General features: G+C 63.0%; 44 protein-coding genes, 1 tRNA gene and 3 pseudogenes. 29 read left to right on the top strand and 19 right to left on the bottom strand.

All coding sequences use genetic code 11. The features are described from left to right. Nucleotides 1-488: 488 nt before the first annotated feature. The 5 genes and pseudogenes from X735_RS138205 (at nt 489) to X735_RS138215 (ending at nt 6,390) form a co-directional block, all read left to right on the top strand. A complete protein-coding gene (locus X735_RS138205) occupies nt 489-1,289 on the top strand; it encodes a hemolysin expression modulating protein (protein ID WP_031213793.1) in 801 nt (266 codons plus the stop codon). A gap of 502 nt (nt 1,290-1,791) precedes the next feature. After that, a pseudogene (locus X735_RS01000000166435) lies at nt 1,792-3,308 on the top strand (type I secretion system permease/ATPase). Next, a pseudogene (locus X735_RS01000000166430) lies at nt 3,250-4,393 on the top strand (HlyD family type I secretion periplasmic adaptor subunit). Before X735_RS01000000166435 ends, X735_RS01000000166430 begins: the two co-directional pseudogenes overlap by 59 nt. 274 nt (nt 4,394-4,667) lie before the next feature. Then, nucleotides 4,668-5,105 (top strand): hypothetical protein, encoded by a 438-nt coding sequence (locus tag X735_RS138210; protein WP_023813918.1) that lies wholly within the window; start codon nt 4,668-4,670, stop codon nt 5,103-5,105. 175 nt (nt 5,106-5,280) lie between these two features. After that, nucleotides 5,281-6,390 (top strand): DUF4432 family protein, encoded by a 1,110-nt coding sequence (locus X735_RS138215; RefSeq protein WP_155930618.1) that lies wholly within the window; start codon nt 5,281-5,283, stop codon nt 6,388-6,390. On the opposite strand, the gene X735_RS1000000170350 is transcribed toward X735_RS138215, so the two are convergent. From X735_RS1000000170350 to X735_RS138220, 3 genes and pseudogenes are all read right to left on the bottom strand, one after another. Continuing rightward, nucleotides 6,387-6,869 (bottom strand): alpha/beta hydrolase-fold protein, encoded by a 483-nt coding sequence (locus tag X735_RS1000000170350; RefSeq protein WP_280940295.1) that lies wholly within the window; start codon nt 6,867-6,869, stop codon nt 6,387-6,389. The two genes, X735_RS138215 and X735_RS1000000170350, sit on opposite strands and share 4 nt — an antisense overlap. Before the next feature lie 520 nt (nt 6,870-7,389). After that, a pseudogene (gene fhuB, locus X735_RS01000000166425) lies at nt 7,390-9,439 on the bottom strand (Fe(3+)-hydroxamate ABC transporter permease FhuB). After that, nucleotides 9,432-10,307, bottom strand: a complete 876-nt coding sequence (locus X735_RS138220) for an ABC transporter substrate-binding protein (protein ID WP_023813914.1) — start codon at nt 10,305-10,307, stop codon at nt 9,432-9,434. Before X735_RS138220 ends, fhuB begins: the two are co-directional and overlap by 8 nt. Nucleotides 10,308-10,911: 604 nt before the next feature. On the opposite strand from X735_RS138220, the gene X735_RS1000000170440 reads away from it, so the two are divergent. Next, a complete protein-coding gene (locus tag X735_RS1000000170440) occupies nt 10,912-11,166 on the top strand; it encodes a hypothetical protein (protein ID WP_031213787.1) in 255 nt (84 codons plus the stop codon). An 86-nt stretch (nt 11,167-11,252) separates the two neighbouring features. Here the strand turns inward: X735_RS1000000170440 and ggt are convergent, their stop codons facing one another. The 3 genes from ggt to X735_RS138235 all read right to left on the bottom strand — a co-directional run bounded on the left by ggt (nt 11,253) and on the right by X735_RS138235 (nt 16,697). Continuing rightward, on the bottom strand, nt 11,253-12,992 hold the full coding sequence (gene ggt, locus X735_RS138225) for a gamma-glutamyltransferase (RefSeq protein WP_023813912.1): 1,740 nt from the start codon (nt 12,990-12,992) through the stop codon (nt 11,253-11,255). 300 nt (nt 12,993-13,292) lie between these two features. Then, nucleotides 13,293-14,582 carry an L-rhamnose catabolism isomerase gene (gene rhaI / locus X735_RS138230; protein WP_023813911.1) on the bottom strand — a complete coding sequence of 430 codons (1,290 nt, stop codon included), beginning with the start codon at nt 14,580-14,582 and terminating at the stop codon, nt 13,293-13,295. Nucleotides 14,583-14,594: 12 nt separating this feature from the next. Beyond that, nucleotides 14,595-16,697, bottom strand: a complete 2,103-nt coding sequence (locus X735_RS138235) for a bifunctional rhamnulose-1-phosphate aldolase/short-chain dehydrogenase (RefSeq protein WP_023813910.1) — start codon at nt 16,695-16,697, stop codon at nt 14,595-14,597. Nucleotides 16,698-16,881: 184 nt separating this feature from the next. Here X735_RS138235 and X735_RS138240 point away from each other — a divergent pair, with 184 nt between their 5' ends. The 7 genes from X735_RS138240 to X735_RS138265 all read left to right on the top strand — a co-directional run bounded on the left by X735_RS138240 (nt 16,882) and on the right by X735_RS138265 (nt 24,186). Beyond that, nucleotides 16,882-17,691 (top strand): DeoR/GlpR family DNA-binding transcription regulator, encoded by an 810-nt coding sequence (locus X735_RS138240; protein ID WP_023813909.1) that lies wholly within the window; start codon nt 16,882-16,884, stop codon nt 17,689-17,691. Between the two features lie 55 nt (nt 17,692-17,746). Further along, nucleotides 17,747-18,742, top strand: a complete 996-nt coding sequence (gene rhaS, locus X735_RS138245; protein WP_023813908.1) for a rhamnose ABC transporter substrate-binding protein — start codon at nt 17,747-17,749, stop codon at nt 18,740-18,742. Nucleotides 18,743-18,826: 84 nt separating this feature from the next. Then, entirely contained in the window at nt 18,827-20,527 is a 1,701-nt protein-coding gene (locus X735_RS0135200) for a sugar ABC transporter ATP-binding protein (RefSeq protein ID WP_023813907.1), read from the top strand. Further along, complete coding sequence (locus X735_RS138250) at nt 20,524-21,504, top strand: ABC transporter permease (RefSeq protein ID WP_023813906.1); 981 nt, start codon at nt 20,524-20,526, stop codon at nt 21,502-21,504. Before X735_RS0135200 ends, X735_RS138250 begins: the two co-directional genes overlap by 4 nt. Further along, nucleotides 21,501-22,496 carry an ABC transporter permease gene (locus X735_RS138255; RefSeq protein WP_023813905.1) on the top strand — a complete coding sequence of 332 codons (996 nt, stop codon included), beginning with the start codon at nt 21,501-21,503 and terminating at the stop codon, nt 22,494-22,496. The genes X735_RS138250 and X735_RS138255 overlap by 4 nt, the downstream gene beginning before the upstream one ends. Next, nucleotides 22,496-22,813 carry an L-rhamnose mutarotase gene (gene rhaM, locus X735_RS138260; RefSeq protein WP_023813904.1) on the top strand — a complete coding sequence of 106 codons (318 nt, stop codon included), beginning with the start codon at nt 22,496-22,498 and terminating at the stop codon, nt 22,811-22,813. The genes X735_RS138255 and rhaM overlap by 1 nt, the downstream gene beginning before the upstream one ends. Next, nucleotides 22,810-24,186, top strand: a complete 1,377-nt coding sequence (locus tag X735_RS138265) for an FGGY-family carbohydrate kinase (RefSeq protein WP_023813903.1) — start codon at nt 22,810-22,812, stop codon at nt 24,184-24,186. Before rhaM ends, X735_RS138265 begins: the two co-directional genes overlap by 4 nt. Here the strand turns inward: X735_RS138265 and X735_RS138270 are convergent, their stop codons facing one another. The 3 genes from X735_RS138270 to galE all read right to left on the bottom strand — a co-directional run bounded on the left by X735_RS138270 (nt 24,187) and on the right by galE (nt 28,367). Then, complete coding sequence (locus X735_RS138270) at nt 24,187-26,013, bottom strand: alanine racemase (protein WP_023813902.1); 1,827 nt, start codon at nt 26,011-26,013, stop codon at nt 24,187-24,189. It abuts the gene before it with no gap. Nucleotides 26,014-26,015: 2 nt separating this feature from the next. Further along, complete coding sequence (locus X735_RS138275; protein WP_023813901.1) at nt 26,016-27,266, bottom strand: D-amino acid dehydrogenase; 1,251 nt, start codon at nt 27,264-27,266, stop codon at nt 26,016-26,018. A 105-nt stretch (nt 27,267-27,371) separates the two neighbouring features. After that, nucleotides 27,372-28,367 carry a UDP-glucose 4-epimerase GalE gene (gene galE / locus X735_RS138280; protein WP_023813900.1) on the bottom strand — a complete coding sequence of 332 codons (996 nt, stop codon included), beginning with the start codon at nt 28,365-28,367 and terminating at the stop codon, nt 27,372-27,374. Nucleotides 28,368-28,635: 268 nt separating this feature from the next. Between galE and hemA the strand changes: the two genes are divergently transcribed. After that, nucleotides 28,636-29,913 carry a 5-aminolevulinate synthase gene (gene hemA / locus X735_RS138285; RefSeq protein WP_023813899.1) on the top strand — a complete coding sequence of 426 codons (1,278 nt, stop codon included), beginning with the start codon at nt 28,636-28,638 and terminating at the stop codon, nt 29,911-29,913. Nucleotides 29,914-29,986: 73 nt separating this feature from the next. On the opposite strand, the gene X735_RS138290 is transcribed toward hemA, so the two are convergent. Both X735_RS138290 and mscL read right to left on the bottom strand, forming a co-directional pair. Further along, the gene (locus tag X735_RS138290; protein ID WP_023813898.1) at nt 29,987-31,153 is read right to left on the bottom strand and encodes a pyridoxal phosphate-dependent aminotransferase; all 1,167 of its coding nucleotides are present in this window, start codon (nt 31,151-31,153) and stop codon (nt 29,987-29,989) included. A 112-nt stretch (nt 31,154-31,265) separates the two neighbouring features. Beyond that, entirely contained in the window at nt 31,266-31,688 is a 423-nt protein-coding gene (gene mscL, locus X735_RS138295; RefSeq protein WP_023813897.1) for a large conductance mechanosensitive channel protein MscL, read from the bottom strand. Between the two features lie 264 nt (nt 31,689-31,952). Between mscL and X735_RS138300 the strand changes: the two genes are divergently transcribed. Beyond that, nucleotides 31,953-35,441 (top strand): PAS domain-containing hybrid sensor histidine kinase/response regulator, encoded by a 3,489-nt coding sequence (locus X735_RS138300; protein WP_023813896.1) that lies wholly within the window; start codon nt 31,953-31,955, stop codon nt 35,439-35,441. Between the two features lie 147 nt (nt 35,442-35,588). On the opposite strand, the gene X735_RS138305 is transcribed toward X735_RS138300, so the two are convergent. Beyond that, nucleotides 35,589-36,497: a LysR substrate-binding domain-containing protein gene (locus tag X735_RS138305; RefSeq protein ID WP_023813895.1), complete on the bottom strand. Its 909-nt coding sequence runs from the start codon at nt 36,495-36,497 to the stop codon at nt 35,589-35,591. Between the two features lie 146 nt (nt 36,498-36,643). On the opposite strand from X735_RS138305, the gene X735_RS138310 reads away from it, so the two are divergent. Continuing rightward, nucleotides 36,644-38,155, top strand: coding sequence for an MFS transporter (locus X735_RS138310; protein ID WP_023813894.1), 1,512 nt, complete (start codon nt 36,644-36,646; stop codon nt 38,153-38,155). A gap of 32 nt (nt 38,156-38,187) precedes the next feature. Here the strand turns inward: X735_RS138310 and X735_RS138315 are convergent, their stop codons facing one another. Both X735_RS138315 and X735_RS138320 read right to left on the bottom strand, forming a co-directional pair. Continuing rightward, nucleotides 38,188-38,847, bottom strand: a complete 660-nt coding sequence (locus X735_RS138315; RefSeq protein WP_023813893.1) for a response regulator transcription factor — start codon at nt 38,845-38,847, stop codon at nt 38,188-38,190. A 122-nt stretch (nt 38,848-38,969) separates the two neighbouring features. After that, nucleotides 38,970-39,398 (bottom strand): hypothetical protein, encoded by a 429-nt coding sequence (locus tag X735_RS138320; RefSeq protein ID WP_023813892.1) that lies wholly within the window; start codon nt 39,396-39,398, stop codon nt 38,970-38,972. Nucleotides 39,399-39,585: 187 nt separating this feature from the next. Between X735_RS138320 and X735_RS138325 the strand changes: the two genes are divergently transcribed. Further along, nucleotides 39,586-39,936, top strand: a complete 351-nt coding sequence (locus X735_RS138325; protein ID WP_023813891.1) for a DUF952 domain-containing protein — start codon at nt 39,586-39,588, stop codon at nt 39,934-39,936. Next, nucleotides 39,933-41,009 carry a quinone-dependent dihydroorotate dehydrogenase gene (locus X735_RS138330; protein ID WP_023813890.1) on the top strand — a complete coding sequence of 359 codons (1,077 nt, stop codon included), beginning with the start codon at nt 39,933-39,935 and terminating at the stop codon, nt 41,007-41,009. The genes X735_RS138325 and X735_RS138330 overlap by 4 nt, the downstream gene beginning before the upstream one ends. 7 nt (nt 41,010-41,016) lie before the next feature. Here the strand turns inward: X735_RS138330 and X735_RS1000000169435 are convergent, their stop codons facing one another. Further along, nucleotides 41,017-41,190 carry a hypothetical protein gene (locus X735_RS1000000169435; protein WP_023813889.1) on the bottom strand — a complete coding sequence of 58 codons (174 nt, stop codon included), beginning with the start codon at nt 41,188-41,190 and terminating at the stop codon, nt 41,017-41,019. 370 nt (nt 41,191-41,560) lie between these two features. Beyond that, nucleotides 41,561-42,934 carry an MATE family efflux transporter gene (locus X735_RS138335; RefSeq protein ID WP_023813888.1) on the bottom strand — a complete coding sequence of 458 codons (1,374 nt, stop codon included), beginning with the start codon at nt 42,932-42,934 and terminating at the stop codon, nt 41,561-41,563. A 132-nt stretch (nt 42,935-43,066) separates the two neighbouring features. Here X735_RS138335 and X735_RS138340 point away from each other — a divergent pair, with 132 nt between their 5' ends. Beyond that, nucleotides 43,067-43,969 (top strand): histone deacetylase, encoded by a 903-nt coding sequence (locus X735_RS138340; RefSeq protein WP_023813887.1) that lies wholly within the window; start codon nt 43,067-43,069, stop codon nt 43,967-43,969. Between the two features lie 59 nt (nt 43,970-44,028). Here the strand turns inward: X735_RS138340 and X735_RS138345 are convergent, their stop codons facing one another. Next, nucleotides 44,029-44,343 carry a DUF6460 domain-containing protein gene (locus X735_RS138345; RefSeq protein WP_196815359.1) on the bottom strand — a complete coding sequence of 105 codons (315 nt, stop codon included), beginning with the start codon at nt 44,341-44,343 and terminating at the stop codon, nt 44,029-44,031. Between the two features lie 223 nt (nt 44,344-44,566). On the opposite strand from X735_RS138345, the gene X735_RS138350 reads away from it, so the two are divergent. The 6 genes from X735_RS138350 to X735_RS138375 all read left to right on the top strand — a co-directional run bounded on the left by X735_RS138350 (nt 44,567) and on the right by X735_RS138375 (nt 50,477). After that, nucleotides 44,567-45,556: a glycosyltransferase family 2 protein gene (locus tag X735_RS138350; protein WP_196815360.1), complete on the top strand. Its 990-nt coding sequence runs from the start codon at nt 44,567-44,569 to the stop codon at nt 45,554-45,556. Continuing rightward, the gene (locus X735_RS138355; protein WP_023813884.1) at nt 45,549-46,250 is read left to right on the top strand and encodes a class I SAM-dependent methyltransferase; all 702 of its coding nucleotides are present in this window, start codon (nt 45,549-45,551) and stop codon (nt 46,248-46,250) included. The genes X735_RS138350 and X735_RS138355 overlap by 8 nt, the downstream gene beginning before the upstream one ends. After that, entirely contained in the window at nt 46,228-46,695 is a 468-nt protein-coding gene (locus tag X735_RS138360; protein ID WP_031213781.1) for a GtrA family protein, read from the top strand. Before X735_RS138355 ends, X735_RS138360 begins: the two co-directional genes overlap by 23 nt. A gap of 38 nt (nt 46,696-46,733) precedes the next feature. Then, a complete protein-coding gene (locus X735_RS138365) occupies nt 46,734-48,215 on the top strand; it encodes a hypothetical protein (protein WP_023813882.1) in 1,482 nt (493 codons plus the stop codon). Between the two features lie 197 nt (nt 48,216-48,412). Then, nucleotides 48,413-50,326, top strand: coding sequence for an acyltransferase family protein (locus tag X735_RS138370; RefSeq protein WP_023813881.1), 1,914 nt, complete (start codon nt 48,413-48,415; stop codon nt 50,324-50,326). 77 nt (nt 50,327-50,403) lie between these two features. Beyond that, nucleotides 50,404-50,477, top strand: a tRNA-Gly gene (locus X735_RS138375). Between the two features lie 2 nt (nt 50,478-50,479). On the opposite strand, the gene X735_RS138380 is transcribed toward X735_RS138375, so the two are convergent. Both X735_RS138380 and X735_RS138385 read right to left on the bottom strand, forming a co-directional pair. Beyond that, nucleotides 50,480-50,716, bottom strand: a complete 237-nt coding sequence (locus tag X735_RS138380; RefSeq protein ID WP_023813880.1) for a hypothetical protein — start codon at nt 50,714-50,716, stop codon at nt 50,480-50,482. Nucleotides 50,717-50,938: 222 nt separating this feature from the next. Then, on the bottom strand, nt 50,939-51,928 hold the full coding sequence (locus X735_RS138385; protein WP_023813879.1) for a LysR family transcriptional regulator: 990 nt from the start codon (nt 51,926-51,928) through the stop codon (nt 50,939-50,941). A gap of 312 nt (nt 51,929-52,240) precedes the next feature. On the opposite strand from X735_RS138385, the gene chvE reads away from it, so the two are divergent. The 4 genes from chvE (at nt 52,241) to araD1 (ending at nt 57,548) form a co-directional block, all read left to right on the top strand. Next, nucleotides 52,241-53,311, top strand: a complete 1,071-nt coding sequence (gene chvE, locus X735_RS138390; RefSeq protein WP_023813878.1) for a multiple monosaccharide ABC transporter substrate-binding protein — start codon at nt 52,241-52,243, stop codon at nt 53,309-53,311. Between the two features lie 123 nt (nt 53,312-53,434). Continuing rightward, nucleotides 53,435-54,967 (top strand): multiple monosaccharide ABC transporter ATP-binding protein, encoded by a 1,533-nt coding sequence (gene mmsA / locus X735_RS138395; protein ID WP_023813877.1) that lies wholly within the window; start codon nt 53,435-53,437, stop codon nt 54,965-54,967. Beyond that, nucleotides 54,964-56,256: a multiple monosaccharide ABC transporter permease gene (gene mmsB, locus X735_RS138400; protein ID WP_023813876.1), complete on the top strand. Its 1,293-nt coding sequence runs from the start codon at nt 54,964-54,966 to the stop codon at nt 56,254-56,256. The genes mmsA and mmsB overlap by 4 nt, the downstream gene beginning before the upstream one ends. Before the next feature lie 299 nt (nt 56,257-56,555). Further along, nucleotides 56,556-57,548 carry an AraD1 family protein gene (gene araD1, locus X735_RS138405; protein ID WP_023813875.1) on the top strand — a complete coding sequence of 331 codons (993 nt, stop codon included), beginning with the start codon at nt 56,556-56,558 and terminating at the stop codon, nt 57,546-57,548. Nucleotides 57,549-57,671 lie beyond the last annotated feature (123 nt).

Here is a 57,671-nt window from a genome sequence, read left to right as displayed (position 1 = left end):
GTTGTCGTTTCAGCTCGGCTTCGGTCAACTTCGACAGCCTGTCGGCGAAAGGTGCTATCACGAGACCATTGGCGGCAAATTGCCCTCCCCTTGTTGCGCGGTAGCAGCATGCGTGTCGGGGAAGGAACCGTCTCCGGCCCCCCCCATTCATCGCTGAGCCGCGCCGTACCCGCCGCCACCGGAACTTGTCCACGTCCAGCGCTTACGGTGCGGGTATGCCGGCGTCGAGCAAACAGGGAGAGGTTTGGGCCCAACCAGGGCGGCCGGTTACCAAGTTTTACTCGTCCGCTTGAGTGTGAATGTTCGGGTCGATCGTCTGGGCGCGTCCCCGCCGCCTGCGAGCCCGCTACTGCTCAGCGGAAGGGCGAAGTGAACGTGAATGCATCCATTTCGTAAATGTGTGTCTATCCAAGCAATCGATTTCTCTAATTACCCGATGAGCAATATGAACGCGTCAGGCAGGGTGCATCATCAGGAGTATTTTTTCGATGGCAAACATTATCGAGGGTAGCCCGGATGCCGAAACACTCCTCGGCACCAAGGGTGAAGATTGGATGGAGGGTTTCCAGGGCGGTGACTGGATTGACGGTCGTGGCGGCAACGACGAGATCTCGGCTGGCCCGGGCAGTGACCGAGCCCTTGGCGGCGAGGGTAACGACCGCATCTTCGGCGGAGATGGCTGGGACGATCTCTCCGGCGACAACGGCCGCTTCAACGCGCGCATCTCCGGTGAGGACAATGACAGGCTCAGCGGCGGTCCCGGCCAGGATGTCCTCTACGTGGGTGACGGCCAGGATACGTTGACCGGGGGCACCGACAATGACACGTTCGTGTTCCAGTTCCACAATCCGGTGCCTGGGGTCGATCCGAGTGTCGGGTCGAAGCCGGACATTACCACTATCACCGATTTCAACCCGGCGGAGGACAAGTTCGCCTTCGATGCGGTGGGCCTCTACAACGACGGTTTTGGCGCGAACTTCGTCAACAACGCCAGTATACAGTCCGGCTACCCGGTGAGCAGCTTCTACAGTGGCGCGGCCTCGGGTGCGAACGGCGAACATGTCGTGGTAATCACTGGCGAATCTTTCAACTCTGCTAATGAGGCAGCGCGTGCGATCTCCGGCGAGCACGCCGGCGACATCATTGTCTACCAAAGCAGCTACACCGACAGAGTCGCAACTCTGGCCTATGTCACCGCCGACGGCAGCGCGCACGAGTTCGCCCACCTGGGCGGTGTGGTCACCGTGGCCGACCTAGGCCTGACCGCGTCGGACTTCACCTTCGTTTGATCCAGAATACCGATACGGAACCGCGCCCCGCCCCCCTGGGCGGGCGCTTTCCCGTTTCCGCTACTTGCCATGGGCCGGGGCGGCCGAGGGGCGCCCGGGAGCAGTTGCAGCGTGGATAGCTTGACGAAGCCCTGCGCGTCGCGCTGGTCGTGCACCGAAATCTCCTGAAAGTGTGGAGGCGGAAGCCTGTCCGGGCCCTTGCGGCCGGCCACGATGACGTTGCCCTTCCAAACGTTCAGCCGGACGGTTTGTTGACCCGCTCCATTAAATGCCGGGACCAAACATATTCGGCGGGAGCACTGATCCTGAACCAGCGAGCGGATGCAGTCGGTCGCCGGTCGGGGAGCAATATGGGGCTGAGTCGCCAGCCTCCGGAACTTACGTGAGAAGCCATTCCTTGAAGGATTCAGCTTTGAGACCTTTCCCTCTGAGTTCCGCTATTTGGGGCGTTGTGTTGATCAGCGGCGCGGTCAACGTGCTTGCGCTGATCTCGCCGCTGTTCATGCTTCAGGTCTATGACCGCGTTCTGGCAAGTGGCAGCGTATCGACGCTGGTGGGGCTCGTCGTGCTTGCTGCGGGGCTTTATGCGTTCCAATGCCTGCTCGACATTTTGCGCGCCCGCGTGCTGCTGCGGATTGGCGAGCGTTTCGATGGAGAGTTTTCCGGACGCGTTCACGATGCGATCGTTCGCCTTCCGCTTTCAACGCGCATGCCGGGCGACGGCTTGCAGCCGCTTCGCGATCTCGACAATGTTCGCGGCTTCTTNGGCCGATAAGCGATACCGTTGCCCACAACATGGCACGCAATGGTCTGCTGCAAGCAGCGCGTTGCAATGCCGAGGTCGTGCGAGCTCTCGGCCTTGGAAAGCGGATCGCTGCCCGATGGCAAAAGGCCAATGCCAAGTATCTGGCCGCCAACCGGAAAGCTGGGGACGTGGCAGGTGGGCTGGGTGCCATTTCAAAATCGCTGCGCGTGCTGCTGCAATCGGCCATTCTTGCCGTCGGCGCGTACCTTGTCATCAGACAGGAGGCTACGGCCGGGGTTATGATTGCCAGTTCGATCATGATGGGGCGTGCGCTGGCTCCGGTCGATCTGGCCATTTCAAGCTGGAAACCTTTCCTCATGGCGCGCCAGGGTTGGGCGCGGCTGGAGGACCTCTTGGAAAAGGTTCCTGAATCCGCTCCTGTTATGCCAATGCCTGCACCTGAACGCGAACTGCGCCTCGAAGGCGTGACAATCGTTCCGCCCGGCGAAAGGAAGCCGACCGTGACCGGCCTTGCGTTTGCCATTCAGGCGGGAAGCGCACTCGGGATCATCGGTGCATCGGGCTCGGGCAAGTCGACACTCTCGCGCGCCATCGTCGGCGCATGGGCGCCGGTCGCCGGAAAGGTTCGCATCGACAGCGCAAGCCTCGATCAATGGGACCGGGAAGCACTAGGCCGTCATATCGGCTATCTGCCGCAAGGTGTTGAACTGTTCGACGGCACCATTGCCGAAAACATTGCTCGTTTTGAAGATAATCCTGACCCTGAGGCTATTGTCGCCGCGGCGAAAGCAGCGGGCACGCACGAACTGATCCTCCGATTTGAGCACGGCTACGAAACTCCGATCGGTGAGGCCGGATCGGCACTTTCCGCCGGGCAGCGCCAGCGTATCGGTCTTGCCCGTGCTCTTTATCGAGACCCTTTCCTTGTTGTGCTGGATGAACCCAATGCCAATCTCGATGCGGAAGGCGAGGCTGCGGTCGTTAAGGCGATCGCCTCCGTGCGCGAGCGCAAGGGCATTGCGGTTGTCGTCGCCCATCGGCCGAGCGCCATCCGCGCCGTGGATTTGGTGTTGGTGATGGAAGGTGGACGGCAGCGAGCATTCGGTGCGCGTGATGAAGCACTTTCCAAAGTCCTGAAGGGGACAGCGATGGCACGAGGCGCTGGCGTCAAGGCCATCGAATCTACACAGGATCATGTGGGAGAGCGCGCTGACATGGAGGATCCCGGTGTCCGGCATTCATCAGAACAATGACGTTTCCAGCTCCATTCGCCGCCACCTGGTGGCGGGCCTTCTGGCGAGCGTAATCTTTGTGGGAGGAGCCGGAGCCTGGGCGGCCTTCACGAATCTCTCCGGTGCGGTTGTCGCGTCCGGACACTTTGTCGTCGATTCCTATGTCAAGAAGGTGCAGCACCCGACCGGCGGGGTGGTGGGAGAAATCCTGGTGCGCGAAGGCGATAAAGTGAAAGCCGGCGACATCCTCATGCGGCTCGATGCCACTCAGACGCGCGCCAATCTCGCCATAGTCACCAAGCGGCTCGATGAGCTCGCCGCCTACCAGGCAAGACTCGATGCTGAACGTGACGATCTCGCGGAGATCGCCTTCCCGGACTGGCTGCTCGTCCGAAGAGATGTTCCGGACGTAGCTTCGGCAATACATAGCGAGACGCTGCTGTTCGAATTCCGCAGACAATCCCGCGACGGAAAGCAGGCGCAACTGGCGGAACACATTACTCAATATCACCACGAGATCGAAGGATTCGAGGCGCAGGAAATTGCCTGTGAAAAAAGGATCGAGGTTCTCCTTAAGGAAATTGCTGTTCTGAGTGGGCTGCGCGACCAAGGCATTGTCTCGGACCAACGGTTGAACAGCCTGAAGATCCAGGTTGCCACTTTCGGTGGCGAACGCGGTGAGAAGATCGCACATCAGGCACAGACTGCAGCCCGCATAGCCGAAACGCGCCTGCAGATCCCGCAGATCGATCAGGATTTCAAGACCGAAGTCGGCCAGGAGCTCAGAGAGGTTCAGGCGCAGATCGGGGAGTATGGTGAGCGCAAGGTGGCGGCTGAACAGGAACTGCGACGGATCGATATCGTCGCGCCGCAGTCAGGCACCATTCAACAACTCGCAGTTCATACGCTCGGCGGAGTGATTACGCCCGCCGATCCGATCATGCTAATCGTGCCGGAAGGCGACGATCTTGCGCTGGAAGTACGGNCTAACGCTCGTGCCCGGCATGCCGGCCGAAGCGATGGTCCAGACGGGCGAGCGTACGGCGCTTTCCTATTTTGTGAAGCCGCTGTCGGACCAAATCAGTCGGGCATTCCACGAGGAATGATAGTAATCCACAGAAATATATTGTTGGTATTTATGTTGGTTGTTCGCAGGCTACGTGGGTAGTAACATCCTGAAAGTACTGGCATACTTTCCTCACTTGGATTCCGCCTCTGGGCACCATTTTCCCAAGGTCCGTTCTGGACACACCCCATCGCGTCGCCGCCAGCATCGCCAAGTGAAATCACTTTGCGCACATTGGCCCGCCGAAGGATTTAATTTGCTTGGCCACCCCTCAACCCTAGGGCAAACTGCCTGCCGGGGCTGCAGGAGGTGAAATGAGAGCACGCGCAGCAACGCTTGGGGATCTGGAGGATGTCTTTCGTGGTCTGTCCAAGCGGATGTCGGACGAATACGTGGCGGCCGGCAAGGACAGCAAGATCGCCTACGACAATCTGATGATGAATTTGAAAGAGGGCCGCGCGCACGCGCTTGTCGAGGGCGACAAGGCCGTGGCGATCATCGCCTGGCATGAGAACAGCGACGCCGCCGACACGCTGTTCGCCGCACGGGAGGACTTCTTCCGTGCCGCGACCGTTCGCTTCTGCAAGCGGCATATCCGGCACATCCAGGCGCTCGCCGGCAACCTCGCCATCCACTCGCGCAGCTGGCTGCAGGGGCCGGATGTCGCAAGATGGTTTGGCGTCATCGGCTATGTCGAGCGCGGCCGGGAGAATGGCGCCACTTTGTTCGAGCTGCCGCCGGCTCGCGGATAGGCAATCGCGGGATATTGCCTGGCAAGCTTGCAGTTTCGAGCGCTCTCCCAGGAGGGTGCGAAGAGACTTTTCCACCAGCCGTCCTGGCAGAAGCTGTGAGGCGTGCTGCCGTTGATTTCCAGATGTTTCCTGCGACTATCGGCACGCACACTTGCGGAAGATAGAGGTCGAAACAATGCATCTGGACCACTCCGATCACGTCTTCGTCGACCTCGTGCCCGAGCAGTTCGGCCCGTCGGAAACCATCGTCGCGCGCTATCGCGGGCTTGTCGCCACCGCCTTTCGCTATCGATCCGGCGTTGCCGGGCTTCGGATCAGCAACGCGAAGGGCGAAATCGTCATGCTGCCGTTCCAAGGACAGCAGATCTGGGACGTGACCTTCCTCGGCCGCTCCCTGACCATGCGCTCGATGTTCGATGAGCCGGTCGCGACCCGGGACTATCTTTCCAACTACGGCGCGTTCTTCATTCACTGCGGCGCTACCGCAATGGGAAATCCGGGCCCGGATGATCGTCACCCGCTTCACGGCGATCTGCCCAATGCGCCTTATCAGGACGTGCAACTGATCGCCGGCAGCAATTCCGAAGGACCCTTCATGGCGCTGACGGGGCGCTGCCGACAGACCGTCGCTTTCAGCCATGACTATGTGATGGAGCCGACCGTACGGCTGCAACTCGATGCCAGCAGCGTCGCAGTCGACATCGTGATCGAGAACCTGAAACGCTCGGCCATGGAGTTGATGTACCTGGCGCACATCAATTTCAAGCCGGCCGACGGCGGGCGCCTGGTCGACACCGTAGCGGATGATTCCGCGGACATTGTCGTGCGCCAGACGCTGCCGCCCTTTTTCACACCGAGCGAAAGCTACCTTGCTTACCGCGATGCCGTTGTCGCCGATCCTTCGCGGCATCGCCTGCTGACCAAGGGCGAGCCGATCGACCCAGAACTCGTGCTGACGATGAGGGCTAAGGCGGACCTCCAGGGCTGGGCGCACGCCTTGCAGGTCCATCCGGACCGTACGGCGGATTTCGTCAGCTTTCGCCCCGACGAGCTCAATTATGCCGTCCGCTGGATCACGCGCGGCGCCGACCAGGACGCACTTGGCCTCGTGCTGCCGGCCACCGCCGAACCAGACGGCTATCTTGCGGCCAAGGAAAGAGGCCGCCTGGTTCGCGTCGTACCCGGGGAAAAATTCCGCTGTGCCCTGCGTTTTGGCGCTATGGACGCGGACGCAGCCGCACAACGGCAACAAGCCATCGCAGCGTTGAGAGGTGAAGGCCGTTAGTCGCAAGCCCTGACCGCAAACGCTGCCTGAACCGCGCGATTGACCGTGACCGGCAGGATCGACATGTGGTTCTCGCCGGCGTGCAGCTCGAAGCGCGCGCGCACGCCCGGGAGAGCATCAAGCCGCTGCGCCATTGCCCGCGCGAATTCGTCGGTATGTGTCACCTTCTTCTGCCGCAGGCGCTTTTCCTCGTCCTCGGCGCCAATCTGGAACGGCGCCAGCTTCTCGGTCTCGTACTCGCCGGCCGACAGGATCATGGTCGCCGCCAAACCAGCGGGAACGGCGGCCTCGAAGGTTTCGAGAAAGCGGTCGATGGCACGCTCTTCCCAATAGAGGGCGGGGCTCGCCGCGATCCAGGTCTGGAAGGCAGAAGGCCGCGTGAACAGGGCATAGAGCGCAAACAGACCACCGAAAGAATGGCCATAAAGCGCCTGGCGGCTTGTGTCGACCGTGACCCGACCGGCGACCCATGGCTTCAGNGGAGTTCAGACGTGTGCTCTTCCGATCTCCACCGAAAGAATGGCCATAAAGCGCCTGGCGGCTTGTGTCGACCGTGACCCGACCGGCGACCCATGGCTTCAGCTCGTCTTCGATGAAGGCAAGGAATTCCGCTGCCCCACCCGTCCGGACTTCGGGCGTGCCCTCGTAAAAGGGCGGATAGGTCTTGCCCGGCGGCGGGCCGAGGTCCCATGAGCGGCGCAACGGGTCGTAGGCGCCCTCGACGGGATAGCCAATGGCGACGATGACGCCCCAGCCGACATTGGTGCCCGTTGGATAGAAGGCCTGCGCGCGCATGGCGTCGACCGCCGTGCCGATGACTGCATTGCCGTCGGTCATGTAGAGGACCGGCCAGCCGGCTTCTGGCACCGGCCCGGACGGCACATGCAGGAATATCCGCCAGGGGGCGCCGCCCTGCGCCGGAACAAGATCGTGGACCGTCGTGTCGGCGATCAAGGCTGGCATCGACGTGGACATCGATATCTCCACAAGGGCTAAAGGTCAGCGGCGGCGCAGCAGCCACATCAGTACCGGGCCGCCGATCAGCGTGGCGACGAGACCGGCCGGGATCTGGCGCGGGAAGATGGCGGTGCGGCCCACCCAGTCGGCGGCGACCATGATCAGCGCGCCGGCGAGCACCGCGCCAATGGCCTGCGGCAGCGCACGGGACAGGCCAAGGCGACGGGCAAGGTGCGGCGCCATCAGGCCGATGAAGGTCAGCGGACCGACGATCAGGGTCGAGGCTGCGGTGAGTGCCGCGACCACCAGCAGCACGAAAAGCCGCGTCCTCTTCAGGTCAATGCCAAGGCCCCGCACGGCGGCGGGGCCGAGCGGCAGGATGTCGAGCCAGCGCATGAAGAAAGGCGCGAGCGCAAAGAGGCAGACGGCGATGCCACCGGTGAGCAAGGCGTCGCCGACATCGACGCCATAGGTCGAGCCGGTCAGCCAGTTGAGCAGCAGCATGGCACGCGGATCGCCGGTGGCGGTGAGCACCAGGATCAGCGCGTCGAACAAGGCCGTCAGGGCAACGCCTGCGAGCAGCAGCCGCTCCGGCGCATAGGCGGCACGGCGGCCGATCGCCAGCGTCACCAGCAAAGCGGCGAAGGCGCCGATGGTTGCCGCCGCCGTCTGAACCGGACGTCCGGCATCGGAGAGCGCGAACAGCGCCACCATCATGCCAAGGGCGGCACCGGCGCTGACGCCCAGCACTTCGGGGCTGGCCATCGGATTGCCGGTCAGCCGCTGCATCATCAGCCCGGCAAGCGCCAGCATCGCCCCGGCGCTCAGCGCGGCAAGCACGCGAGGCCACCGCCACGACAGCAAAGGCTGCAACTGGTCGCCGAAGGCGAGGGTCCAGCCATGCGGACCCGGTCCATAGAGCAGGGCCAGCCCGAGCAGCAGAAGCAGGGCCAGGCCGATCGCCGCCAGCACAAGGCCGGGCTTGCTTGCGCGCGGCAGGCGCGCGGCCATCAAGGTCGGGGCTTCCGAGCCAAGCGCAAGGCGTGGCAGCAGCCAGAGAAGCAGCGGCGCGCCGAGAAGTGCTGTGATCGCTCCGGTCGGCAGCAGCGCCTTGCGGTCCAGTGGCGATCTGTACGGCCTGGTCGGCTGTCCACAACAGCGCCCCGCCGATCAGCGGCGCCATCACCAGTTGTTGGCCCAGCCGCCGGGCACCGCCGATGCGCGCGAGCGTCGCCGCGGCCAGGCCGACGAAACCGATGACTCCGACAGCGGCAACGACAAACGCGATCAGGGCGACCGCGGCCGCCAGTCCTGCGAAGCGATAGGCGCCGAGCGGCACGCCGAGGCTGCGCGCGCCTTCATCGTCGAGACCAAGCAGGGCCAGCGGCCGCACCATGAGGAAGATCGCCAGTGCCGCGCCGCCGATGCGTGGCAACAGCCACAGTGTCGTCGACCAGTCCTGCTGGCCCAGCGAACCGGCGCCCCAGATGAACAGGCCGGCCAACCATTCATGCCGCAGCACAATGAGGGCAGCGCCGATAGCGCCGGCATAGAGACTGACGACAAGCCCCGCCAGCACGACCGAAAGCGGTGACAGGCCTTTGTGCCAGGACAGAGCGATGACGGCGGCAAGGGCAACGAATGCGCCGCCCAGCGCCACCCATTCGCGGCCAAAGGCAAGCAGCGACGGTGACAGAAGCGTTGCTAGTGCCAGCGCCAGATAGGCGCCGGCCGAGACACCGACCGTTTCGGGCGAGGCGAGCGGGTTGCGCAGAACCTGCTGCAGGACGGTTCCGGCAAGCCCGAGCGCCGCACCGCATAAAAGGCTGACGGCAAGCCTGGGCAGGAAGGCGTAGTGGACGAGCACCTGCCGCATATCATCAATGTCGGGGGCGGCGAGCGATTGGAGCCAAAGCGCCGATGGCAGCTGCACGGTGAGGTTCGAGACGGTTGCCGCGATCGCCGCCACGACCAACATCACGCAAAGCAGGATCGCGCCTACCGGCTGATTGCTGAAAAAGCTCCACGCGGAGGCCCGGCCGGCAGATGCATGCTTTTCCCCTTGGGCAATGGCCGCAGCATCCTCAGCCACGGGCGGCCTCCGCGGTCATCGCCGACGCCAGGACCCGAGCAAAACGGCGCGCGGATGGAAGCGCGCCAAACATCAGGACGGCAGGAAGGCGCATGATCGAGTGGTTGCGCACGAAGGGCATGGCGTTCCAGACCGGACTTTCGGTCAGCGTGCCGCCAGCGCCCTCAGGCAAGGGTTCGAGATAGGCGAGGCGCGCATCGCTGGATGTTGCCAGCCCGTCGATACCGACGGTCGAAAACCCCCAGTAATTGGTCTCCGCCGTCCACGCGTTGCTGAGCCCGATGCGGTCGAACACCTCCTGAAACAGGCTCTTTGCGCCGTAGACGCGCACATTGCGGGGGTCCAGGAAGCCGACGACATAGATCGGCCGTGCCGACAGCGGCGCCAGTTGCTGGCGAATCTCCGTAAAATACGCGTCTGCCGCCGCGATCAGCGCTTCGCCTTCGCTTTCCTTGCCGACAAGCCCTGCAAGCTGGCGCGTCGCCTCGACGGCGCGCTGATAGGGCTGCCCGGCTTCGGTGTAGAGACCGATCGTCGTCACCGGAGCCACGCGTTCGAGCAGCGGCTTGATGCCGTCGAGATATGGCATGGACAGGATGATGTCGGGCCTGAGCTGCTGCAGGAATTCAAGATTGGGCTCGAGCAGCGTGCCGACATCGGCGATGTCAGGCGGCAGCCGCGGCTCGACCACCCATTTCTCCCAGACCTCCCGATCGGCAATGGCGACCGGGCTGACGCCGAGCATGAGCAAGGTCTCGGTCAACCCGTCATCCAGGCAGACTATGCGCAACGGACGGGCTTCAGCCGTGGAGAACCCCATGCCGGCGAACGGCAGCGTGAAAAGCCCGAGCGCCTGGCGCCGGGTCATTCGGCTGCGCAAGTGATCGGACGCGGCTCTCGACTGGGGCTCTCGGTCTCTCTGCAATGCGGTGCCCTGGTTTTCGGGATACGGTCTCCAGTGACCACTGCCCGGTTGACTATGAAACATGAGTTTAATAGTCAACATTTTGATGGCCTGACAAGTCAACTTTTACGCAACCGCATGCCAGGCGCAGCCGCCGCTTGGCCGCAAGGCGATTCGCCCGTACAACAGCGCTGTGCGATGTGGCCGCCAAAAAATCACGGCCCGCGAAGCCCAATCCGCGCCTCGCATCATTTTTCCTCCACGAAGGCATTCCATGATAGACGAAGCCACGGTCGCCTTTGGGCAGCCGTTTCCTGATTGCCTGAGAGACCAAAGACGGCCAAGGAACGAACCAAAAAAGCCGGCAGCAAGCCGCCGCCTGAAGACGTCAAGGACCGGTCGAACGCATCAAGGCAGCGCGATCGGGTTGCACTCGGCAAGGCTTGATGATTTGTTGCCGCTATACGGAGAACGAATGATGCGAGAGCCTGCCGGTCAAGACGAATACGGGTCGACGAACCCCTTCGATCCGGACGACCTGCCGACGTTGAACGCAATCGGCCCGAGCATGGGTAGCGGCAATGATTTCGAGAGATATGCCGTTGCCGTGATCATCGTGTTCGGTGCGCTGATCATTGGCGGGCTGATGGCCGCATCGATGGTCTTCGGGCACCGCAACGGCTTCCTCTTCGCGCTTGGCGGCGCCACGTCCGCCTGGATATCCGGAAACGCGCTGCTGCTCGACCGGCCGCGTATCTATGCGCTGTTCGTCGGCATTGCCGCCTTGATGCTGGTTGCGTCCACCCTCACGCTGGTCTTGTGACGGTCAAATCGGTGTGAGCCGATCCACTTGAGCAGCGGGCGATCAACCCGAATCGCCGCGCGGCACCAAGCTTTTCCTCCGAGCTGTCAGTATCCGAGCGCCTCGCCAGAGGCCGCGCGGCTGTCGATGGCGCCGTTGTAGCGCGCGCCGCCGCCCTTCTCGATTTCCGCCAGGCTCTTGCCGCCGACCAGGATGCCGGCCGCCTGCCCCCAGGTCTGGTCAGCGAGATCGAGGTGATATCCCATGCCGGCCAGCAGCTTTTCTGTGTCCGGCGACAGGCCGAACGGCTCGACATAAACCTTGTCGGGCAGCCATTGATGGTGGATGCGAGGCGCGTCGATCGCCTCCTGGATGTTCATGCCGTGGTCGATGACATTGACGATCGCTTCCAGCGTGATGGTGATGATGCGCGAACCACCCGGGCTGCCGATGACCATGAACGGCTTGCCGTCCTTGGCCACCACGGTCGGGCTCATCGACGACAGCGGCGTCTTCTTCGACTGGATGGCGTTGGCCTCGCCCTGGACCAGGCCATAGAGGTTGGGCACGCCGGGCTTCTGGGTGAAATCGTCCATCTCGTTGTTGAGCAGGATGCCGGTGCCGTCGGCAACGACGCCGGCGCCGAAGGACCCGTTCAGCGTGTAGGTGACCGCGACCGCGTTGCCGTCATCGTCGATGATCGAATAATGCGTCGTCTCCTTGCTCTCGCCAAAGCCCTTCGGCATCAGTTCCTGCGACACGCCGGCCCGGAACGGGTCGATCTTGTCGCGGATATCCTTGGCATAGGCCTTATCAAGCAATTTCGAGACCGGATTGTCGACGAAATCGGGATCGCCGAGCGCGGAATTGCGGTCGACATAGGCGTAGCGCATCGCCTCGATCATGACGTGGATCGTCTCGGCAGAACCGGCACCGAGGTAGGATAAGGGATAGCCCTCCAGAACGTTGAGGATTTCGCAGATGATGACGCCGCCGGAGCTGGGCGGCGGCGAGGAGGTGATCTCGTAGCCGCGATAGGTGCAGGTCACGGGCTTGAGTTCGCGCACCGCATATTGCTCGAAATCCGGTTTGGCGAGAATGCCGCCTTTGGCGCCGCTCGCCTTGACGATGGCGTCGGCGATGGCACCTTTGTAGAAGGCATCCGGACCTTTTTCGGAAATGGCGGCGAGCGAGGCCGCGAGGTCGGGCTGGACCAGCCGCTCGCCGATGCCATAGGGCTTGCCGTCGGGTTTCAGGAATATGGCGGCGGCCGCGGGGTCCTTCGCCAGCCTGTCGGCACTGCCGGCAAACGAGGTGGCGTCGCCTTGGTTGAGGATGAAGCCGTCCTTGGCATAGCCGATTGCCGGCGCCATCAGATCCTGGCGGGACAATTTGCCGTATTTTTCACGGGCCAGTTCCAGACCGGCCACCGAACCCGGCACGCCGACCGCAAGATAGCCGTCGAGACTGGCCCCCTTCACCGGGTTGCCGTCCTTGTCGAGATACATGGTTTTTGTCGCCGCCAGCGGCGCCCGCTCGCGGAAATCGAGAAAGGTCGATTTGCCGTCCTTGAAGCGGATGGTCATGAAGCCGCCGCCGCCGATATTGCCGGCATTGGGGTAGACGACCGCGAGCGCATAGCCGACGGCAACCGCCGCATCGACAGCATTGCCGCCCTTCTTCAAGACGTCGATGCCGACTTCGGACGCCAGATGCTGGGCCGTCACCACCATGCCGTGCTCGCCCTTGGCCGGTTGCGGGGAAGCGGCAAAGGCGCTCGTCAACGGCGCCAGGGCAAAGGTGATGGAAAGACTGGCGGCGATCAGTGTTCTGCGGGTGAGCGGCATGGCGTGCCTCCGGGAGCGTGAGGGGTGCGCCTAGAAGAGCCTCTTGGGGTGGGTTAGTCTAGCCAATAATAACGGGTGGCGATCCTTCACACCCCCCTCTGTCCTGCCGGACATCTCCCCCGCAAGGGGGGAGATCGGTTGTTGTCTCTGCTTTCGCCAATCTCCGACGTTGCAGGAAGAGCGCTGCCGATGAAGCGGCCAATCTCCCCCCTTGCGGGGGAGATGTCCGGCAGGACAGAGGGGGGGTGCTCAAGTGCTGTCCTCGCCTCTGTCGGATCGACGGAAACGTCGAATTATGGGCTACACGATTCCCCCTGAACCGCCGGCGACCGCCGGCCGTTCGGCCGCGACTTTCGCCCGGTAGCCCGCCGCACGATACGCAGCGACCGGGTCGATGGCGCCACCCGCCTTCAGCCGCGCCATGGCGAGGATCGGCTCGACATCGGTGCGGTAGGCGGCTTTCAGCGTCTGCGTCGCCATCAGCGCGTCGTTCAAGTCCTGAAAACCTTCCAGCGCCTTGCGGTCGACGAGCAGCGCCTGCGCATAGGCGCGCTGCACCTCGACCGCCGACAGCATCAGGCTTTCGATCGGATCGGTGACGTTGTGGCTCTGGTCGAGCATGTGGGCGGGGTCGAAACCCTCGGCGCCGGAAAGTTCGGCATCGACCAGTTCGTTGAAGACGAGGAACAGCCGGTAGGGGTCGATCGAACCGGCATCGAGATCGTCGTCGCCATATTTCGAGTCGTTGAAGTGGAAGCCGCCAAGCTTCTTGAACTGGATCAGCCGCGAGACGATCATCTCGATGTTGACGTTGGGGGCATGGTGGCCGAGGTCGACCAGACAGAACGCCTTGTCGCCCAACTCCTGCGCGATCATGTAGTTGGTGCCCCAGTCCTGCACGACGGTGGAGTAGAAGGCCGGCTCGTACATCTTGTGCTCGGAAAACAGCTTCCAGTCGGCGGGCAGTCCGGCATAGATCTCCTTCATGGCGTCGAGATAGCGCTCGAACGCCCTGGCGAAATTGATCTGGCCGGGAAAGTTCGAACCGTCGCCGATCCACACCGTCAGCGCCTTGGAGCCGAGCGTCTTGCCGATCTCGATACATTCGAGATTGTGCTCGACCGCTTGCCGGCGCGTGCCGGCATCGGCATGCGACAGCGAGCCGAATTTGTAGGAAAGCGCTTGGTCCTTTGCATCGGAAAAAGTGTTGGAATTCATGGCGTCGAAGCCGAGGCCAAAGCGCGAAGCCGCCTGCTTCAGCCGGTTCGGGTCGGCCTTGTCCCACGGAATATGCAGGGAGACGGTCGGCGTCGCCTGCGTCAATTGCTGGATGACGGCGCAATCCTCGATCTTGTCGAAGATGTCGCGCGGCTCGCCGGCGCCGGGAAAGCGGGCAAAGCGCGTGCCGCCGGTGCCGACACCCCAGGACGGGATCGCCACCGCGAATTTCTCGACCTTGTCGCGGATGGCGTCGATGGCGATGCCGCGACGGTCGAGGCGTTCGCCGAGCGAGGCGTAGTCGCGTTCGAGGTCGGCCTTGCGCGCGGCGTTGTCCTTGTCGACGAGGTCGGCGGAGATGATGTGTTCCATCGTCCCCTCCGCTCAGCGCGTGAACGACTGGGCGTTGCCCGCGTCGACATTGATGATGTTGCCGGTCGACTTGGCCGACATGTCGGAGGCGAAGAAATAGATCGCCTCTGCGATGTCTTCCGGGAAGACCGAGCGCTTCAGCATCGAACGCGAGCGGTAGTGCTCCTCCAGATCGTCGGTCGACATCTTGTAGGCGGCGGCGCGCTGTTCCTTCCACTCGCCGGTCCAGATCTTCGAGCCGCGAAGCACCGCGTCCGGGTTGACGACATTGACCCTGATCTGCGCCTCCGCGCCCTCCAGCGCCAGACAGCGGGCGAGATGGATCTCGGCGGCCTTGGCGGTGCAATAGGCGGCAGCGTTGGGCGATGCGGCAAGGCCGTTCTTGGAGGCGACGAAGACGACGTTGCCGCCAATCTTCTGCGCGCGGAACAGCCGGAACGCTTCCCGCGAGACCAGGAAATAACCGGTCGACAATATGTCCATGTTCTTGTTCCACAGCGCCAGCGTCGTCTCCTCGATCGGCGCCGAGGAGGCCAGCCCTGCGTTCGACACCAGAATGTCGATGCCGCCGAACTCGACCGCCGTCTCGGCAAAGCCCGAAATGACCTGATCCTCCGAGGTGACGTTGATCAACACCGGGCGGACGAAATCCTTGCCGTAGACTTTCGCCAGTTCGTCATTGGCGCCGGCCAGCGCTGTCTCGTCGATATCGGCCAGCACGACGCAGGCGCCTTCGCGCAGCAGGCGGTTGGCCGTGGCGCGGCCGATGCCGCCGGCGCCGCCGGTGACCAGCGCGATCTGGCCGGCAAGCGACTTCGGCTTCGGCATGCGCTGCAGCTTCAGGTCCTCGAGCAACCAGTATTCGATGTCGAAGGCTTCCTGTGCGGGCAGCCCGACATAGGACGAGACGGTGGAGGCGCCGCGCATGACGTTGATGGCGTTGACATAGAATTCGCCCGAAATGCGCGCCGTCGCCTTGTCGCCGGCGAAGGTGAACATGCCGACGCCGGGCATCAGGTAGACCACGGCATTGGGATCGCGGATGGCGGGCGAATCCGGATGCTTGCAGCCCTCGTAATAGGCCTGGTAGCCGACGCGATAGGCTGCGATGTCGTCGGCAAGCCGCGCAATCACCGCATCGACATCGGGCTTGGCCGGATCGAATTCGATGACCAGGGGGCGGATCTTGGTGCGCAGGAAATGGTCGGGGCACGACGTGCCGAGTGCCGCCAGCGGGCGCAGATCCCTGGAATTCACAAATTCGAGCACGGCGGCGGAATCATCGAAATGGCCTGTTTTGTGGCTCTTTTCCGAGATCAGGCCGCGAATCCTCGGCATCAGTTTGGCCGCGATGGCACGGCGCTCGGTGGCGTCGAGTGCCTTGACCTCCTCACCGCCGAAGATAGCGACACCCTCGGAGCGGCGCTCGAACCATTCGATCGCCTGGTTGATCACCGAGATCGTCGTCTCGTAGCATTCCCGGGGAGTGTCGCCCCATGTGAACAGGCCGTGGCTTTCGAGGATGACGCCCTTGGCATCGGGGTGTTCGAGGCAGAATTTCTCCAGCCAAAGACCAAGCTCGAACCCGGGACGCTTCCACGGCAGCCAGCCGATGGCGTCGCCGAAGATTTCTTTCGTCAGCGCCTTCGAATCCTTGGCGGCGGCAATGGCGATGATGGCATCGGGATGCATGTGGTCGACAAAAGGCTTCGGCACGTAGGCATGCAACGGCGTGTCGATAGAGGCCGCGCGCGGATTGAGGTTGAAGGTGCAGTGGGGCAGGAAGCCGACCATTTCATCTTCGTGCTCGACGCCGCGATAGAGGCCTTTGAGCGCGCGCAGCTTGTCCATGTAGAGCGTGGCAAAGCCGTCCAGCTTGATCGAGGCGCTGTCGCCGCCCGAGCCCTTGACCCAAAGCACTTCGACATCCTCGCCGGTGAGCGGGTCTCTCTGCCATATCTTCGAGGAGGTGTTGCCGCCGCCATAGTTGGTGACGCGCTTGTCGGAACCAAGTGTGTTCGAGCGGTAGACCAGAAGTTCCGGCCCGCTCATAGCGTGAGCCTTGGCTTCGTCCCACAGATTGGCGAGGCGCGCGCCGGTGCGCTTGTCGAGCATAAGAAATCCTCCCGAAGGCACGCAAAAGGCGCGGCCATTTGGTTCGAATTTCCACGGAAGCAGCCGGCTTGTCAATCACAAACGATCAAGATCGATCATATTGCACTGCACAATGAAATTATATGATCGGAAATGATTGACACTGCGCGTTTTGGGTGCCTAGATGCTCTGGCAGGGAGGAACCATGCACGAAAAAGAGCGCCATAGGATCATTCTGTCCGCCGTCCAGGAAAAGCCTGTTGTGACGGTGCAAGAGATGGTCGACCTGACGGAGTCCTCCGAGGCGACGATCCGGCGCGATATCGCGGCTCTCCACGTCCAGAAGCGCCTGCGCCGCGTCCGCGGCGGCGCCGAGGCAATCTCGCCGCCGCAGTTCATCGGGCTGGCCGGCCGGCCCTTTTCCGTCAACGAAACCATCAACGCCTCGCAGAAGCGGGCGATTGCGCGTGAAGCGGTCGAGCTGTGCAAGGACGGCGAACCGATCATCATCAATGGCGGCACCACCACCTTCCAGATGGTGCATTTCCTGACCGGCCGCCGCATGCCGATCTTCACCAATTCGTTCCCGATCGCCGAGCACCTGCTCAAGCACTCCAAGAACACGGTGATGCTGTCGGGCGGCACCATCTATCGCGAGCAGAACATCATCCTGTCTCCCTTCGACAATGACGTGACGCGCAATTTCTATGCGCGCCGCATGTTCATGGGCGCGCAGGGGCTGGGGCCGCTTGGCCTGATGGAAGGCGATCCGCTTTTGATCCAGGCGGAGCAGAAGCTGATCGACCAGGCCGACGAGTTGGTGGTGCTGGTCGATTCCTCAAAATTCCGCAAACGCTCCAGCCTGATCCTGTGCGGCCTGTCACGCATCGCCACCGTCATCACCGATGACGGCATCGAGGATCGCGAAGCCAAGATGCTGGAAACCGCCGGCGTGACGCTGATCGTCGCCCGCACATCCGCAACCAACAAGGAAGAATCTTCACTGCAGGCCTGAGGCCAACTCGCGCTCGCAGCGGCGATGGAATGCAACGCTCAAGGGAGGAAATTCGATGAGCTTCTTGAAGAAATTGATGGTGACGGCTGCATTCTCAGCCGCCATGTTCGTGAATGCCGCCTATGCCGAGAACGTCAAGATCGCGTTGGTGGTGAAGTCGCTCGGCAACGGCTTCTTCGATGCCGCCAACAAGGGCGCCGAAGAGGCGGCCAAGGAACTCGGCGATGTCGACATCATCTACACCGGCCCGACCAAGGCGACCGCCGAAGCGCAGATCGAAGTGGTCAATTCGCTGATCGCGCAGAAGGTCAACGCCATCGCCATTTCGGCCAATGACGCCGACGCGCTGGTACCGGTGCTGAAGAAGGCCATGGAACGCGGCATCACCGTCATCTCCTGGGATTCGGGCGTCGCCAAGGAAGGCCGCCAGCTTCACCTCAACCCGTCCGACACCGGCCTGATCGGCGAGACCATCATCAAGCTTGCCGCCGATTACCTGCCGGAAGGCGGCGAAGTCGCCATCCTGTCGGCCTCCTCGACCGCGACCAACCAGAACGCCTGGATCGATGCGGCCAAGAAGATCCTGCCGGAGAAGTTCCCCAAGATCAAACTTGTCGCCACCGTCTATGGCGATGACGATTCGGCCAAGAGCACTGATGAGGCCAAGGGCCTGTTGAAGTCCTATCCGAACCTCAAGGCGATCATAGCGCCGACCACCGTCGGCGTCGTTGCCGCCGCCCAGGTCGTCACCGATGAGAACTTGATCGGCAAGGTCAATGTCACCGGCCTGGCGCTGCCGTCCGAGTTCAAGAAGTTTATCGACAACGGTTCCAGCCAGGCGGTTGCGCTGTGGAATCCGATCGACCTCGGCTACTCGGCCGTCTACCTCGCCCATGATCTGGCGGTGAAGAAGGAAGAGGCGAAGCCCGGCGCCACGCTGTCGATCGGCCGCGTCGGCAAGGTCACGCTCGACGACACCAACTCGGCTGCGATGGCTCCGCCGTTCCAGTTCGACAAGTCGAACATCGAGAAGTTCTCCAAGATTTATTGATCTGGAGCGCTCTCAAGCTGTCGCGGCGGAGCTCACGTCCCGCCGCGACTTTAAACGGACCTTGTTTCAGGGCTTGATACGACTATGGACACGACAGCCCAACCCGGCACGGTGAAGGAGCAGCCTCTAGCCTCGGCTCCACGCCTGACGCTGTCCGGCATCTCCAAGAGCTTTCCCGGCGTGCGCGCGCTGCACAATGTCAGCCTGTCGCTCTACCCCGGCCAGGTGACGGCGCTGATCGGCGAAAACGGCGCCGGCAAGTCGACGCTGGTCAAGATCATGACCGGCATCTACCAGCCCGACGAGGGTACCATCAGCATCGACGGCCAGGCAGTCACCCTGCCCAGCGCGCATGCCGCCGTCGGCTATGGCGTTACTGCCATCCATCAGGAAACCGTGCTGTTCGACGATTTGACGGTCGCCGAAAACATCTTTCTCGGCCACGCGCCGCGCACGCGTTTGCGCACCATCGACTGGCGCACGATGCGCAAAAATGCGCGCGAAGTGCTCGACACCATGCATGCCGGCCATATCGACGCCGATGCGCGCCTGAAGGACCTCGGCATCGCCAACAAGCATCTGGTCGCCGTCGCGCGCGCCATGTCGATCGACGCGCAGATCGTCATCATGGACGAGCCGACCGCCGCGCTTTCGATGAAGGAGATCGAGGAGCTCTTTTTGCTGATCGAGTTCCTCAAGAGCGACGGCAAGGCGATCCTGTTCATCAGCCACAAGTTCGACGAGATCTACCGTATCGCCGACCGCTACACGGTGTTCCGCGATGGCGAGATGGTCGGCGAAGGCCTGATCAAGGATGCCGGCCAGAGCCAGATCGTGCGCCTGATGGTTGGCCGCGCGGTCGATCACATCTTCCCGCAGCGCAAGGCCGAGATCGGCGCGCCGGTGCTCTCCGTTTCCGGCCTGTCGCATCCGACCGAATTCAACGATATCGGCTTCGAATTGCACAAGGGCGAGATCCTCGGCTTCTACGGCCTGGTCGGCGCCGGCCGCAGCGAGGTGATGCAGGCGATATCTGGCATCACCCGCACATCAGCCGGCACGATCACGCTGGAAGGCAAGACGCTCGCGCCGAAATCGGCTGCGGATTCGATCGATGCCGGCATCGTCTACGTGCCGGAGGAACGCGGCAAGCAAGGCGTGGTGATCGGCCTGCCGATCTTCCAGAACGTCTCGCTGCCTTCGCTCAAGCGCACATCCAAGTCAGGCCTGCTGCGGCTGTCGGAGGAGTTTTCGCTCGCCCGCTCCTACACCGAGCGGCTCGACCTCAGGGCCTCCTCGCTCAGCCAGGACGTCGGCACGCTGTCGGGCGGCAACCAGCAGAANAATGTCTCGCTGCCTTCGCTGAAGCGCACCTCCAAATCCGGCCTGCTGCGATTGTCGGAAGAAGTCGCGCTCGCCCGCTCCTACACCGAGCGGCTCGACCTCAGGGCCTCCTCGCTCAGCCAGGACGTCGGCACGCTGTCGGGCGGCAACCAGCAGAAGATCGTCATCGCCAAATGGCTGGCGACGTCGCCCAAGGTGATCATCCTCGACGAGCCGACCAAGGGCATCGACATCGGCTCGAAGGCCGCCGTGCACGGCTTCATGGCCGAGTTGGTGGCGCAAGGCCTGTCGGTGATCATGGTGTCATCCGAACTGCCCGAAATCCTCGGCATGTCCGACCGCGTCGTCGTCATGCGTGAAGGCCTTGTCGCGGCGGTCTACGACAACAAGGGGCTGGACGCCGAGACGCTGGTCAGGACGGCAGCGGGGATCGCGGCATGAGAGCTTTCTTGAAATACCGTGAAATCTGGCTGCTCGCGGCCATCGTCGTGCTGATCGGGCTGATCTCGACGCGCTTCCCGGCCTTTGCCGACCCCGGCAATCTGCGCCAGGTGTTCAACGACACCTCGATCCTGATGATCCTAGCGCTGGGCCAGATGGTGGTCATCCTGACCCGGTCGATCGATCTGTCGATGGCGTCCAATCTCTGCTTCACCGGCATGGTGGTGGCGATGCTGAACGCCGCGCATCCGGCAATCCCCATCCCGCTGCTGATCGTCATTGCGCTGGCCGTCGGCCTGGTGCTCGGCGCCATCAACGGCCTTTTGGTCTGGCGGCTGAACATCCCCTCGATCGTGGTGACTTTGGGCACGCTGACCATCTATCGCGGCGCCACCTTCGTGCTGTCCGGCGGTGCCTGGGTCAATGCCGACAAGATGAGCCCGGAATTCATCGGCTTTCAGCGCGCAGCCTTCATCGGCATTCCGGTGCTGTCGTGGATCGCCATCCTGGTCATCGCGCTGTTCTTCGTTTTGATGACGCGCACCGCGCTCGGCCGCTCGATCTACGCCATCGGGGTCAACCCGACGGCTTCCGTCTATGCCGGCATCGATGTCGGCCGCACGAAATTCATCGTCTTCTGCATCTCCGGCATGATCGGCGGCCTGTCAGGCTATCTCTGGATCTCGCGCTATGTGATTGCGTCGGTCGAGGTCGCCAACGGCTATGAGCTCAACATCATCGCCGCCTGCGTCATCGGCGGCATTTCCATCGCCGGCGGCATCGGTTCGGTCGGCGGCGCGGTGCTCGGTGCGCTGTTCCTCGGCATCATCTCCAACGCGCTGCCGGTCATCAACATCTCGCCCTTCTGGCAGATGGCGATTTCGGGCAGCGCCATCATTCTGGCCGTCGTGCTCAACGCGCGCGGCGAACGCCAGCAAGGCCGCATCATCCTGAGAAAGGTGGAGGCGGGGACATGACCGACATCCCTGCCCCGCGCCACATTCCCGACCGGCTCGACAAGCCGCTTCGTTCGGCGATCTTTTCCTGGGAAGCGCTGCTGGTCGTCGTGGCCGTCGCCATCTTCGCCATCAACAGCTTCGCCTCGCCCTATTTCCTCGATCCCTACTCGCTGTCCGATCTGACCTTCAATTTCACCGAGAAGGGCCTGATCGCCTTCGCCATGGCGTTGCTGATCATTTCGGGCGAGATCGACCTGTCGGTGGCCGCCATCATCGCGCTGGCGTCGACCATGATGGGCATGGCGGTGCAGGCCGGCGCCGGCACGCCGGTGCTGGTGGCGATCGGCATCGTCGTCGGGCTCGGCTGCGGCGCCTTCAACGGTCTGCTGGTGACAAGGCTCGGCCTGCCCTCCATCGTCGTCACCATCGGCACGATGAGCCTGTTTCGCGGCATCGCCTTCATCATCCTCGGCGACCAGGCCTACAAGGGCTATCCCTCAAACTTCGCCTTCTTCGGCCAGGGCTATGTCTGGTGGGTGGTGTCGTTCGAACTGGTGCTCTTCCTGATCGCGGCCGTCGTCTACTGGTTCCTTCTGCACCGCACGAGTTTCGGCCGCCGCGTCTTCGCCATCGGCAACAATCCGGTCGCTGCGCAATTTTCCGGCGTGCGCGTCGGCCGCACCAAGTTCATCCTGTTCTGCCTGACCGGGCTGATGTCGGGCATCGCCTCGGTGCTGATCACCTCCCGCCTCGGCTCGACACGGCCGTCGATCGCGCAAGGCTACGAGCTGGAAGTCATCACCATGGTGGTGCTCGGCGGCGTCAGCATCCTCGGTGGCGCCGGCAGCATTCTTGGCGTCGTGCTTGCAGCCTTCATCATGGGACTGGTGACCTTCGGGCTTGGCCTGCTCAACGTGCCCGGCATCGTCATGTCGATCTTCATCGGCCTGCTGCTGATCATCGTCATTGCCTTGCCGATCGTCTGGCGGCGACTCCGCGGAGGGCGTTGATGGCCGAAAAATACGCATTCAAGATGAAGCTCAAGCCCGGCATGAAGGCCGAGTACAAGAAGCGCCATGACGAAATCTGGCCGTCGCTGCTCGCGCTGCTGAAGCAGGCCGGCGTCTCCGACTATTCCATTCATCTCGATGAGGAGACCAATATCCTGTTCGGTGTGCTGTGGCGGCGAGACGACCACGGCATGGACGAATTGCCCAGGCATTCGGTGATGCAGCGCTGGTGGGCTGAAATGGCCGACATCATGGAAACCAGACCGGACAACGAGCCGGTGGCCGTGCCGCTGGAAACAATGTTCCACATGGCATGAGTGCTATGCGCCACGTCGCCGTCATCGACATCGGCAAGACCAACGCCAAGGTGGCGCTGGTCGACCTCGCGACGTTGAGCGAGGTGGCGCTGCGCCGAATGGCCAATGTGCCGGTGCGACAGGCGCCCTACCCGCACCACGATGTCGAGGCCTTGTGGGCATTCATCCTCGAAAGCCTTGCCGGCCTCAACCACGAACAGCGCATCGACGCCATTTCGATCACCACCCACGGCGCGACCGGCGTGCTGGTCGACGCGGCGGGTGAACTGGTGCTGCCTGTGCTCGACTATGAGTTCGATGGCCCTGACAGGCTGGCAGCGGATTATGAAGCGATCCGCCCGCTCTTTTCCGAGACCGGCACGCCGCGCCTGCCGCTCGGCCTCAATCTCGGTGCGCAATTCTTCTGGCAGCAGAAAAGCTTCCCGGCCGAATTCGCCAGGGCCGCCGCGATGCTGATGTACCCGCAATACTGGGCGTTGCGCCTGACCGGCATCGCCGCCAACGAAGTTACCTCGCTCGGCTGCCACACCGACCTGTGGAACCCATGGACGGCGGATTTTTCATCGTTGGTCGACAGCCTGGACTGGCGGAGCCTGATGGCGCCGGTGCGGCCGGCCAGGGATCGTCTCGGCCCGATCCTGCCCACTGTTGCGGCGCGAACCGGACTCGATCCGCAAACACCGGTGTTCTGCGGCCTGCATGATTCCAACGCCTCGCTGCTGCCGCATCTGCTGTCCGACAAACCACCTTTCTCCGTCGTCTCGACCGGCACCTGGGTGGTGTCGATGGCGGTCGGCGGCAAACAGATTGCGCTGGATGCCACGCGCGACACGCTGGTCAATGTCAACGCACTCGGCAATCCCGTTCCCTCTGCGCGCTTCATGGGCGGCCGCGAGTTTTCCGTGCTGACCAAGGACCAGCCGGAGCAGTGGACTGAAGATGATGTCGGCGCCGTGTTGGGGCGAAAGATGCTGCTGCTGCCGTCGACCCAGCAAGGCTCGGGCCCATTCCCGCACCATGTCGCAATATGGCTTGATGCCGAGGGCCTGAACAGCGGCCAGCGCTTTGCCGCCATCTCGTTCTATCTGGCGTTGATGACGGCGACCTGCCTCGACTTGATCGGCGCGGACGGTCCGACCACGGTCGAAGGCCCCTTTGCCCGTAACCGGCTCTTTGTCGGCATGCTGGCGGCAGCCACGGCGCGCGCCGTGGTTGCGTCCGAGGCCGCCACCGGCACCAGCATCGGCGCGGCGCTGCTGGCATCCGATCAGCCGGCGACGCACGGCAAGGGCGAAAGAATAGAACCGCCTGTAGACCCGGCCTGGGTTGATTATGCCAGCGCATGGCGCGCGGCAGTGGACGTGCAGGGCTGATCAAAGAATCCGCTTGCCGAAAGCCGACATGACGAAGTTGACCGCGTCGGTGCCGATCCGCGGCTCCAGATCCGCCGTCAGGCCCGACACATCCATCGACAGTAGCCCGCCGGAGAGTGCGATCGCCTCCATCGCCTGATGCGTCTCGCGCACGGTCAGCCCGCCGGAGCCCGCAGCCCAGCCGGCGAATTCGGTCGCGGTCGGCGAATAGCTGACGTGAAAGCCTTGCGTACCAGAGGTGGCGATGCGTATCGCCTCATGCATCAGGTCGCGCATGCCCATGGCGTCAATATCGGTCATGGTGAATGCCGACACGCGCGAATCCTTCAGCACCCGCGCTTCGGCCGGATCGGCGTGACGCAAGCCGACGATGACGACATTTTCCGGCGACAGCTGCGGCTGCAGCGCACCCGCCTTGTGGTCGAGGCCGAGAGTACGCGCCAGCACCGAGCCTTCCGGCAGGTCGATGCCGTCCTCGTCCTCGGGCATCAGGGCGGCGATCGAATCGATCCAGATCAGGCCGAAAGAATGTGTCGCGCGCGCCGTCGCGGTCAGCGCCTTGTGGGCGATGCGCCGGTCTGCGCCTGCGATGAGCCGGACCAGCCCCGATGGCGGCCTCTCGACATCGGCGAGTTCCACGACGTCGAAGTTCATCGCTTCCAGCCGGGCGCCGGTGCCTTCCCGGGCCAGGATGCCGGCAGCTCCCTGCCCGGCCGTGATCTGCACCATCTTGCGACCGGAAAAATCCTCGACGTCGTGCATCGGGGCCTTCTCGACATATTCCGAAGTCATTGCCAAAAGCATGGCGCCATAGCTCATGCGGAAGGCGACGCGGTCGCCGACGGAGGGCCTCGGATCGGCATCGGCGACGTCGAGCAGCAGATGATCGCTGGAGGCGCCCAGCACCCGTATCCCCTTGGCGATCGGCGTCAGCCCCTCGACCAGCACGTCCTCGCGGCCGATATTGGCGATGGCGCGCAGCCTGTCGCCCTCGTCGGGGAAGACCGGCTGGTTGCCGAAGGCGTCATAGCCGGATTGGCCGATCGGCCGTGACGGCTTGAGCTTGACCTCGATGATGTCGCTGGTCAGCCGGCAGGCATCGGGTTCGAGCTCCGCCCACGGCGTGTCGCGGAAGGTCTCGACGCCGCCTTGCAGGATCGCCTCGCCGACCCGCAGATTGTTGATGCCGGCCGGCAGTCTGCCTTCGAGCAGCAGCGGCAGCGACGACGAGGCACCGCCGGAGATCACGTCGAGGCTTCTGCCGGACAGGCGCTCGGTCTTGTAGGCATGGGCGACGAGTTGGCCGAGATTTTCCGGCGTCGGCATGATGGCGCCGAAACAGCCGAGATTGGTGCCGATGCCGGCAATGCGAACGCCCTTGAACTGCAGTATCTGCTCGACCGTCGGAATAAGGTCATTTGGCCAGATGCCTTCGCGCAGATCGCCGAGATCGATCATCAGCATGATGTCGTGGACACGGCCCATGCGCTCGGCGATGCGCGAAATCTCGCGGATGGTGGCGAGTTCCGACTGCAGGCTGATGTCGACGGTGCGTACCACCTCCTCAACCCGCGCCATCGGCGGGCTGCGCAACAGCATGATCGGCGCGTTGATGCCGCTGTCGCGCAGCCGGCGGATGTTCTCGAAGCGCGATTCGGCGATGCCGGCGACACCGCCGCGCAGCATGGCGCGCGCCACTTGCGGCATGCCGCAAGTGCCCTTGGTGACGCCGAATACTTTTATGCCCGACAGCGCGCAACGCTCGACGATCGTGCGCGCATTGCGCTCGATGCGGCCAAGGTCGATGGCGACTTGCGGCCCCGACATTTCTAGCCTCCGTAAACCAGCCCTTGCGGGTCGATCTCCGGCTTGCGGCCGGCAACGAGATCGGCAAGGAATTTGCCGGAGCCGCAGGCCATGGTCCAGCCGACATGGCCGTGGCCGGTGTCGAGATAGAGGTTCTTGTAGCGCGCCTGGCCGATGACCGGCACCGAGTTGGGCATCATCGGCCGCAGGCCCGCCCAGAACACAGCCTTCTTCTCGTCGAAGGCACCCGGGAAAAGATCCTTGCCGGTGCTGATGATCGTCTTGAAATCGGCGGGCTTGAAAGTTCGATCGAAGCCGGTGAATTCAGCCGTCGAGGACATCCGCAAGCGGTTGCCCAGCCGGGAATAGCCGATCAGCCGGTCCTCGTCGGCGCCGCCCATGGTCGGTCCCTTGCTTTCGTCCTCCAAGGGAATCGTCGCGGTATAGCCTTTTACCGGATAGACAGGCAGGTCGATGCCGTAGCGGCGCCCGAGCAGGCCGCTCTCCGGTCCCATCGAGATGACCACGGCATCGCCAGCGACCGGGCCGGCCGACGTCATCACCGCGCGCACATGATCGCCCTCGATGTCGAGGCCTTCGACTGTCGTTGCGAACAGGAATTTGACGCCGAGCTTCTCGGCAGCATAGGCGGCCAGCCTGTCGACAAACTGCTTGGAATCTCCGGTCTGGTCGGTTGGCGAATAGACGCCACCGGCAATCTTGTCCTTGACGCCGGCAAGGCCTGGTTCCAGCTCGACCAGCCGGTCGCGGCCGACGATTTCGATCGGCAGGCCGTGCTTGGCAAGATAACGGTAATTGTCGGTACCGGTGTCGAGGCTCTTTTGCGAGCGGAAGAAATAGAGGATGCCCTTCTTGCGCTCGTCGTAGTGGATGCCGGTGGCTTCCGAAAGCGCATTGATGCAGTCGCGCGAATAGAGCGCGAGCCTGAGCTTGATGTCGGTGTTGGCGCGCAGGCGCGCCACCGTGCACTGGCGCAGGAAACGCAGGCTCCAGGCGAGGAAATAGGGATCGAGGCGCAGCCTGACCTTGATGCCGAGATCATGGTTGTAGAGCCCGCGCAGGAAGGTCTTCAAAGCCGCCGGCGAGGCCCAGGCGGTGGCGTCACCCGGTGACACCAGGCCGGCATTGGACTGGCTGGTGCCTTGTGCCGCCGCCGGATGGCGCTCGATCACTGTCACCTCATGGCCGTCGCTGGCCAGATAATAGGCGGCCGCCGTACCGACGACACCGGCCCCGAGCACCGTTATTTTCATGCCATCCCCCAAGATCTCCTCGCGGCGCGGCGCCTCCGCGCCTTGCCGCGAATGCCTTCAATAGCGCTTCACTGCCCGCCTTGCGAGCCCTTGGGAGAACCCGGCTCAGCCGCGCGCGGAGTTCTTGCCGGTCAGGATGCGCTCCCAGGCGAGCGCGTCGGCGACGATCTGGTCGAGATCGTCGCGTTGCGGGGTCCAGCCGAGCTCGGCGCGGGCGAGATCCGAATTGGCGACCACCGCCGCGGCGTCGCCAGGGCGACGGTCGCCCATCTTCACCTCGAAATCACGGCCAAAGGCGCGGCGCACGCTGTCGATGACCTCTAGCACCGAATAGCCATGGCTGTAGCCGCAATTGGCGACGAGGCTGGTGCCCCCGGCGCGCAGCCGCTGCAGGGCCAGGCGATGCGCCGCCGCCAGGTCGCTGACATGGATGTAGTCGCGCATGCAGGTGCCGTCCGGCGTCGGATAATCGGTGCCGAACACCTGCATGAACGGCCGCTTGCCAAGTGCCGTCTCGCAGGCAACCTTGATCAGATGAGTGGCGCCCGGCGTCGACTGGCCGGTGCGGCCCTTCGGGTCGGCGCCGGCGACGTTGAAGTAGCGCAGCGCGGTATAGCGCAGGCCATGCGCGATCGACGCGTCGCGCAGCATCCACTCACTCATCAGCTTGGACAGGCCATAGGGCGATTCCGGCGACAGGCGGGCGTCCTCGCGCACCGGCTCCAGGCCGGCTCCGCCATAGACGGCGGCGGTCGAGGAAAAGATGAAATTGGGCACGCCTTCGCGCACCGCGGTTTCGATCAGCGTGCGCGTCTTCGAGGTGTTGTTCTCATAGTAGCTGAGCGGGTCGGCAACCGATTCCGGAACCACGATCGAGCCGGCGAAATGAATGATCGCGTCGACCTTGTTCTCCCTGATGACCGAGCCGACCAATTCCCGGTCGGCGACATCGCCGACGACCAGCTTGGCCTCGGGCGCCACCGCCCATTCGAAACCGGTGGAAAGACGGTCGAGAACGACCACGCTTTCGCCGGCATCCAGCAGCTCCCAGACCATATGGCTGCCGATGTAACCGGCGCCGCCTGTAACCAAAACCGTCATCCGCGTCCTCGCTTATCCAAGATTTATCGGAAACTGTCTCAACCCCCGCTCTACTGGAAAGCCCGCCGCATGACCATTGGAACCCGTGGTAACCGGCATTGCCGGCCAGTGGCATCGTCCTGAAACAAAGTTGATCCACATCAAGGGAATAGGCCACGATCCGTGGTCGTTAGGAACAGGTCCGGGGCGTGGCATTTTGACCAAAAAGGCCAGGTGGACGACCAACAGGCCAATGATTATGATCCCGCGCAAAAATTGGGAAGTCGACATGAACTATCAGCGGTTCTTCGAGGAAGCGATCGACCAGCTCCATGCCGAGCGTCGCTACCGCGTTTTCGCCGACCTGGAGCGCATCGCGGGCAAGTTCCCGCGCGCCATCTGGCGTTCCAATGGCCGCGCCGAGGAAATCACCGTCTGGTGCTCCAACGACTATCTCGGCATGGGCCAGCATCCCGACGTCATCGCCGCTTTCCAGAACACGGCAGGCAAGATGGGTTCGGGCGCCGGCGGCACCCGGAACATTTCCGGCACCTCGAACCCGCTGGTCGAGCTCGAGGTGGAGCTTGCCGACCTGCACGACAAGGAAGCGGCACTGGTCTTCACCTCCGGTTTCGTCTCCAACGAAGCCTCGATCTCGACCATCGCGAAGCTTTTGCCCAACTGCCTGATCATCTCGGACGAATTGAACCACGCCTCGATGATCGAAGGCGTGCGGCGTTCCGGCGCCGAGAAGAAGATCTTCCGCCACAACGACGTGGCGCATCTGGAAAGCCTTTTGCAGGCGGCGGGGCGCGAACGCGCCAAGCTGATCGTCTTCGAAAGCGTCTATTCGATGGATGGCGACATCGCGCCGATCAGAGAGATCGTCGAGCTCGCCGAGCGCTACAACGCCATGACCTATATCGACGAGGTCCATGCCGTCGGCATGTACGGGCCGCGCGGCGGCGGCATCACCGAGCGCGAAGGCCTGGCCGACCGCATCGACATCATCGAAGGCACGCTGGCCAAGGCATTCGGCACGCTGGGCGGCTACATCACCGGCACCAGCGCCGTGATCGACGCCGTGCGTTCCTATGCGCCGGGCTTCATCTTCACCACGGCACTGCCGCCGGCGATCGCGGCCGCCGCGACCGCGTCGATCCGCCATCTCAAGCGCTCGCAGGCCGAGCGCGACGCCCAGCAGCAGCAGGCGAGCCGAACCAAGCAGATCCTGTCGGCCGCCGGCCTGCCGGTGATGGACTCGCCGACCCATATCGTGCCGGTCCTGGTCGGCGATCCCGAGGCCTGCAAGATGGCCAGCGACCGCCTGCTCGGCGTGCACGGCATCTACATCCAGCCGATCAACTACCCGACCGTGCCGCGCGGCACCGAGCGGCTGCGCATCACGCCGACGCCGTTCCATTCCGATGCGCTGATTGCCGAATTGCAGGATGCGCTGGTCGAGACCTGGGATGCGCTCGGCATCCCCTATGGCTCCGCCGGGCGGCCTTCGGTGGCCAAGAGCGACCGCATCATTCCCCTGCTGGTGCCCAAGTCGGGCGGCTGAAGCCGTTTGAAACTCGGCTCCGGCGGCTATCTGGCTCGCCGGAGCGATTTTCAATCCGCGCTTCGTCGGCGGCTCAAATAGCCTTCATCCAATTTGCCAGCCGGTGCGCCGCTTCCTCGATCTGGTCGAGGCGGCGGTGGAAACACAACCGCAAAAACGCCTCGCCGCCGGGGCCGAAAGCGGTGCCTGGCGCCAGGCCGACATTGGCCTTGTCGACAATGTCGAAGGCAGCGGTGCGTGAATCGGTGATGCCGTCGACAGTGAAAAACAGATAGAACGCGCCCTGCGGCACGGTGAACCGAGCACGATCCGTGGCACCGAGGATGCCGCAGACAAGGTCACGCGCCTTGCGCGCCCGCTCCACCTGTTCGGCAACGAAGGCATCGCCCCCGTCAAGCGCGGCGGCCGCGCCGCGCTGCATGAACTGGGCGACGCCGGAGTTCGAATACTGGATCAGGTTCTCGAACACCTGCTGCAAGCTCGGATGCGTCTTGATCCAGCCGACGCGCCAGCCGGTCATCGCCCAGTTCTTGGAGAAGGAGTTGACATAGAGGATGCGGTCTTCCGCCGACGCGATGTCGAGGAAGGACGGCGCGCGGCCGTGGCCATAGTGGAAAAGCGAATAGATCTCGTCCGCGATGATCCAGAGGTTTTTCGCGCGCGCCAGATCGAGGATGGCCTGCAAGGTCTCATGATCGGCGGTCCAGCCGGTCGGATTCGACGGCGTGTTGATGAACAGCGCCTTTGTGCGCGGCGTAATCGAAGCCGCGATCTTCTCGACGTCGCAGGACCAGCCATTGCCGGAATTATCGAGCGTGACCGCGACCGGAACGGCTCCCGCTATCGCTGCTGCAGCATCGAAATTCGGCCAGGCCGGCGACAGATAAACCACCTCGTCGCCCGCGCCGGCGAGCGCGTCGAGCGCCAGCTGGATGGCATGCATGCCGGAGCCGGTGACGATGAATTCTTCCTCCGGGAAGGTCTTGCCGAAATGCTTGGCATAGTAGCGGGAGAGCGCCTGCCTGAGATCGGGGATGCCCCTTTGCCAGGTGTAGAATGTCTCCCCGCCGGCCAGCGCCTTCGACGCGGCATCAGTGATGAAGGCCGGCGTCGGCAGGTCGCCCTCGCCGGCCCAGAGCGGAATCATGCCTTCGCGCAGGCGGCCGTAGTTGACGACGGCGACAATGCCGCTTTCGGGTGCCGCACGGGCCTCGGTGCGCAAGCTGTCGATCAGGGTCATGGGCGGGTCCGTTTTGGTCTGCGGTTTTCGTCTGCGGTCCTTACCAGATGCGAAAACAGAAAACCCCGGCCGCGAACGACCGGGGTTTTGGTCCAGCAAATGCTGCCCGTGGTCAGCGCCTGGCGAGCAGATCGCGAATTTCGGTGAGCAGAGCGACATCGGCGGGCGGCGGAGCGGCCGGAGCAGCGGGCTTCTCGCGCTCAAGCCGCCTGCGCATGTTGTTCACCGCCTTGACCATCAGGAAGATGATGAACGCGAGAATGAGGAAGTTCAGCGCCACGGTGATGAAGCTGCCATAGGCAAAGACCGCGCCCTGCTTCTTGGCATCGGCCAGCGAGGTCGCGTTGACGGCTGAGGACAATCCGAAGAAATAGTTGTTGAAGTCCAATCCGCCGAAAATCGCACCGACGATCGGCATGATGATGTCGTTGACAAGGGAATCGACGATCTTGCCGAAGGCCGCGCCGATGATGACGCCGACCGCAAGGTCCATCACATTGCCCTTGGAAATGAATTCCTGGAATTCTTTCAGCATTCGACCCTCCTTGTCGTGACTGGCCAAGCTGCCGTTTCCGTCCTTGCGGCATCGACCTGAGGCAACATAACAAAAACCTCCGGTTGCAACATCGATAAAAGGGAGAAAACAACCGCTTTCTTCTTACCTGACGGCACCTTGCTTGTACTGTCTGAATATCGCGGTCGCGATCATGCTTCCAAAGCCGCAATGGACTCGGACGCCAAGCTGTGATTGCGTCCGGGCAAGCCGGATAGAAAGACGGCAGAGGAGGAAAGTCCAAGCGTGCAGGGCTTGTTCATCGTCATCATCGCGATCGCCTATGTGACGCTGCTGTTTGCCATCGCCAGCATCGGCGACCGCCGCTCGGCCATCTCCGAGCCGAGCCGGGGGCGGCCTTTCATCTACGCGCTTAGCCTCGCGATCTACTGTACGTCCTGGACTTTCTTCGGCTCGGTCGGTCTTTCTTCCGAACGCGGCCTCGAATTCCTCGGCATCTATACGGGCCCGGTGCTCGTCTTCGTGTTCGGCTTCCCGCTGCTCAACCGCATCGTGCGGCTGGCCAAGACCGAGAAGATCACCTCGATCGCGGATTTCCTCGGCGCGCGCTACGGCAAGAGTTTCACCGTCGCGGCGATCGCCACGCTGATCGCCACCATCGGCGCGGTGCCCTATATCGCACTGCAGTTGAAGGCGATCTCCGGTTCGGTCAGCCTGATGGTCGAGCACTATACGGGATCGCCGCCTTCGTTCGATCCCTTCGTCAGCGACATCTCTCTGGTCGTCGCCATGCTCCTGGCGCTGTTCGCGGTGCTGTTTGGAACCCGTCACGCCGACGCCACCGAACACCAGGATGGGCTGGTGCTGGCGGTGGCGGTCGAAACCGTGGTCAAGCTCGCCGCCTTCCTGGCGATCGGCCTGATGGTCACCTTCCTGATCTTCGGCGGCCCGGGCGACATGTTCGACAAGCTCGCTGAGAACGCGCAGGTCCGACAGGCGATGAGCTACAACACCTCGCTCGCCACCTGGCTGGTGCTGACGTGCCTCAGCGGTTTTGCCATCATCATGCTGCCGCGGCAGTTCTACGTCACCATCGTCGAGAACCGCGGCGAGGCCGAACTGCGCACCGCGACATGGGTGTTTCCGCTCTACCTCGTGGCGATCAACCTGTTCGTACTGCCGATCGCCTTCGCCGGCCTTTCGCTGGTCGGCACCGGGACCAGCAGCGATCTCTACGTGCTGTCGCTGCCCCTGTTCAGCGGTCATGATGTGCTGGCGATGGCGGCTTTCATCGGCGGCCTGTCGGCGGCGACGGCGATGGTGATCGTCGAAAGCGTGGCGCTGTCGATCATGATCTCCAACGACCTCGTCATTCCATTGTTCGTGCGCCGTCTGCTCAAGACCTCGACCTCCGAGACCGAGGACTGGTCGACGCTCATCCTCAATGTGCGGCGCGGGGCGATCTTCATCCTCTTGTTCATCGCCTTCCTTTATTATCGCGAGAGCACCGACAGCGCGCGGCTGTCGTCGATCGGCCTGATGTCGTTCGCGGCCATCGCCCAGTTCGCGCCGGCGCTGATCGGCGGGCTGATCTGGCGCGGCGCCAATGGTCGGGGTGCGGCACTTGGCATGGTCGCCGGCATCCTCGTCTGGGGTTACACGCTGCTGTTTCCGTCGCTTGCGGCACCCGATACCGGCATCATCGTGCACGGGCTGTTCGGCTTCGAGGCGCTGCGGCCACAGGCCCTGTTCGGCACCGTCGCCGAACCGCTGAACCACGGCGTGCTGTGGAGCCTGTCGATCAACGCGGTGTTCTTCGTGCTGGGCTCGCTCTCGCGCGCGTCGGTGCCGCTGGAGCGCATCCAGGCGTCGATCTTCGTGCCGCGCGATGCCGGCCCGATGCCCAGCCTGCGCCGCTTCCGCACCGCCATCACCGTCAACGACCTCAAGGATACGATCGGGCGCTATCTCGGCGTCGAGCGCACCGAGCGCTCTTTCCAGTCGTTCGAAAAGACCAACGGAGCCTCGCTGCACGGCAACGAGCAGGCGAGCATGGACGTCATCCGCTTTTCCGAGCAATTGCTGGCCAGCGCCGTCGGCTCCTCCTCGGCACGCCTGATCCTGTCGCTGCTGTTTCGCCGCCACGACCGCGAATCCAGGGATGCTTTCCGCTTGCTCGACGACGCCACCGAGGCGCTGCAGCACAACCGCGACCTGTTGCAGATCGCGCTCGACCAGATGGAACAGGGCATCACCGTCTTCGATCGCGATTTCCGCCTGATCTGCTGGAACCGCCAATATCGGGCGTTGTTCGACCTGCCCGACGAGATGGGCCAGGTCGGCGTCTCGCTCGACCGCATCCTGCGCCATCTCGCCGAACGCGGCGACATCCCCGCCGATCAGCGTGTGGCCATGCTCAACCGGCTGACCAGTTTCGTCAGCCCATGGCAGATGGAGCTGAAAACCTCGGGCCGCATCCTGGAACTGCGCTCCAACCCGATGCCGGACGGCGGCATCGTCGCCACCTATGCCGACATTTCCGGGCGCGTGGAACAGGATCTGGCGCTGAAGCGTGCCAATGAATCGCTGGAACAGCGCGTCAAGACCCGCACCATCGAACTGACCCGGGTCAATGAGGAGCTGGCGCAGGCGCAGATGCTGGCCGAGGAGGCCAATCTCGGCAAGACGCGCTTCCTCGCCGCCGCCGGCCACGACATCCTGCAGCCGCTGAACGCCGCCCGGCTCTATTGCTCCTCGCTGATCGAGAAGGCCGGCAAGGGGCCTGCCGGCAAGGCGGCCGTCAACATCGAATCCTCGCTGGAATCGGTCGAGACGATTCTCGGCGCCGTGCTCGACATCTCCCGCCTCGATGCCGGCGCAATGAAGCCGGACGATACCGCCTTCAACCTCGACGGATTGCTGCGCCAGATCGGCAACGACTTCCGGCCGCTCGCCGCCGAAAAGAAGCTCGCGCTGACCATCATGCCGTCATCGCTGACAGTGACGACGGATCGCAATCTGCTGCGCCGCCTGATCCAGAACCTCGTTTCCAACGCCATCAAATACACGCGCCACGGCCGCGTGCTGGTTGGCGTCAGGCGGCGCGGCGAACTGGCCGAGATCCAAGTGATCGACACCGGCATCGGCATCGCCGGCGACAAGCTGAACACCGTCTTTCGCGAATTCACCCGGCTCGACGAGGGCGCGCGCGAGGCCGAAGGCCTCGGTCTCGGCCTCTCCATCGTCGACCGCATCGCCCGGGTGCTGCGCCTGGAGATCCGGATCTTTTCCACCCCTGGCAAGGGCACGCGCTTCTCCGTCATCCTGCCCGTGGCGGCCGTGCAGGAGCCGCGGCGCGAGATCGAAACCAGGGCTCCTGCCCGCGCGACGGCTTCGCTGGCCGGGCTGCACGTGCTGTGCATCGACAACGACGCCCGCATCCTCGAAGGCATGCGGCTCCTGCTCGAAGGCTGGGGTTGCAACGTCGACACCGTGGCCGGTTCAAAGGATCTGGAGACCGCGAAGATACACCGCCCGGACATCGTTCTTGCCGACTACCATCTCGACGGCGAAACCGGTCTCGAACTCGTCGTCAGGCTGCGCGCGATCCATGGCGACAACCTGCCGGCCGTGCTGGTCACAGCCGACCGCTCCAACGAGGTGCGCACGGCCGCCGGCGGGCTCGAGATTGCGGTGATCAACAAACCGCTCAAACCAGCGGTACTGCGCTCGATGATGGCCAGGGTCAGGCCGCTGGCACCGGCGGCCGAATAGCATCAAAGGCGCCCGGTCTCAGCCCTGGTGTCCGAGGGTGGCGTCCTAGAGCATTTCACCGTTTCACGGAAACGGCGTTCTGCTCTAACTCTTTGTTTTAACGCAATTCTAGACGGAAAACCGCTTCACACTTTTCCTAGAATTGCTCTAGGCCAGGCCGTCGACCATCTGGGAACTGCGGAACCGGGGCCGTCCGGCATTGCCCGCCACAGGCGGACGATGCTCGCGAAAGGCCATTGCAAGCGTCCTCAGCGCCTCGCGGGACTTGGCGTCCGTCAGCGTCGAAAGCAGCACGATCTCGGAAGGCGGCAGCGCCGGAAGCCCGAATTTCCGGCTGACCTCGATGGTGCCGGATGGGGCAAGCCGGCAGGAAAATACCGAGGCTGCGAGGCCGGCCGAGACGGCCTCCGCGACGGCGAAGGAGCCGCAGCCGAGGAACACCTCCGTCCACGGTATTCCGACAGCGTCGAGCGCGCGGGTCGTGATGTTGCGGATACCGCAGGATGGCGAGGATGCCGCCAGGCGCAGCGGCTCGTCGGCCCGGTGGATGAAGTCGGGCGCGGCGTACCAGCCGAAATGTTCGGGCGCCAGCACTTCACCATCGCGCCGGTCGTCCTCCCGGCGGATGATCGCCGCGTCGATCTCACCGCGATCGAAAGCGTCCAGCAGGTCGTGTGAATCATCGAGCCGCACTTCGATGGTGAGCGCCGGGTCATGCGCGTTGAGCCGCGCCAGCAATGTCGGGACTTCCGCGCCTCCGACATGGGTGGCGATGCCCAGTGTGAAGCGGCGGCGCACCGAAGACAGGCTGGCAATGGCGCGATCGTGTGCCGCGAGGAAGTCGCGTGCGGGCTGGAGAAACACCGCGCCCTGCGCCGACAAGCGCACCAGCCGAGGCGTGCGCTCGATCAATTTCTGGCCGACGCGCTCTTCCAGCCGCTTCAGCTTCACGCTGATTGCTCCTTGCGTGCTGCCAAGAGCCTCGGCCGCCCGCGTAAAGCTCTGAAGATCGGCGATGGCGACGAATGTTTTCACAGCGTCTACGTCCAGCGTCATGTCAGCTATCCGCACTTGTTGTCTCTGAAATAGCCAACCATGCAATTCTAAAATGATCAAGCCTCGCCTACCATGGGCCATACGCGCGCCGGGCGAGCTGCAATGGATTCGCCGATTGCCGACAAATACGTTCGAAAGGTTGAACCATGCCCACTGCCCTGACCCGCCGCGGCATCATCGTTCTGTTTGCCGCCTGCCTGGCGTGCCTGATGTTCGGTCTGGAGATTTCAAGCGTTCCCACGATCCTGCCGACACTGGAGCAGGTGCTGCATGCCGACTTCAAGCAACTGCAATGGGTGATGAACGCCTATACGATCGCGGTCACGACGGTGCTGATGGCGGTCGGCACGATCGCCGATCGTTACGGGCGCAAGCGTGTCTTTCTGGTCGCCATCGCCGCCTTCGGCCTGACATCACTGATTTGCGGCGTCGCCGAAAGCGTCTCCACGCTCATTGTCGCCCGGTTTCTGCAGGGCCTGAGCGGCGGTGCGATGCTGATCTGCCAGCTTGCCGTGCTGTCTCATGAATTCCGGGAAGGGCGCGAACGCGCCGTCGCATGGGGCTGGTGGGGCGTCATCTTCGGCATCGGCCTCGGCTTCGGCCCCATCATCGGCGGCGGCATCGTCGCGGTCTCGAGCTGGCAATGGGTATTTCTTGTCCACGTGCCGGTTGCTGCGCTGGCATTCGCCCTCGCTCTGATGGGCGTCCACGAATCGAAGGACCCGCAGGCGGGCAAGCTCGACATAGCGGGCATCCTGACGCTGTCACCGTCGGTCTTCTGTCTCGTCTTCTACATCATCCAGGGGCCGGATCTGGGTTTCTCCAGCCCAACCGCGCTGGCGATCCTCGGCATCTCGATAGTGAGCTTCATCGCCTTCCTCATTGCCGAGAAGGTCAGCCAGCGGCCGATGTTCGACTTCTCGGTCTTCCGGATCCGACCCTTTTCCGGCGCCATCGTCGGCTCGGCGGCGATGAACCTCAGCTATTGGCCTTTCATGATCTACCTGCCGATCTGGTTCCACGCCGGGCTCGGCTATGACACCGTCTCCACCGGCCTTGCCCTGCTTGCCTACACGCTGCCGACGCTTGTGCTGCCGCCCTTGGCAGAGCGCTTTTCGCTGCGTTATCGGCCCGGCATCATCATTCCGGCGGGCCTCGTCATCATCGGCGTCGGGTTCATCCTGATGAAGTTCGGCAGCGCCGCCGCGCAGCCGGATTGGCTGACGATGCTGCCCGGCTGCCTGATCGCGGGGATGGGTCTGGGAATAACCAACACACCTGTCACCAACACGACGACGGGTTCCGTTTCGAGCGACCGCGCCGGCATGGCCTCCGGCATCGACATGAGCGCCCGCATGGTTTCGCTGGCGGTAAACATCGCGGTGATGGGCTTCATCCTGGCCAGCGGTGTGCTGGCGCATCTGAGGCATGCGCTGCCCGACCTCGACGCTGCCCAATTGCGTCTTCTCGCCGAAGCTATCGCTGCTGGAAATCCCATCTCCGGGCTCGCCGGGACCGTCGCCCAGGATGCGCTGCGCAACGGCTTTGGCTGGGTCATGCTCTATGGCGGGATCGGCGTCTGGATCATGGCCGCCATCAGTTTCGCAAGCTTCAACGCCCGGCCGATGCGGCGGACGGAGGTTCAGTGCTCTGATTGAACACTATTCTGATTGAACAGGCGCCCTGGCGATCAACCCGCCGGCTGCAGCGGGTCGCTGCCGATCTTGGACAGAAGGATCACCGCCTGCGTGCGGCTGTCGACGCCGAGCTTCTGCAGGATGGCGGAGACATGCGCCTTGATGGTGGCCTCCGATACGCCGAGTTCATAGGCGATCTGCTTGTTGAGCAGGCCCTCGGCCAGCATGCCCAGCACCCGTGTCTGCTGCGGCGTCAAAGCCTGCAGCCGCTTGATAAGGTCCGATATTTCGGGATCGCGCTCGATGCCGAGATCGACGCCGGCTGGTGCTGCGATGTCGCCGGCAAGCACCGATTGCACGGCGCTGCGGATCTCTTCCATGCTGGCCGATTTGGAGATAAAGCCGGAAGCGCCGAGGTCGAGCGCCCGCCTGATGGTCGCCGGATCGTCGTGGGCCGACACCACGACCAGCGGCACCGCCGGATGGATGCCGCGCAGCGAGACCAGGCCGGAGAGCCCGCTGGCGCCCGGCATCGACAGGTCGAGCAGCACCAGATCGACGTCCTCGTTGGCCACGACCAGCGCCTTGGCGCTCTCGAAATCGCCGGCTTCGTGGATGGCGGCGACGTTGCCGATGCCGGCGAGCGCTTCGCGCAGCGCACCGCGAAACAGCGGGTGATCGTCGGCGATGACGAAAGAATAGCCTGCCGGCAAATGTCCCTCCCCGAATCCCCTATGGGTTTAGCTTTTTCGGGATCAGTGGGCGATTATGCGGGGCGGCGCGCTGTTTTCAAGCGGCAAAGCCAGCGCCCCGCGTTTTCCCTTGGTTGAAGCGCTCAGGTCTTCTGCGAATTGGGCTGGGCGCCGTTGTCCTTGTCCATATCCCTGACGATGCCCATGAAGCCGCGAAGGAAGCGCTCCATGTAGCCCATCGTCTTGTTGAAATCCTCCTCGCTCGGCAGTTTCGATTCGAGGCGGGCGGAGAGCGAATTCTCGAGCTTGGTGACGCGCTCGTCCATCGCCTTCATCGAGGTTTGCAGGCGGTCGACCTCGTCCTGGAAAGCAGCGCGTTCGTCGGCCGCCATCTTGCAGACGAGCTGGCCCGAACGCTCCTCGCAAATCGACATGGCGCCGGTCTGCGTATCGATACGGACAAAGCCGTTATCGGACTTTTCCAGCCGGTAGCGGTCGGTTTCTTCCGAGTAAGCTGAAGCCGCGATCAGCGAAACGAGCGCGGCGGGGATCAAGATGTGCTGCAGACGCATGTTGTCCTCCATGGCCAAGGCCTCAGATATCGCATGTTTGCGCCGGAAATGGGGAAGACCCTTGGCATGGCCTTTCCCGAATGGCTGGTTCGGAATCTTCTTGACGCAATTCCCAAGGGAAAGCGCTATGCGCTTTCCCCGGGAAAACCGTTTCACACTTTTCCTGGAACTGCTCTATAGCGCAACCATGTCTCAGATTATCTACAAGATAACCCCGCAAGCGCCATGGCGCGAGGCCGAAACGCATGGCCGCTTCACCGGCGCGCCGATCGATGTCGCCGACGGCTTCATCCACTTCTCCACGGCAGCACAGGTCAGGGAAACGGCGACAAAGCACTTTGCCGGCCAGACAGACCTTTTGCTGGTCGCCGTCGACGGCGCCGGCCTGGGCACTGCGCTGAGATACGAGGTCTCGCGCGGCGGCGAACTGTTTCCGCATCTCTACGACGTTCTGGACCTGAAAGCAGTGCTGTGGGTCCGACCACTGCCGCTTGGCGCCGATGGTGTGCACCAGTTCCCGGCACTGGAGGGGCAATGAGCGTGCTCGACCGGCTCGGCCAGAAGCTGCTGTTCGCCTTCGATCCGGAAACGGCGCATGGCCTGTCAATCGCCGCCTTGCGATGCGGCGTTCCGGTTGGTGCGCCGGCGGTCCGCGACGACAGGCTGAAGGTCAGCGTCTGCGGCCTCGATTTCCCCAATCCGCTCGGCATGGCGGCCGGCTATGACAAGAACGCCGAGGTGCCCGACGCGCTGCTTGGCCTCGGCTTCGGTTTCGCCGAGGTCGGCACGATCACGCCGCTGCCGCAGGTCGGCAACCCGAAGCCGCGTATCTTCCGGCTGACGGCCGACGATGCGGTGATCAACCGGCTGGGCTTCAACAATGAAGGCCATGCAGCGGCCGAAAAGCGCCTTGCCGCGCGTAAGGGCCGCTCCGGCATCGTCGGCGTCAACATCGGCGCCAACAAGGACAGCAGCGACCGCGTCAGTGACTATGAGCGCGGTGTCGCCCAGTTTGCGCAATACGCCAGCTATCTCACCGTCAACATCTCCTCGCCCAACACGCCGGGCCTGCGCAACATGCAAGCGCGCGAGCAGCTCGGCGAGCTCTTGTCGCGGGTCATGGCCGCGCGCGCCACGGGAACGGCGCAGCCGCCGGTGTTCCTGAAGATCGCGCCGGATCTGGTCGAGGCCGAACTGGAGGACATCGCCGCCGAGGTCACCGAGAAGCGGATCGACGGCGTCATCGTCTCCAACACCACCATCTCCCGACCGCCGCTGCGTAGCGGCGACACCGCGCGCGAGACCGGGGGACTCTCCGGCAAGCCGCTCTTCGAGCGTTCGACCATCGTGCTGGCGAAGATGCGCAAATTACTCGGGCCGGAGCTTGCCATCATCGGCGTCGGCGGCGTCGATTCCGCCGATACGGCGCTGGACAAGATCCGTGCGGGCGCTGATCTGGTGCAGCTCTACACCGGCATGATCTATGCCGGGCCCTCGCTACCAGCCCGCGTTCTTTCCGGAATGATCCGTTTCGTCGAAAAGGAACGGTTGAAGTCGATTTGCGAGTTGCGCGACAGCCGCCTCGACTTGTGGGCGTCCAGGCAACTCTGAACCGCTCTCAGGAGCGTAGATTGCGACTGACGGCCCGCTCGCAGATGGTGCCGCCGATGGCAGGCAACACGCCGAAGAGAAGCAACTGCGCGGTTCCGCCGATGCCAGAAACCGCGGAGAGAATGAACGCAGCGAGCAATCCCAGCGCCGCGCCCAAGACATATGGCAGGTAGCTTCGCATAAGCTCGCCCTGGAACAATTGGTGCATCAAGTCTGTTGGAAATCGACTGGAAGTGCAAGTGCATCCGACCGCACAGCATTGGCACCGGGTTCCTTCGGAGTCTCGCCGGGGCGTTGGCTGACGGAGCATCAAACGAAAAACCCGCCTGTGCGGCGGGTCACTGGCGCAAATCAGCACCATAAACAANTTCGGCGCGTTGGCTGACGGAGCATCAAACGAAAAACCCGCCTGTGCGGCGGGTCACTGGCGCAAATCAGCACCATAAACAAATATGTACCATAGCTGAGGTCACCGAGTCAAGAAAAAATTCCTATCGCGAACAGGTGTCGTTCGGTGCCTGGACGGCGCAGGGCCTTCCGGGGGACATCGTCTAAAACGCCGTCCGTACCCTGAGCCGCAGGATCGTCAGCAGGCTGAAGCCTCGCACCAGCAGGAAGACGTGCAGCGCCGCCCACAGTCCATTGTTGCCGAAGGCGGGCGCGAGGGTCAGCAGCGCGGCCGCGAAAACCAGGAACGACAGCAGCATCATGTTGCGCATGTCGCGGGACCAGGTCGCGCCGATGAAGACGCCATCCATCTGGAACGCCAGCACACCGCTCAGCGCCGTGAATGCCGCCCACGGCAGGTAGATGTCGGCCACCGAACGGACGTCCTCCGATGTCGTCACGAGAGCGACCAGATTGGCGCCCCCAGACAGCATTACCAGCGTCGCGGCTCCCGCCAGTCCGAAACCCCAGAACAGCGTCAGCCGCACGGCCTGGCGGAACGGTGCGGCGGCACGTGCGCCGACGGCACGGCCCGCCAGCTGTTCGGCGGCGGTGGCAAAGCCATCGAGGAAATAGCCGGCGACGAGGAAGAAGTTCATCAGCACGGCGTTGGCGGCCAGCGTCACCGTGCCGAACTGCGCGCCCTGGCGGGTGAACAATGCGAAGGCGGCGAGCAGCGAGAACGAGCGGATCATGATGTCGCGGTTGAGCGACATCATGCGCAGGAAGGCGGCCATGTCGAGCAGGCGGTGACGCGGCAAGGATGGGGCGGCCCGGAACCGGCGGATGACGATCGCCAAGCCGAGCAGCATGGCCAGGAACTCACCGGTGACGGTCGCCCAGGCAACGCCGGCGACACCCCAGCCAAGTTCCAACCCAAGCAGGAAGCAGAGCGCGATGTTGATGCCGTTCAGTACCAATTGCAGCATCAGCCCGAGCCCGCCCTCGCCGCGCCCCAGCACATAGCCGAGGATGGCGTAGTTGATCAGCGAGAACGGTGCCGCGAGCAGCCTGATCCTGATGTAGACGCCCATCGCCTCGCTGACGCGCGGTTCGGCGCCCATGAACTTTTGCCCGACGATGGCGACCAGCGGCGCAAGGGCAGCGAGCACTATGCCGGCGATAACCGCGATCAGCACGGCGCGCCAGAACACCGCCTGTTCCTCCAGGGCATCGCCACGCCCAAACGCCTGTGCGACAAGGCCGGTGGTGCCCGAGCGCAGGAAATTGAAAGAGGTGAAGACGACGTCGAAGATCAATGCGCCGGCCGCCAGGCCGCCAAGCAGGGCGGCATCGCCGAACTGGCCGACGACAGCCGTGTCGACCAGGCCGAGCATCGGCGTCGTCAGATAGGCAAGCGTCATCGGCACGGCGATGGCGAGCACGGAGCGGTTGGTGACGACAAATGATCCGGGGTGGATCGGGGATCCCGCGTGGATAGGGGATCCGGCGTCGGCTGGTGTTGCACCTTTGTCCAAGGATTGCTGCCTTGCTGATTGCGGCTTGATAGAACCGTCGATGTGCCCCATTTTCCGGCCACCGCGCAATCACCTATCCCTTGACGGCCAACCGAAATCCCGGTCTGGCGTGAGCCAGCCGGATACGATTTCATGCCTCTGCAGATCGTCCATCATCCCGACTACGACGCCGGCTTCGCCGTCAACCATCGCTTTCCGATGAGCAAATATCCGTTGCTGATGGAGGCGCTGCGTACGCGCGGCCTCGCCGGCCCCGACGCGCTCAGCACCGCCGAACCGGCACCAGCGTCATGGCTGGAGCTTGCCCATGCGGCGGACTATGTCGACCAGGTCGTCAACTGCTGCGTGGCCGAGAAGATCGAGCGCGAGATCGGTTTTCCGATCGGACCCCGCGTCTCGCTGCGCGCGCAGCTTGCCACCGGCGGCACCGTGCTGGCGGCGCGGCTGGCCTTGCGCCACGGTATCGCCTGCAACACCGCAGGCGGCAGCCATCATGCGCGGCGCGCGCAGGGCGCGGGCTTCTGCACCTTCAACGATGTCGCCGTCGCCGCATTGGTCCTGCTCGCCGAAGCCGCGGCACAAAACATCCTGGTCGTCGACCTCGACGTGCACCAGGGCGACGGCACGGCGGATATTCTCGCCGATGATCCGCGCGTGTTCACCTTTTCCATGCATGGCGACCGCAACTATCCCGTGCGCAAGATCGCCTCCGACCTCGATGTCGCGCTGCCCGACGGCACGGGTGACGTCGCTTACATGAAGAGGCTCGCCGCCATCCTGCCGGAGCTCTCCGCCCAAGCCCATTGGGACATCGTGTTCTACAATGCCGGCGTCGACGTCCATGCTGAGGACCGGCTTGGCAGGCTGTCGCTGTCGGATGACGGCCTGCGCGCCCGCGACGACATGGTCATCAGCCACTTTCGCACGCGGGGCGTTCCGGTGTGTGGCGTCATCGGGGGTGGCTATTCAACGGATGTGCCCGCACTCGCGGCGCGCCACGCCATCCTGTTCGAGGTCGCCGCGGGCTACGCCTGATAGTCCTTTTCAAGCACGGTCTTGTCGGAAAACCGGTTCCCACTTTTCGGGATCATGCTCTACTTCCGGTAGTTGGCGATCCTCAACAAGATGAACGCCGGCACGACGATAGCCGCGCCCAGCAAGATATAGCCGAGGAAGCGGTCGATGGCGTGGAAGCCGAGATTCCACAGGTCCATGAAGAACTTCCGGATGCCGTAGAGCACATCCATCGGCGACCAGCCGAAGGCATTCATGACCAGGCCGACGAGGAAAGACACCACCAGCAGTTTCAGGATCACCTTGAGCGGCGAGTCGCCAAGGAAGCGCGTCAATGCGGACAAGGCCCGTCTCCAGATTGAGGTACCCAGACTCGAGGGCTTCGGCCCAGACATACTCACTTGGCTTGCCCGCTTCAAGCCGGCAGTTTTGCGGGATAGCGAGACACCGAGCATAGTGTGGCCGCAAGCCGAGCCCAGGCGCATGGCAGACTGCCGGCTACTGCCGCAGCGATCCCACTGGCTTATCTGTTTTCTAACCAATTGCCGCTATTCCCAATCGAATAGCGGGAGCAAGGCTTTGGTGGAGACGGAGAGAAACACCGCGCGACGCGGCGTCATGCTGTCGGTGGTCATCCCATGCTACAACGAGCTGGATGGCGTGGCCGAACTGCACCGGCGGGTCACGGCCGCATGCCTTGAACAAGGCCCTTCCTACGAGATCGTCCTTGTCATCGATGGCGCGACCGACGGTACGCGCGAGGCCATTCTACAACTGGCCGAAAAGGACGAACATGTCGTCGCCATCGACCTCGCCCGCAATTACGGCCACCAGATCGCGTTGAGCGCCGGGCTCGAATTCTGTCGCGGCCAGCGCATTCTCATTCTCGATGCCGACCTGCAGGATCCACCTGAACTGCTCGGCGCGATGATGACGAAGATGAACGAAGGCTTCGATGTGGTCTACGGCCAGAGGCTGACGCGCGATGGCGAAAGCTGGTTCAAGCTCGCCTCCGCGTCCATGTTCTATCGCTTGCTGCGCCGGATGGTCGACGTCGACATAGCCCCGAATACCGGTGATTTCCGGCTGATGAACCGTCGTGCGCTCGACCATCTGAACGCGATGCCAGAACGTTACAGGTTCATTCGCGGCATGGTTAGCTGGATCGGGCTGAAACAGGTGGCTTTCCCCTATGAGCGGCACCGCCGCTTTGCCGGCACCACCCATTATCCGCTGAAGAAAATGCTTCTTCTGGCGGTCGACGCGATGACCAGCTTCTCCATCGTGCCCTTGCGCTTCGCTTCGCTGCTCGGAATGATGTTCGGGCTTCTGGGGCTGGTCGTGCTCGGCTACACGCTGTTCGAATGGTCGGTCGGAAACGTGTTGCCCGGCTGGACCAGCCTTGCCGCGATCGTGCTGATCCTCGGCAGCGTCCAGCTTATGGTGCTCGGAATCTTCGGCGAGTATCTCGGGCGCATGTACATGGAGACGAAGCGGCGGCCGCTCTACTTCGTCAACGAGATCGTTTCGCGCAGCCAGGCGGTGGAGGACGGCGAATTGCCGGTCCATCGCCTGCAGGAGATGGCAAAGAGGGCCGCACGTGCTTGAGGCGGAGTTCGACCAGTTTGCGCGGGAATATCAGGAGCAGCATGCCGCAAGCATAAGGCTGAGCGGCGAAAACCCGGATTTCTTCGCCAGGTACAAGATCGACGACGTCGCCGCGACGCTGCGGCGGGCCGGTGTCAAACCCCGACGAGTACTGGATTTCGGCGCCGGCGTCGGCAATTCGCTCGGCCATATGCGCAACGCGTTTCCCGACGCGGAGATCACCTTGCTCGATCCTTCGCGGGAATCGCTCGACATCGCCAGCAAGCGCTTTCCCGGCCAGGCCGCCTTCACGCATTTCGACGGCAAGACAATTCCTTTTGCCGACGGCAGCTTCGACCTGGCCTTCGCGGCCTGTGTATTCCACCATATTCCCGAGGACCTGCAGATCGGACTGTTCGCCGAGATCGGCAGGGTGCTGGCCGATGGCGGCAGCTTCTTCGTCTTCGAACACAATCCCTGGAACCCGCTGACCACGCACGCGGTGAGAAACTGTGCCTTCGATGAAAACGCGGTTTTGATAAATTCGCGCGAGATGCGCAGGCGCATGGCCGAGGCGGGCCTTGCCAATACGAGGATCGTCTACCGGATTTTCTTTCCTCGGATGCTTGCGAGACTGAGGCCGTTCGAGCGCTTCCTCACCAAGGTACCTGTCGGAGCCCAATATTTTGCGCATGTGGTCAAGCCTGCCGTTTGACTTCCCGAGGATGCTGCGATTTGGCGCCGTCGGTCTGTTGAACACGGCGCTGGGATACGCTGTCATCCTGGCCGGGCTTGCGCTGGGTCTGGGCGACATCCTTGCCAACGCCACGGGTTATGCCGCCGGCCTTGTCCTCGGCTTCTTCCTCAACCGCCAATGGACCTTCAGCAGAGCCGATGGTTTCCAGCCCGGAACCGCGCTGCGCTACGGGGGTGTCTTTCTGGTCGCCTACAGCGTCAATCTGGCCGTCGTGATCGCCGCCCGTTCAGCAGGCATCGTCGAAAACCCGCTGGTCCACCTCGCGGGAATCTGCGTCTATTCGGTTGTTTTCTATCTTGGCTCGGCTCGCTTCGTGTTTGTGGGGCGCGGGGACGACAGCACCGACCGCACAGTTCGGGTGGCCGACAAGCCTCGGCAGCACCCCGCCAATCCAACACCTTGAACCCAACTGTCACCGGAACCGATCAGAGGCGGCGCAGCATGAACGACGCTCAGGCCAGTGCGGAGGCCGCGACATACAACGAGCGGAACAGGCTGATCTTCTGCCTGTTCGCGGCCTTGGCGATGGCCGGTGCGTTGGGTGCCCAGGCAGGCGCCACCCTGCAGGATCCCGACAGCTGGTGGCAAGTGAAGGTCGGTCTGGATTTCCTGACTAACCGGACATTTCCGACCGTCGATCCCTATTCCTACACGTTTGCCGGCCAGCCCTGGATTGCCAAGGAATGGCTGGGACAGGTCCTGCTGGCTCTTGCCTACCGGGCGGGCGGCTGGAACGGGGTCGTCACCGCGATCATCGCCTCGATCTCCCTGACGGTTTTCCTCATGGGGTGGTTTCTCAGCGCATGGCTGAAACCGATCCTGGCGATTACACTGGCCTTCGCGGCGGTGTTCCTGATCAACCCGATCTTCACGGCGCGTCCGCATGTCTTCACCTTCCCGATCATCGTCATCTGCACGGCGGTGCTCTTCGGTGCGGCGAGGGAAGAACGGGCGCCGCCCTGGTGGCTGCTTGTGCTGGTCGTGTTATGGGCGAACCTGCACGCCACCTTCACCTTGAGCTTCGTCATCGCGGCTTTTGCCGGTCTCGATCTGCTGGCGCGCACGGGCCTGTCGAAACCGTCCCTGCTGGCGAAGTGGATCGCGTTCGGTCTGCTTTGCCCGCTGGTCAGCCTGATCCACCCCTACGGCGTCCAGGCCATCCTGGCGACGCTCGCCGTGGCCTACGGCAATGAGGCGGTGTCGCTGATCATGGAATGGAAACCGTTCAATCAGCCGGACAGTCCCGTCCAGGAAGCGGCGATGCTGCTGGCGCTTTTCGGGCTACTGGTGTCCCGATTGCGAATTGGCTGGGCCAAGGCCTTGTTCGTCGTCTTCACCTTGCATGTCTATCTCGCCCATGTGCGCTTCATGTATCTGTTCTTCCTGCTGATTCCGCTGGTGATGGCGGCCGAGGTCGCCCAGCAATATCCCTCGCTTTCGGCCACCGCATGGCTGGCCGAAAAGCGCGACGGACTGGAGAGATTCTTCGCCAGGCGGTTCTACGCCATCTGCGGCACGGCAGCCGTTCTGCTGATTGGCGGGGTCACTGTGCTCGGCAGCGTCTATCAGGTAGCGCCAAGTCCGAAGACATCGGCCAGCGGGGCGCTGGCATTCGCGCAAAGCCATCATCTATCCGGCAACGTGCTGAATTCCTACAATTTCGGCGGCACGCTGATTTTCCACGGGTTCAAGACCTATATCGACGGACGGACGGACCAGCTGTTCCTGGGAGGTTTCACAAAAGCCGATGACGAGACGGGTCACAGCAACGGCAAGCCACTCCTCGAAGCCCGGTTGAAGAAATACGCAATAGGCTGGGCGCTGCTGTCGGCTGACGACGCCCGCATCCCCTTTTTCGACCAGTTGGGCTGGAAGCGGGCCTATGCGGACGACCATGCAGTGATCTATCTGCCTGGCGTCTGATCCTGGTGCGTTGCTGGCGAATTTCGCGACAGCCAATATATGCCTTGACACCCATGTTGCAGCGCAGCAAAATTGCTGCCTGAGGGTAAGCCTGTGAGATCGACGAGCCGGGATTTTCAGCACGACCTGAGGCATCGCCCCATGAGCGTGTCGGGTGCGGCCGCACGGATCCTGGTGGTCGCGCGCGGGCCGGCCGGATGAACTACCGGCGCGACATCGACGGCCTGCGGGCCGTTGCGGTGCTGCCTGTCGTGCTCTTCCATTTCGGCGTGTCCGCCATTCCTGGCGGCTTCACCGGCGTCGACATCTTCTTCGTCATATCGGGCTATCTGATCAGCGGCAGCCTGCTCGATGATCTTGAGCGGGGCCAGTTCTCGATCGGCCGCTTCTACTGGCGCCGCGCACGGCGCATCCTGCCGGCGCTGACCTTCGTCATCCTGCTCGCGAGCATTGCCGCCTGGTTCATCCTTCTGCCTTCGGATCTCCACGAATTCAGCCTTAGCGTGATCGCCGCCTCGACCGTCTGGTCGAACATCTATTTCTGGAAAACGACGAACTATTTCTCCATCGACGCCGAACTGCGGCCGCTCCTGCACACATGGTCGCTTTCGGTGGAGGAGCAGTATTATATCTTCGCGCCGATCCTCCTTTATCTGATCCACCGATACGTCTCGAAGCGCTGGCTGACGGTACTTCTGCCGATGGCCATCGGCAGCTTTGCCCTGGCAGTCATAGCAACCTCGCTGGCACCGACGGCAGGGTTCTATCTCTTGCCGACGCGCATATGGGAGCTGGCGCTGGGCGCCATGCTGATGTTGCGGAAGCCTCCGGTCCTAGCCAGTCGGCTGGCGGCGGACCTGATCGGCCTCGCCGGCTTTGCCCTGGTTGCATTTGGCTTTGTGATGATTTCGGACAGCGATCCGTTCCCCGGCTACAACGCCCTATTCCCGTGCATCGGAACAGCTTTGCTGATCTATGCTGGCCAGGATAGCGCCGACAGGCCGGCATCTGTCGCCACTCGCGTGCTTCGGTTGGCGCCGCTGGTCTGGGTCGGCCTCATTTCCTATTCGCTTTACCTCGTCCACTGGCCGATCAACTCGTTCGTCCATTATCTCTCCCTGAAGACTGTCGGTGTGCCAACGATTATCGCGATGACGGTGGCCAGTTTCGCCTTGGCGGCATTCTCCTGGAAATATGTCGAGCAACCCTTCCGCCACAAACGAGCCTATACCGCCCCGCTGCCTATCTTCGCCTTTTCGGCGACGGCAATCGCGCTGCTGTGCGCCGGTGGTTTGGCCGGCGCACTGGGCAACGGTTTCCCGCAACGGTTTCCGGATTTCTCGACCGAACGTATCCGGGTCGGCGACTGGCGCAACGGCATCTGTTTCAACGAAAACGGGACCCGCATCGAAGACTGGAACCTTGCCGACTGCACCCGTACAACGGGCTTTGCCACCAATGTGCTGCTGTGGGGCGATTCTTTCGCTGCCCATTATGTTCCGGGACTTGAGCCCAACGCCCAGAAAATCCAGGCCAATGTCATCCAATACACCTATGCCGGCTGTCCGCCCGACCTGACCTATTTTTCCTATGCTCGGCCCGCCTGCACCCGCTTCAACGAACGGGCCTTGTCGATCATTCGCGACGCCAACATCCAGGCGGTGATCTTGAGCGGCCGATGGACCGACTACCAGGCCAGGGGCTTCGACGGCCTGCAGAAGACGATCGATCGGCTTCGCGAGATGGGGGTCAAGGTCTATACCGTCGGCCAGTCTCCGGAATTCATCGCCGACGTCCAGAAGATCGCTTTCTTGGTGAAACGGGAGCATGCCGGAACCACATCCTGGCCGATGGCTATGGATCCGGACATCAACGCACGGGTTCTGCCGTTCACCAAAGGGGCCGATTTCATAGATCCGCTGACGTATCTGTGCGACTCGGCAGGTTGTTCATACGCCGATGCCACGACCAACGAATTTCTCTACTTCGACTATGGCCACTTCTCTTCCGCCGGCGCGACGCTGGCCATCTCGAAATACTGGCCAAGCTTCGCCACCAGCAATAAGGTCGCGGAGGCAAAACGGCAATTCACGGCCGCGGGCGCGCCGTGATCCGCAGCACGACCGTCGTGAGAACAGACCGCTTTGCGATTGCCCGAAGCCGGGCCGTCATGGTAACGAGGGCGCACGCGGGTATGATGTAATGGTAGCTTGTCAGCTTCCCAAGCTGAACGCGAGGGTTCGATTCCCTCTACCCGCTCCAGTCTAAGGCGTCAGAACCATTTCAGCGCCTGCCTGTTCGTCGAACACAACCGAGCAGCCTCGCGCAAGCGCCACCGTTGCGAGGGCGTTTGCTGCCACGTCATCCGATGAAACGAAATCGCCGGTCAACACCCGCAATTCTTCCACGCCTTCAGCCATGGAAACGAAATTCCCGACCGATCGATCGTGCTTGCAGGCCTCGATCACGTAAAGCAGATCGATGATTTCGAAGCTGCGCATGTTCAGCCTTCAGAAGAAATCGTCCCTTGCAAGATCATGAACGCATTGGCGGGAAACAATGTTCCCAGTTCGCTTTCGCTAGAGCAATTCCAGGAACGGTTTTCCGTCCGGAATTGCGTCAAAACGAGGAGTTAGAGCGGGTCGCCGTTTCCGTGAAACGGTGAACTGCTCTAGCCTCGGCCTGGCGGTGCTTTCGCCGGGCAACCTTACCCGAGCGAGCCATCATCCCACTTCTCTCAGAATGAAGTCGTGCAGCATCTTGGCGGCCGGCGACAGCGCGCGATTCTTCACCGTGATCAGGCTGTAGGGCCTGACCTCGATGTCGAATTCGGTCTGGACGACGTCGATGGCGCCGGCCAGCCCGTCAGGGTTCTGGATGAATTTCGCCACCTGGACAGAGACCGGTGCGATGGCATCGGATTGCGCGACCATGACCAGGGTCAGGAGCAGCGAACTGGTGTTCAGGATACGATCCGGCAAAGCGATGTTGCGGTTGAGGAAGTTGCTCTCCATGGCCTGGCGCAAGGGCGAGCCGCCAGACTGGAAGACCCAGTCATAGGCGGCGGTCTCTTCCAGCCGCACCGCCTCGCCCTTGGTGAGCGGATGGCCCCGGCGCACGATCAGGCAGGCCTTCTCGACGCCGATGACGCGCGACTCGAACAGCCGCGGATTGAGATCGTCCGGTATGCGCGCGATGATGAAATCATGACGCGTGGCGATCAGCTCGCGTGCCAGCACATTGGAGGTCTCGACCTGCATGGTGATCTCGATGCGCGGATAGATGCGGCGGATCTCACGAATTGCCGGCACCGCCAGCTCGATAGCCGGCGCGGTCACAGCACCCAGGAAAACCGAACCACCCTTGCCCGCCTTGAGCTCGGAAATCTCGCGGTCGACCTCGCGCATCTCCAGCAGGATCGAGCGCGCCCGCCTGGCCAAAGCCTTGCCGTATGGCGTCAAGGTGATACCGCGCGGCAGCCTCTCGCACAGCTTGACCTCCAGCACCGCCTCCATCTCCGCGATCATGCGCGAGGCCGCCGGCTGCGAAATGTTCAGAACCTGGGCTGCCGCGCTGACCCGGCCATGGTCGTCGAGCGCGACGATCATGCGCATGTGACGCAGACTGAGACCGCTGCGCAGCAGGGTTTCGCCATCGCCCGGTGCTTCTCTGTAACCAATTGAAGCTGTTGTCGGATTCCCGGGCCGCGCCATCGCTTTTCCCTGCCTTCTGCTCGTGTACGGCCGACATTGGAGTCAGCCCGTCACGTCGCAATACATATACCAACCATGATATAGCAACCATCAAAGATCGCATTTGACAGTTATGGCAAAGACCCACACCCTCCGCGCGTTCCAAGACGTGACGGTCGCTGACGAGAAAAATCGTATCGATTGAATCAGCGTCTCGGGGCCATGGGAGGATACCGGAGATCGATATGACGGCAGCAGTGCCTTGGCGCTTCTGCACGATTGCGCGGCCCGCGACCCCCGGGGTGCCGCGTCCATCAAACAGGGAGAGTTGAAGTGAAAATCATCAAGACACTGGCCGCCGTCGCGGCCCTTGGCATCGCTGCCATGACCTACTCGGCGCACGCAGCCGACAAGGGTCTCGTCGGCGTGCTGATGCCGACCAAGACCTCGCAGCGCTGGATCAACGACGGCGATGCCGTCAAGTCCCAGCTCGAGGCTCTCGGCTACACCGTCGACCTGCAATACGCGCAGGACGACATCCCCAACCAGCTCAGCCAGCTGGAAAACGAGATCACCAAAGGCCCGAAGGCGCTGATCATCGCTTCGATCGACGGCACCACCCTGTCGGATGCTCTGCAGAAGGCCGCTGACGCGGGCGTCGTCGTCGTCGCCTATGACCGCCTGATCAAGAAGACCGCCAATGTCGACTACTACACCACCTTCGACAATTTCGGCGTCGGCGTGATCCAGGCGAATTCGCTGGTCAAGGGCCTCAAGGAGCGTTTCCCGAACACCAAGCCGTGGAACGTCGAACTGTTCGGCGGCTCGCCCGACGACAACAACGCCTTCTTCTTCTACAATGGCGCCATCTCCGTCCTGCAGCCGCTGATCGACGACGGCTCGATCAAGATCAAGTCCGGCCAGACCGGCATGGACAAGGTCGGCACGCTGCGTTGGCTCGCCGCCACCGCCCAGGCGCGCATGGACAACCTGCTGTCGGCCAACTATTCGGACGGCAGCCGCGTCGATGGCGTTCTGTCGCCCTATGACGGCCTGTCGCGCGGCATCACCGCCTCGCTGCGCGCCGTCGGTTACGGCACCGAGGCTCAGCCGTGGCCTGTTGTGACCGGCCAGGACGCCGAAACCGCTTCGGTCAAGCTGATCATCTCGGGCGAGCAGTACTCGACCGTGTTCAAGGACACCCGCGAACTGGCCAAGGCCACCGTCGAACTCGTCGACAAGGTGCTCTCGGGCGGCAAGCCGGACGGCCTCGATGAAAAGACCTACAACAACGACGTCAAGGTCGTTCCTTCGATCCTGCTGACGCCGCATGAGGTCGACAAGTCGAACTACCAGGCGCTGGTCGTCGACTCCGGCTACATCAAGGCCGACGAACTGAAGTAATCCCGGTTACAAAGTCAGGGGGTCCTGCGCAACGCAGGGCCCCTTTTCGTTCACCAGCGAGCCCGGTATTGTCACCGACCTCGCCGGCAATGTTTGCCGAGCTCTCAAGGAGCGGTAGTCCCCATGGCCTCGACGATTTTGGAGATGCGCGACATCACCAAGACGTTTCCCGGCGTGAAGGCGCTGTCGAACGTCAATCTCAGCGTCGAGGAAGGCGAGATCCATGCCGTGGTCGGCGAAAACGGCGCCGGCAAGTCGACGCTGATGAAGGTGCTGTCGGGCGTCTATCCCTCCGGCACCTATGACGGCCAGATCATCTTCCAAGGCCAGGAATGCCAGTTCAAAGGCATCCATGACAGCGAACACAAGGGCATCGTCATCATCCACCAGGAGCTTGCGCTGGTGCCGATGCTGTCGATCGCGGAAAACATCTTCCTCGGCAACGAACACGCCAAATTCGGCGTCATCGACTGGGATGCCAACGAGGCGCGCACCAGTGCGCTGTTGAAGAAGGTGGGCCTCAAGGAGGACCCCAAGACGCTGATCACCAATATCGGCGTCGGCAAGCAGCAGCTGGTCGAAATCGCCAAGGCGCTGAGCAAGGAAGTCAAGCTGCTGATCCTGGATGAGCCGACGGCTTCGCTGAGCGAGAAGGACAGCCAGGCGTTGCTCGACCTTTTGCTCGAATTCAAGCGGCAAGGCATGACCTCGATCCTGATCTCGCACAAGCTCAACGAGGTGAACCGGGTCGCCGACAAGGTGACGGTGATCCGTGACGGGCGCACCATCGAGACGCTGGCCAAGAAGGACATCTCTGAGGACCGCATCATCACTTCGATGGTCGGCCGCTCACTCGATGACCGCTATCCGCCGCGCGAGCCTGATATCGGCGAGGTCGTGTTCGAAGTGAAGAACTGGTCGGTCTATCACCCGATCCATGCCGAGCGGCAGGTGATCAAGGGCATCGACATCAACGTGCGCAAGGGCGAAGTGGTGGGTATTGCCGGGCTGATGGGCGCTGGCCGCACCGAATTCGCCATGAGCCTGTTCGGCCGCTCCTACGGCCGCCGCATCTCCGGCGAGGTGCTGCTCAAGGGCAAGCCGGTCGACGTATCCTCGGTGAGCAAGGCGGTCCAACACGGCATCGCCTACGTCACAGAGGACCGCAAGACTTACGGCCTCAACCTCATCGACCATATCAAGCACAACATCACGCTGGCCAATCTTGGCGGCGTCTCGCGCCACAGCGTGATCGACGACATGCGCGAGCTCGCCGTTGCCAACGACTATCGCAAGAAGACCAATATCCGCGCGTCCAGCGTCTATCAGATGACCGGCAATCTCTCCGGCGGCAACCAGCAGAAAGTGGTGCTGTCGAAATGGCTGTTCGCCGACCCGGACGTGCTGATCCTCGACGAGCCGACGCGCGGCATCGATGTCGGCGCCAAGTACGAAATCTACACGATCATCGCCCGCCTCGCGGCTGAGGGTAAGGCGATCGTCGTCATCTCGTCGGAAATGCCAGAATTGCTCGGCATCACCGACCGCATCTACGTCATGAACGAAGGCCGCATCGTGGGCGAAATGCCCGCCGCGGAAGCAAGCCAGGAAAAAATAATGCGCGCCATCGTTCGGGGAGAAGGAAAAGCAGCATGAGCACCGAAAGCGCCCCCGCCCCGCAGAGCAAAGTCGCCGAAGACGTGCAGCAGGGTCCACGCATCGCCGTCTCGGCGCTGGCGACGAACCTGCGCGAGTACGGCCTGATCCTGGCGCTGATCGCCATCATGGTGTTCTTCCAGTTCACCACGAACGGAACGCTGTTCAAGCCGGTGAACCTGAGCAATCTGGTGCAGCAGAACTCGTTCATCATCGTGATGGCGCTGGGCATGCTGCTGGTGATCGTCTCCGGCCATATCGACCTCAGCGTCGGATCGGTCGCCGGTTTCATCGGCGCGCTGGCGGCGATGATGATGGTCATCTGGCCGCTCGGCCCGTTCAGCAATCCGCTGGTGGTGTCGATCATCTGCCTGATCGTGGGCGGCGCGATCGGCGCCGCGCAAGGCTACTGGATCGCCTATCACCGAATACCGAGCTTCATCGTAACGCTGGCCGGCATGCTGATCTTCCGCGGCATCTGCCAGGCCCTGCTGGGCGGCGGATCCTCGGTGGGGCCGCTACCCGATGGCTTCAAGGCGCTCAGCTCCGGCTTCATTCCGGATGTCATCGGGCCACTGACGCTTATCCCGCCGACGGTGAACGCGGCCGGCAAGACCATCATGGGCAGCGGCCTGACGCTGCACATGACGACGATTGTGCTGGGCCTGATCGCCGTGCTGGCCTATGCCTATTTCGGGGTGAGGACGCGCCGCAAGCGCGAACGCCATGGCTATGAGGCCGAGCCCTTTGCCCTGTTCGTCGTCAAGACGCTGGTCGGCAGCGCGCTGGCCCTGTTCCTGGTCTACCAGTTCGCCAGCTACAGGGGCCTGCCGGTGGTGCTGCTCGTCATGGGCGTGCTGATCTCGCTGTTCGTCTTCGTCACCAAGCGCATGACCATCGGCCGCCGTATCTACGCCATGGGCGGCAATTCCAAGGCCGCGCAGCTGTCGGGCATCAACACCGAGCGGCTGACGCTGATGGTGTTCATCAATATGGGCGTGCTGTCGGCGCTCGGCGGCCTGATCATCGCGGCGCGACTGGGACAGGCGGTGCCGGCCGCGGGCCTCGGCAGCGAGCTCGACGTCATCGCCGCCGTCTTCATCGGCGGCGCCTCGGCCATGGGCGGCGTCGGTCAGGTCATCGGTGCGGTCGTTGGCGGCTTCATCATGGGCGTGATGAACAACGGCATGTCGATCATGGGCGTCAATGTCGACTGGCAGCAGGTGGTCAAAGGCCTGGTGCTGCTCGGTGCCGTGATCTTCGACGTCTACAACAAGAACAAGGCCTGAACGGGCTTAAGAGCAATTCCAAGGAAAAGTGTGAAACGGTTTTCCGCCCGGAATTGCACCACAATGAGTTAGAGCGGTTCGCCGTTTCCGTGAGACGGTGAACTGCTCTAGTCGAGGCAAGCAGGAGGCATACGATCGCGGCGCTGCCGGCAACCCGGTAACAGAAGTCCCTGAGGGACCAGGCCCGCGAGCGCAATCCGAACTGAGAATTTAAACCGTGGCATGGACGAGGTCCGGCCGCGCCGAGCAAGGTCTGCCGTTTTGGCAGCCCTGCCAAGGCAAATGAGAGAGGATTCATCATGCTGATCTCCCAGATCCTTGACGACGCCGAGACCATCCGCGTCGTTGCCCGCAATAGCGGCAAGACCCGGATCATCAATGGCGCCCGCAGCGTCTATTCGCTGGCGATGGAGGCCGCCCGCACCGGCGTCGGCCTCGTCGCGCTGATCGAACGCAAAGGACTTGGCGAGACGGTCGATCTCGAGGCCGCTTACAAGAAGGGGCGGCTGCTGTCGCCGATCAACCACCCCGATCCGGCGCATCTGCACCTGACGGGCACCGGGCTGACGCATCTCGGCTCGGCGGCGACGCGCGATTCCATGCACAAGAAGCTGAGCGCCGACGGCGAGGAGCAGCTCACCGATTCCATGAAGATGTTCCGCATGGGGCTGGAGGGCGGCAAGCCCGCGAACGGCCAGATCGGCGTGCAGCCGGAATGGTTTTACAAAGGCAACGGCACGATGGCGGTGGCGCCAGGTGCCGCACTCCTGTCACCGGCCTTTGCCAAGGACGCCGGCGAAGAGCCCGAGGTGGCCGGCATCTATGTCATCGGCGACGACGGCGCACCTTTCCGCGTCGGCTTCACGCTGTCGAACGAGTTTTCCGACCACGTCACCGAGCGCGTGAACTATCTGTTCCTCGCCCATTCCAAGCTGCGCAACGCCTCGTTCGGTCCGGAAATCCTGATCGGCGACCTGCCGCCCGATATCCGCGGCACCTCGCGCATCGTGCGCGACAGCGAGGTGCTGTGGGAAAAGCCGTTCCTGTCCGGTGAAGCGAACATGTCGCACACCATCGCCAATCTCGAGCATCACCATTTCAAATACGCGGCCTTCCGCCAGCCGGGCGACGTGCATGTGCATATGTTCGGTACGGCGACGCTGTCCTTCGCCGACGGCATCAAGACCGAGGCCGGCGATGTGTTCGAGATCGAGGCTGGGGACTTCGGCCTGCCGCTGCGCAACCCGCTGGAGATCGAGCAGCCGGTGAAGGTGGCTGTGAAGGCGCTGTGAGGCGTCGATGACAGCGTGATCTCCCCCACGAGGGGGGAGATTGGCGGCTTCGACGTCTCAATAAATATCGAAGTCGAAATATTTGGCCTGGATCTTCTTGTAGGTGCGTCGGCGACGATGGCG

This window comes from Mesorhizobium sp. L2C084A000 (genome assembly GCF_000502875.1).
Taxonomy (GTDB): domain Bacteria; phylum Pseudomonadota; class Alphaproteobacteria; order Rhizobiales; family Rhizobiaceae; genus Mesorhizobium.
This window is presented reverse-complemented; position numbering and strand designations above follow the sequence as displayed.

Excerpts from the sequence above, each read along its gene's own strand:
- X735_RS138205 (WP_031213793.1), top strand. The coding sequence starts at position 489 with ATGGCAAACATTATCGAGGGTAGCCCGGATGCCGAAACACTCCTCGGC.
- X735_RS138210 (WP_023813918.1), top strand. The coding sequence starts at position 4,668 with ATGAGAGCACGCGCAGCAACGCTTGGGGATCTGGAGGATGTCTTTCGT.
- X735_RS138215 (WP_155930618.1), top strand. The coding sequence starts at position 5,281 with ATGCATCTGGACCACTCCGATCACGTCTTCGTCGACCTCGTGCCCGAG.
- X735_RS138220 (WP_023813914.1), bottom strand. The coding sequence starts at position 10,307 with ATGACCCGGCGCCAGGCGCTCGGGCTTTTCACGCTGCCGTTCGCCGGC.
- X735_RS1000000170440 (WP_031213787.1), top strand. The coding sequence starts at position 10,912 with ATGGGTAGCGGCAATGATTTCGAGAGATATGCCGTTGCCGTGATCATC.
- ggt (WP_023813912.1), bottom strand. The coding sequence starts at position 12,992 with ATGCCGCTCACCCGCAGAACACTGATCGCCGCCAGTCTTTCCATCACC.
- rhaI (WP_023813911.1), bottom strand. The coding sequence starts at position 14,582 with ATGGAACACATCATCTCCGCCGACCTCGTCGACAAGGACAACGCCGCG.
- X735_RS138235 (WP_023813910.1), bottom strand. The coding sequence starts at position 16,697 with ATGCTCGACAAGCGCACCGGCGCGCGCCTCGCCAATCTGTGGGACGAA.
- X735_RS138240 (WP_023813909.1), top strand. The coding sequence starts at position 16,882 with ATGCACGAAAAAGAGCGCCATAGGATCATTCTGTCCGCCGTCCAGGAA.
- rhaS (WP_023813908.1), top strand. The coding sequence starts at position 17,747 with ATGAGCTTCTTGAAGAAATTGATGGTGACGGCTGCATTCTCAGCCGCC.
- X735_RS138250 (WP_023813906.1), top strand. The coding sequence starts at position 20,524 with ATGAGAGCTTTCTTGAAATACCGTGAAATCTGGCTGCTCGCGGCCATC.
- X735_RS138255 (WP_023813905.1), top strand. The coding sequence starts at position 21,501 with ATGACCGACATCCCTGCCCCGCGCCACATTCCCGACCGGCTCGACAAG.
- rhaM (WP_023813904.1), top strand. The coding sequence starts at position 22,496 with ATGGCCGAAAAATACGCATTCAAGATGAAGCTCAAGCCCGGCATGAAG.
- X735_RS138265 (WP_023813903.1), top strand. The coding sequence starts at position 22,810 with ATGAGTGCTATGCGCCACGTCGCCGTCATCGACATCGGCAAGACCAAC.
- X735_RS138270 (WP_023813902.1), bottom strand. The coding sequence starts at position 26,013 with ATGTCGGGGCCGCAAGTCGCCATCGACCTTGGCCGCATCGAGCGCAAT.
- X735_RS138275 (WP_023813901.1), bottom strand. The coding sequence starts at position 27,266 with ATGAAAATAACGGTGCTCGGGGCCGGTGTCGTCGGTACGGCGGCCGCC.
- galE (WP_023813900.1), bottom strand. The coding sequence starts at position 28,367 with ATGACGGTTTTGGTTACAGGCGGCGCCGGTTACATCGGCAGCCATATG.
- hemA (WP_023813899.1), top strand. The coding sequence starts at position 28,636 with ATGAACTATCAGCGGTTCTTCGAGGAAGCGATCGACCAGCTCCATGCC.
- X735_RS138290 (WP_023813898.1), bottom strand. The coding sequence starts at position 31,153 with ATGACCCTGATCGACAGCTTGCGCACCGAGGCCCGTGCGGCACCCGAA.
- mscL (WP_023813897.1), bottom strand. The coding sequence starts at position 31,688 with ATGCTGAAAGAATTCCAGGAATTCATTTCCAAGGGCAATGTGATGGAC.
- X735_RS138305 (WP_023813895.1), bottom strand. The coding sequence starts at position 36,497 with ATGACGCTGGACGTAGACGCTGTGAAAACATTCGTCGCCATCGCCGAT.
- X735_RS138310 (WP_023813894.1), top strand. The coding sequence starts at position 36,644 with ATGCCCACTGCCCTGACCCGCCGCGGCATCATCGTTCTGTTTGCCGCC.
- X735_RS138320 (WP_023813892.1), bottom strand. The coding sequence starts at position 39,398 with ATGCGTCTGCAGCACATCTTGATCCCCGCCGCGCTCGTTTCGCTGATC.
- X735_RS138325 (WP_023813891.1), top strand. The coding sequence starts at position 39,586 with ATGTCTCAGATTATCTACAAGATAACCCCGCAAGCGCCATGGCGCGAG.
- X735_RS138330 (WP_023813890.1), top strand. The coding sequence starts at position 39,933 with ATGAGCGTGCTCGACCGGCTCGGCCAGAAGCTGCTGTTCGCCTTCGAT.
- X735_RS1000000169435 (WP_023813889.1), bottom strand. The coding sequence starts at position 41,190 with ATGCGAAGCTACCTGCCATATGTCTTGGGCGCGGCGCTGGGATTGCTC.
- X735_RS138340 (WP_023813887.1), top strand. The coding sequence starts at position 43,067 with ATGCCTCTGCAGATCGTCCATCATCCCGACTACGACGCCGGCTTCGCC.
- X735_RS138345 (WP_196815359.1), bottom strand. The coding sequence starts at position 44,343 with ATGTCTGGGCCGAAGCCCTCGAGTCTGGGTACCTCAATCTGGAGACGG.
- X735_RS138350 (WP_196815360.1), top strand. The coding sequence starts at position 44,567 with ATGCTGTCGGTGGTCATCCCATGCTACAACGAGCTGGATGGCGTGGCC.
- X735_RS138360 (WP_031213781.1), top strand. The coding sequence starts at position 46,228 with ATGTGGTCAAGCCTGCCGTTTGACTTCCCGAGGATGCTGCGATTTGGC.
- X735_RS138365 (WP_023813882.1), top strand. The coding sequence starts at position 46,734 with ATGAACGACGCTCAGGCCAGTGCGGAGGCCGCGACATACAACGAGCGG.
- X735_RS138370 (WP_023813881.1), top strand. The coding sequence starts at position 48,413 with ATGAACTACCGGCGCGACATCGACGGCCTGCGGGCCGTTGCGGTGCTG.
- X735_RS138380 (WP_023813880.1), bottom strand. The coding sequence starts at position 50,716 with ATGCGCAGCTTCGAAATCATCGATCTGCTTTACGTGATCGAGGCCTGC.
- X735_RS138385 (WP_023813879.1), bottom strand. The coding sequence starts at position 51,928 with ATGGCGCGGCCCGGGAATCCGACAACAGCTTCAATTGGTTACAGAGAA.
- mmsA (WP_023813877.1), top strand. The coding sequence starts at position 53,435 with ATGGCCTCGACGATTTTGGAGATGCGCGACATCACCAAGACGTTTCCC.
- mmsB (WP_023813876.1), top strand. The coding sequence starts at position 54,964 with ATGAGCACCGAAAGCGCCCCCGCCCCGCAGAGCAAAGTCGCCGAAGAC.
- araD1 (WP_023813875.1), top strand. The coding sequence starts at position 56,556 with ATGCTGATCTCCCAGATCCTTGACGACGCCGAGACCATCCGCGTCGTT.